The organism is Bradyrhizobium sp. LTSP849 (assembly GCF_000938255.1).
In the GTDB taxonomy this organism is placed as follows: domain Bacteria; phylum Pseudomonadota; class Alphaproteobacteria; order Rhizobiales; family Xanthobacteraceae; genus Bradyrhizobium.
In genome coordinates, this window is record NZ_JYMR01000052.1 from 509,787 (window position 1) to 565,166 (window position 55,380).

The window sequence follows — 55,380 nt, forward strand, 5'->3', positions numbered from 1 at the left end:
GGCAGCCGGCGCCGGATAGCCGGGCTGGGCCGGCGGATAGGCCGGCTGTGCAGGCACTGCTGCCTGCGGATAGCGGCCGCCATTGTTGTTGAGATCGAGCGGCTCGCCGGCGCCGCGACCGCCGGGCGCGCCGGCCTGCGCTCCCGCCGACATCGGCTGCTGGCCGCCGCCCAGCGCGCGCGGCGCACCGGGTGCACTCGGATTCTGGCCCGGGTCGAACGCATCGCCGCGGCGGCGCGTGCCGGGGGCACCGGGCGCCGGCTGCTCCTGAACGATCGGCGCGGGAGAGGCGATCTGCGGCTGTTCGTAATTCGGCTGGGCGGCCTGCTGCTGCTGGCGATACGCCGGCGCGACCTGAGCGGGCGGCACGGCGGCCGCGTTGGGCTGCGCCGGCGCCTGGCCGGGCGCGCCGCCCTCGAGCTGCCGGACGCGATCTTCGAGCTGGCGATTGCGATATTGCAGCTCTTCATTCTGGCCGGTGAGCTGGCGCAGCTGGTTTTCCAGCCGCTCGATCCGCATCTCCGGGTCGTCGTCCGACTGCGCGAGGACGGGCGAGCAAAATGAGAACAGCGCGGCGATCGCCGCGATGCCGGTAATGGCCTTAAATCTGGATGACATCTTGCCCTGACGACGAAAGCGAAATGGCCTGCGACGGAACATTCGACGCGCCACACATTGAAGGGGAGTACGCCAAAAATGTGACTGGCACCACGGGGTTTCTGTCACAGATCGCTGAAACGAAACCGGCGCCCGAGAGGGCGCCGGCAGATGAATTTGCTTACACTTGGCTGACGGCGCGTGAGCCTTAGGAGCTCGCGTTCAGCACGGTGACGGCACGACGGTTCTGCGACCAGCAGGAGATGTCGTTACAGACGGCCACGGGCCGTTCCTTGCCGTAGGAGATCGTGCGCATGCGGTTCGCATCGATGCCGCGCGAGGCGAGGAACGAACGCACCGACTGGGCTCTGCGGGCGCCGAGCGCGATGTTGTATTCGCGGGTGCCGCGCTCGTCGGCGTGACCTTCGATGGTGAAGGAGTAGCGCGGATAGCTCTGGAGCCACTGCGCCTGCTTCTCCAGGGTCACGATCGCCTGCGGGGTCAGATCGGTCTGGTCGCTTTCGAAGAACACGCGGTCGCCCACGTTCACCACGAAATCCTGCTGGCTGCCAGGCGTCGCCGCGCTGGCCATCGCATCAGCACCCAGGTTCTTGTTGGCGCAGGCGCCCATCGACAACGCGACGGCAAGCACCGCGGCCAGCTTCAATCCCTGGAGGATACGCATAGGATGTTTCATTCCGGAGCCTCCACGCTCACGTTTCGTCCACTGCTTTCCGGTCTACAGGGGGTTGGTTAAGCGAACGTTCCGTCAACCTTGATGGGACGTTGCCAGAGCCGGTCAAATCCCCCCGACCAGCGAAAAGCACAAGCGATGGTTAATGGGTTGTAAATGTGGCGCGAGGGTGAAGGCAAGCCGCGTTACCCGGCAAAAACGCTTGTCTTGCTTGAATTTTGGGCCTGAGGGGCGGGGAATCCCGGAGCGCCACCGGCGCCGCCGCGCCCGCAGAAGCAGGTGTGAACCAGGCTTGAACTCAGGCTTGGGCGGCATCCGCCACAAGCACCGGCCGCTGCGGAACCTGGTGCAGGTCGCCGCGTCCGAACAGCATGCGCCGCTCGAAGGCAGTGGAACGCATGATCGGATAGCGGTCGAACACCTTCTTGCGGAAGGTCGGGAAATCCGCCGCCATCAGGCCGAACGCCTTGGTGAGGCCGGGGACCAGCCGGGGCTCGGCGAGGGGCGCGTGCAGGAACACCCGGCGGTAGAACGCCTGATGTTCGGGACGTACGATCGCAAGGCCGAGATCGGCGTTGAAATGCTCGCACGCCATATAGGCGAGGCGCGTCGTCAGATAGGGCAATTCCGGAACCCGCTTCGCCATGTCGGGATCGGCGACAAAGCGCGTCGGATCGATCATGACCTCGCCGCGGTCAAGCCGTGGCAGCACGACGTCGGGAAAGACATCGGCCGAAGTCGATGAGCGCCATTCCGAGGTCAGCACGCTGATGCGCACGGAGCTGCAGAGCTCGCCCCGGAGGTAAACACCGAAGGTCCACGCGTTCGGCAGATCGTCATACTGGTCGGTGACACGCGCGTCCGGAGATTCCTTGACGGCACCTTCGCGCAGATAGGCGCGGTAACGGAGGTTGTAGATCGCCTCCCTCTCCTCGACCGCATCGGCAAGATGATAGTCGACGTCTGTCAGGAGCTCAGCACCCCGTCCAACAGCCGAAATGATCGCTCTGGCTGAGGACTGCATTCCAACTCCTTACTCACCACCGCGCATCACACAACGCGCAAGACAACTTCCACGCGCGTGACCAATTATTAACAGCTTCTTAACAATGACGCAAAGCAATCGAAAGGTTAGGGTTAACCCCCCGTAGGACTACGGTGTCGCGCAACAGACTGAAACGACAGGAAATTTTGGGAAGCGGAGCTTACGCGAAAGAGCGCGCGCCGACGACCTGGAGCAGGTTCTCGCCACGCCGTCCATGCGAGGCATTGAGGAGCTGGCGCATCCGCACGGCGGGCACCGGACGGCTGAACAAATAGCCCTGCGCCTCGGAGACGGTGCCGTCGGCGCTGATCAGCTCGAGCTGCTCGTTGGTCTCGATGCCCTCGACCACGACCGACATGCCGAGGTCGGCGGACAGCCGCGCCACGCCGCGCAGCAGCGTCAGCGGACGGTCGGTGTCGATACCCTCGAGGAAGGAGCGGTCGATCTTCACCTTCTGCATCGGGAAATTGTGCAGATAGCTGAGGCTCGAATAGCCGGTGCCGAAATCGTCCAGCGAGATACGCACGCCGAGCGCGTGCAGCTGCGACAGGATGTCGTGGGTGAGCTGGGTGTTGCGCAGCAGCGAGGATTCGGTGATCTCGATCTCGAGGCGATGCGCCGGCAGGCCCGAGACCTCGAGCGCGTAGCGGATTTCGCTCAGCACGTCGCGCTGGTGGAATTGCTGCGGCGAGAAGTTGACGGCGACGCTGACGCCTTCGGGCCACTTCATGCATTCCATGCAGGCGCGGCGCAGGATCCAGCGGCCGAGATCGACGATCAGGCCCATGTCCTCGGCGACCGGGATGATGTCGACCGGCGAGACCGTGCCGCGTACCGGATGATTCCAGCGCAACAGCGCCTCGCAGGTGGTGATCTTGCCGGTCTTCAGATTGACCAGCGGCTGGTAGAACAGCTCGAACTCCTCGTTGGCGAGCGCCTTGCGCAGGTCGAGCTCGAGGATACGGCGGGCCTCGACGGTCGCCGCCATCTCGTCGCGGAAGAAGCAGAAGGTGCCGCGGCCGTCGGCCTTGGCGCGGTAGAGCGCCATGTCGGCGTTCTTGAGCAGCGTGTCGGCGCTGACGCCGTCCGGCGAGGTCAGCGCAATGCCGACGCTGGCGCCGATCTCGACCAGATGATTGTCGATGCGGTAGCGCTCGCTTAGCCGTTCGACGATGCGGCGGGCGAGGCTTGCTGCATCTTCGGGCGAGTTGATGTTCTGCTGGAACACGACGAACTCGTCGCCACCGAAGCGGGCGACGAAATCCTCCGGCCGCAGCATCTCGCGCAGGCGGTTGGCGACCGCGCACAGGAGCTGGTCGCCGCAGGGATGACCGAGCGTGTCGTTGACCTGCTTGAACTGGTCGAGGTCGATGAACAACAGCGCCGAGAGGCGCTCGGAATTGTTGGAGATCGCGAGCAAGCGCTCGATCTCGTCGCGGAAGCTGACCCGGTTGGGCAGTGCCGTGAGCTCATCATAGCGGGCGAGATGGGTGATCCTGGCTTCCGCATTGGTGCGTTCGGTGGCGTCTTCCAGCAGCAGCACGGTGCCGCCCCCGGACATCGGCTGGAACGTCCAGGCCAGTGTGCGGCCGCGCGCCGGGTCGGGATCGGCGGTGACGATTTCGCTGATCCTTGCGCCCTCGATCTCGGACAGGACCAGATTGCCGCTGTCGGCCGAGATCGATCCGGCGGCAACACAGGCCGAGACGATATTGGCAGCGCTGGCGCCACGTTTGACCAAATCGTCGGGCAGCCCCATCAAATTGACGAAGCGATGATTCATCACCGCAAGGCGCCCGTCGGCGCGGAACATGCAGAGACCGTGCGGCATGTTGTTGAGCGCGGTATCGAACTGGTTTGCCAGCGCGGATTCGCGAAAGCTCGAGGTCAGCGCCTTGACGAAGATAGCATGCAGGCTGAGGTTGATGTTCTTCATCCCGATGAAGAACAGCACGAGCAGCACCGCGAGCCCGATGTAGTAGAATCCACCATGCAGCAGCAGACCGAGCGACATCGGGCCGCAGGCCAGCGCGACGTGCCACTGGATCACCCTGGGCTGGCCGTAATTGCGAGCGGCGCCACCGGCCGTGTAACCGACGGCGACGGAGACGCAGAGCATGTTCGCAACCGCGTCGTCGTTGTTGAAGATGACGACGAAGCACCACAAGCCGATCACCGCGGCATAAACCAGCGCGCCGAACCAATAGCGCGGCTCCAGGTGCCTCGCCTCTTCGAACGTCAGACCCGGTATCCGGTTTTCGTAGCGCCGCATCTGAAACGCGCGGGCGGTGCCAATGGCAATAATCAGAAACGCGATCGGCCACAGCAGGACGTCGCCGGTCTTCAGTGCAGTCATGACCGCGGCCACGGCCGTACAGGCCGAGCCGAGGAAGATCGCCCAGAAATTCTGCACCATAGAGTTGATGAGAGCGGCGTAGAGTATCGGCTCCAGCTCGTCTCGATCGCTCTGCTTCTGGTCGGCCAGCTGCATTGGCTTGTTACGCGTCCTGTTTGGCGCGTACTTTTACCCAAGCCAGATGAAGCCTTTCTGAGGGAACATCGTTAAAGTCGAGTTGTTTTTCGGCAATAGCGAAGCTATTTCTGCTGATATATCAAGCAACTAGGCAAGCCTTGCCGGGCACAAGGTGAAGGAAAGCTTGCCACCCGCGCGGAAACCGAAAAAATCGCCGATTTTTTTCGAAAACATCGCGCGTCGAAACGCGCGATCTGTTCATTGGCCCGCTGTCGAGGACAACAGCGGCGACCATGCCGGGTCGGAGGCGAAGCCCGGCGTCGGCACCTTCAGCTCGTTACGACCGGAGATGTCGACGGAGAACAACGACGGTCCGCCGGCGCCGCCGGGATCGCGGAAGAACATCAGCACGCGGCCGTTCGGCGAGAAGGTCGGGCCTTCATTGTGGTAGCCGGAGGTGAGCAGCCGCTCGCCGGAGCCATCGGGCTTCATGACGCCGATCGAGAACTGCCCGCCGCCTTGCCTGGTGAAGGCGATGTAGTCGCCACGCGGCGACCAGACCGGCGTCGAATAGGTGGCGTTGTTGTCGTCCTTGGAGAAGGAGATGCGCTGCGCCTGTCCGCCGCCCGCCGACATCACGTAGATCTGCGACCTGCCGCCGCGATCGGACTCGAAGCAGATGCGGGTGCCGTCCGGTGAGTAAGACGGAGACGTGTCGATCGCCGGCGTGTCGGTAAGGCGCGTGGTCGAGCGCGAGCGCAGATCCATCACGAACAGGTTCGAATTACCACCCTGCTGCAGGCTCATGATGACGCGCTGACCGTCCGGCGAGAAGCGCGGCGCAAAGGTCATGCCCGGGAAATTGCCGACGATCTCGCGCTGCCCGGTCTCGATGTTGAAGAGATAGACTTTCGGATCGCCCTGGCCGAACTCCATGTAGGTGATCTCTTGCGAATTCGGCGAGAAGCGCGGCGTCAGCACGAGGTCGGCGCCACGGGTCAGATAGCGCACATTGGCGCCGTCCTGGTCCATCATCGCCAGCCGCTTGACCCGGCGCTCCTTCGGCCCGGTCTCGTCCACGAACACCACGCGGCTGTCGAAATAGCCCTTTTCGCCCGTCATCCGCTCATAGATCTGGTCGGAGATGATGTGGGCGATGCGGCGCCAATATTCCGGCGAGGTGAAATATTGCTGGCCGGTGAGCTGCTGGCCCGAGACGACGTCCCACAGGCGGAATTCGGCCTTGAGCCGTCCGTCCGGCTGCCGCGTCATGCGGCCGGTCACCAGCGCCTGCGCGTTGATGGTCTTCCAGTTCTGGAATTGCGGCGCGACGTCGATGTTGCTGATGCGCTCGATGAAGGCGGCCTGGTCGATCGGCGCAAACAGACCCGAGCGCTTCAGATTATTGGTGATGACCTGCGTGACACCGTTGCCGACATCGGCGTCGGCCGGCGAGCCAGCCACGAAGTTGGTGATCGCGATCGGGACCGGCTGGAATTCGGTCGGATCGATGCGGAGGCGCCCCTGCTGAGCCTGGGCGAAGGCACGTCCGCCCCCGAGCATCGCAAGCCCCGCCCCGGTCAGGGTCATGAAGCGGCGGCGGTTCATCGATCGAACGTCATTCATCGGAAAATTCTTTTGTTCGGATGTCACAACATATCTTTCAGACCGAAAGTCATCGGAATGGTCTTCCAGCTTTCGTACTGCTGCTTTGGCATGAAGGAATAGACCTGACACTGCACGATGGCGCGCTTGGCGCTCTCCGCGACCGCCACCGCGATCGACCGCGACGGCCCTCTCACCGCAACGACGATGGGCTCGGACGCCAGCGATCCATCGATCTTCATGGGAATGTCGATGTCGGCTTCGTATTGATCGGCGTCCTGCCCGTTATAGGTGGGCGTGAAGCAGCGCTTCACTGCACCCTGAAATGCACCGCGCCAGGTCGCGACGTTGTTGGCAGCAGTCCCGGTATTCGATCCGAGCGAGGCGGACGCGTTCAGCGCCGCACCAGTGAGCTCGTGCCGCGTCGGATCGCGCTTGTCGAGGTCGCGGGCAATCTGCGCGGGATCGAAGGTGCGCTCCTTGGGCTTGGGCTGCTGCTGTGGCTGCACCGCCGCGACCTTGGGCTCCACCGGCTTCGGCGGCGGCTTCTTGGTCTCCAGCTTCTTCTGAAGCTCGGCGATCGGATCTTCCTTGGCCGGGTCAGGCTTCTTTTCCTGCGGCTTCGGTTCTTCTTTCGGCTTGGCCTCGGCGACCGGCTTGGGCGGATCGGGTTTTTTCTCGACCGGCTTCTCGACGGGTTTTGGCGGCGGCTCGGGCGTCGATGTCGTCTTGATCAGTTCTTTCTTCTCGGTGACCTTGCCGACGGCGTCTTCCTCGGGCTTGGCCTCGGCGATCTTCTCGACCTTGGGCTTCGGCTCTTCCTTTTTGCCGGTCTTCTGCCCCGCCATCATCTTCGCGAGTTGATCAGAGGAGATGATGTCGATCGGAAGCGACTCTTCCGCCGGCACGAAGGCCCTGCTGCTAAAGGTGAACAGCCCCCATCCAAGCACGAGGACGTGGAGGATAATCGACGCAACGAGTGTCTTGTCGACGTTCACCTTCACCGGTCTAGGACCCCTGATCCGCTTCCGTGACGAGCGCCAGCTTCTTGAATCCTGCACCCGACAGGAGGCCCATCACCTTGGCCACCGTGCCGTAATCCGCCTTCTTGTCGGCGCGCAGATAGATGCGTTCCTCGAGCCCGCCGCGCGCATCCGTGATCGCCTTCAGCTTCGGGATCAGTTCGTTGATCGCGATCTCGGTGTCGTTGATGAACACCTTGCCCTTGATGTCGACCGACATCTGGATCGGCTTCTGGTCGTTCGTCTCAAGGCTCTTGGCCTGGGTCTGCGGCAGGTCGAGCGGCACCCCGACCGTGAGCAGCGGCGCCGACACCATGAAGATGATGAGCAGCACCAGCATCACGTCGACCATCGGCGTGACGTTGATCTCGGCCATGACCGGCTTGCGCCGGCTGCGACGGCCGCCGCCTCCGGACGAACTGGCTGCGTTCATGCCCATGGTCTGGTGCCCAAATGTACCGTCACACTATACATGCCGTCCGTCAGCCCCGCTCGTCGATCTGACGCGACAGGATGGCTGAAAATTCATCGGCGAAGCCTTCGAGCCGCTGGGCCTGCCGGTTCACCTCGGAAGTGAACTTATTGTAGAAAATAGTGGCAGGAATGGCGGCGATAAGGCCGACAGCGGTCGCAAACAGCGCTTCCGCGATGCCCGGCGCCACCACCGCCAGGGAGGTATTTTTCGACGCCGCGATCGACTGGAAGCTCGACATGATGCCCCAGACCGTGCCGAACAGGCCGACAAAGGGGCCGGCGGAGCCGACGGTCGCGAGCACCAGCAGCCGGCGTTCCAGCCGCTCGACCTCGCGCGAGATCGAAACGTTCATCACCTTGTCGATGCGCATTTGCAGGCCCGCCATCGAACGGGCCTGGCTCTCGAAGGAGCGCTTCCACTCGCGCATTGCCGCCACGAAGCAGGCCGCCATGGAATGCGTCGGCTTGGCCGAGAGCGTGCGATAGAGGTCCTCGATCGACTCGCCGGACCAGAACGCCTGCTCGAAGCGATCCATCGAGCGGCGTGTGCGGGCAAACAGGAAGATCTTGTCGATGGCGATCGCCCAGACCCAGACCGAGCAGGACAGAAGTCCCAGCATCACCGCTTTCACGATCCAGTGAGCCTGCCAGAACAACGCGATCAGCGACACGTCGGCGGAGGCGGCAACCGGAAGGGCGGATTGAGCCACATCGGCCGGATTCATCAGCAGTATCCTCTCAAGGCGATCGTTACCTAATGTCTCCAGCTAGCCAAATGGCTGCCGGTTCCCCAACAGCCGCGCTAGAACCGGCGCGGCCGGCAAGCCCGCTCAAAGCCTGGTCTTTTTTGGGTGCAGGGCTGGTCCAAAGCCGGCCGCCTGCATTCCCTGCCAAGATGTCAAAACTAAGGGCCTCGACCCAGGCTCTGGGCGCGATTGTCCACCCGTACCAGAGCCCGGCGATGGTTAATGCTGGGTTACCGGGGCTGCATTTGGCTGCGGGAAAGGGTGGCAGTGCAGCGAGATGGGACTCGCCAAGTGCCGGGCGCCCCGGAGACGGCGGCAGTTCCGTACACCGCCTCCGCTATGGCGGATATAGTCGCTCATCCGGGCTAGGGCCCCAGCATCACTCGTCGGCCAGATCCACTTCGCCCAAGTCGCGTGCGGCATCGACAACCCGATTAACCTGCACCCCGTCAAGGATGATACGATAGAGCACCAGCCAGCGGGCGATGACCAGCATTCGCGCTTCTGGGGCGATATCTGGCCGAGCCGGCCCGGATTGCGGGAACATAGACAGCTGGCCGAGACGCGCCTCAATGCGATCGATCCAGTAGTCGGCTGTCTCTGCCCCCTTGTCGGCGGCGATGTGGAACCAGATTTCGAGGAGGTCGCGTTCAGCGATCTTGGAAAGCCGAACCTCTCCCAACTTACTTATCCAATGCCTTTAGAAGCTCGCGCCCCTTGGCTTTGATGCTGGCGAAGTCCGCGGGGCCTGCGTCACCGCCGGCTTCGCCCTCGGCCCAAGCCCTGCGCAGATAGGCAAGGCGAGCTTCGTCGGTCTGTTCCATGATCCGCAAAGCTTCGCGCACGACCTCGCTCGCCGAGGTGTAGCGGCCGCTTTCAACCTTTGCCTTGACGAACTCATGCAGTTCGTCGGTCAGCGAGACGTTCATGTTCATGGTCGGCGCCTTTCCTGAGACATTATGGAAGTGGCAACAAACTTTGGCAATCTCTGCCGGGCCGGACGCATGACGCGGTAGGCGCCCTGCCTCACCACTTCTCCTTCGACGTCCGCACGTCGAGCTCGAACGACCAGGCACGTTCGGGCTGGCGGTAGAGGAAGGCGAAGGCATCGACGATGCCTTCGATGCTGATCAGGCTGTCCTCGCGGCCGGCTGCATCGGGAAAGCGCGAAAAGATCTTGTCGCCGGCGATGGCGCCGTCGACCACTACATGGGCGACGTGGATGCCGTCGGGCGCGTATTCCTTGGCCATCGCCTGCGCCAGCGTGCGCAGGCCGGCTTTAGACGAGTTGAACGCGCCGTAGCCGGAGCGGCCGCGCAGCGAGGCGCTGGCGCCGGTGAAAAGAAGCGTGCCGGCCTTCTTCGGCACCATGCGACGCACCGCCTCGCGGCCGAACAGGAAGCCGCCGAAGCAGACCACGCGCCAGGCGGTCTCGAAATAGTCGGCCTCCATCTCGATGATTTTTCCCGGCGTGTTGTTGCCGGCGTTGTAGACGGCGAGATCGAGGGTTTCGCCCGCGGCGTCGAACAGAGCAGCGATGTCGCTCTCCTTTGTCGCGTCGGCGACGAAGGGAACAGCAACACCACCCGCTTTCTTGATGTCATCCACAACCGTCTTTAGGGCGGACAGCGTCCGGCCCGCGACGATCACCTTGAGCCTCTCGCCCGCAAAGCGTTTGCAGAGCTGGGCCCCGAGCCCGCGCTCCGGGCCGACGCCGATCACGATTGCCGTCTTCATTGCACGTCTCCGAAGATTGAAAGCTGACGATCTGATGGATGGCTCAGGCCGAGGCAGGCTCGGGGCAATTGGTCAGTCGCGCGGGATTGCCGACTGCGGTGCAGCCGCCGGGCACGTCTGATGTCACGACCGTGCCTGCGCCGATCTTGGCAAAGTCACTGACCGTAATATCACCGAGAATGGTCGCACCGGCGCCGATGTAGACGCCGCGGCCGATGCGCGGCGAGCGCGTCGGCAGCTCACCGTTCCGGCCGATGCTGACATTCTGGAGGATGGTGACCTCGTCGCCGATCACCACATTGGCGCCGATCACGATGCCGGTGGCGTGATCGAGATAGACCGACGATCCGATGTGTGCGGCGGGATGAATGCTGACTTGCAACGCATTCGACGATTCGTTCTGAAACAGCAGCGCCGCATCGCGATGATCGCTATGCCAGAGCCAGTTCGAGACGCGCCAGGCTTGCAGCGCGACATAGCCCTTGTAATGCAGCAGCGGCGGCAACAAGGCGGTGATGGCGGGATCGCGCAGCCCTATAGACCGCAAATCGCTGCCAGCCGCTTCGATCAAATCCGGCTGGCTGCGAAAGGCATCGCGAGAAAAGGCTGCGAAGCGCTCTTGCCCGACCGCGCTGCCGCCGAGCCGTCGCCCGATCAGGTCGGCCAGTGCAGCGGCAAAACCGTCATGGGCCAGAATGGCGCCGGCAACGGCCTTGCCGAACACGGGATCTGCGTCCGCCGCGCGCTGCGCCTCGTCGCGGATCGCCTGCCAGAGGCCATCGCTCGCCATGATCGCAGCTTCCGCCATCGCCGCCCCCGATCCGTTCGCGTTTGCACCGGGAGATATAGGCGATCCGCATCAGGGCGCCAGTCGGGCCGCCGGCACAGGTCCAAGCCCGGGCAAGACGATCTGTCGTTTGCGTGGAGCGAATAAGAAGAAAGAAGAGCCCCAAAAACCAAACCGCCCGCCTGCGGGTGCGCAGACGGGCGGCTCGGGGCCATCAGGGCTTTGGGGGCATGTACCTGAAGGCTTTGAGAGGTGTCCAGATCAGCTTTGCGGCTGGTCGGTCGGCGGCGGGGTCGGACGCGTCTTGTGCTGTGCCATGAACTGGTCGAACTCTTCCTTGTCCTTGGCGTGACGCAGACGGTCGAGGAAGTTCTTGAACTCGACCTGCTCCTCCTCGAGCCGCTGCAGCGTCTCGGTGCGGTACTCGTCGAAGGCGCGGTTGCCGGAGGTCGGCGGGCCGAAGCCAAAGCCGAAACCACGGCGCTCCATGCGGCCGCGCATGCGGTCCATCTTGTACTGCATCCGCTCCATCTTGTTCTGCCAGCGATCCTGGTGACTCCAGCAACCCATTTTTCTGCTCCCGAGTGTGAAAAAGAGAAGGGCAAGTCCGATCGGCCACCAGATGATGAAGCCGAGGATGGTCACGGCGATCCAGCCGGGATGCCACGGCGTATCGAGCATGTGGGGGCGCTCGTAGTTTTGGTCCGAAGGGCCGCGCCAGCGATTGACATCAGCGGTGTAGGCCATTTCCCTCTCCATGACGGCATCAGTGCCGTTGTGAATGTAAATAACATTTACATAGCTAGACCATCCCGCGATTTTGTCAAGCCGACCGCCTGACAGGGTCGCGGAATTATTTGCGCAATTTTATTTCGGTTTGCCCCAGGGGCCACCGGGAGGCACGCCGGAACCGGAGGGAGCCTCCGGCGGCACGGGCGGCGGCTCGGCGCTTTTGGCAGGCGGCCGGCGGTCGGTGGGGAAGCCGAGCCCGCGCAGATAGATCAGCACCTCGGCTTCGAGCAGCTCATCCGGTGACATCGGCAGCTTTCGCCGCGCAGCATCGCCGCGCGAGAACAGCGAGGCCACGCCATGTGCCATCGACCAGATGTGCAGCGCCATCATCATCGCCGGAGGCCGCGGCGCGCCGGGCGGAGCGAGCGCCGCAAGCCGCTCGGCGGCTGCGCGAATGATGTTGAAGGCGCGTTCGCTGGCGGCCTGGAGCGCGGGATTGGCATCGACCGGGAGGCCCGACTCGAACATCGCGTTATAGAAAGCAGGCTCCTCGCGGGCGAAGGCGAGATAGGCCCGGCCGACGCGCTCGAACGCCGTGACGGTGTCGGGGCGCCCGTCGTCCCAGGCCGCGGTCAGCCGCGCCTCGAACTGCTCGAAACCGCGCTGCGCGATCGAGGACAGCAGCTCGTCGCGATCGCGAAAATGCCGGTATGGCGCCGCCGCGCTGACGCCGGCCATGCGTGCGGCATCGGCAAAGGTAAAGCCGGCCGCGCCCTTCTCGGCGATCAGCCCGAGGGCGGCCTGCAACAGGGCTTCCTTCAGATTGCCGTGGTGATAGCCGCGCTCGGCGCGGCGCTCTTCCTTGCGCCAGCTCATGTGAACGGCTTTTACATGAGCCCGGCGTCAAGGTCACTAGCACGGGGCGGATTTGATGAATCCGTATTTCCCGCAGGCCGGAGCGGCGGCTGAAGCCCTAGCCGCCCGGGATCGGCAGCACCGGCATGATCTCGACCCGTTCGCCGGGGAAGATCGCGAAGTGCGGGTGGTTCTCGAACATCTTCGCGGCGGCCTCGTGGGACGCGGCGCGGACCACGGTGAAGGCGCCCATCTCGTTGGCGATGTCGGTGACGCCGTTCCCGTCGACCTTCTTGGTCTTGCCGAGCGGGCCGCCCATGGCCTGGAGCGCGCTTTGGTGCTTCTCGACCCAGGCCTTCCAGGCGGCGATGCCCTCCAGTTCCTTGGCCTTGCGCTCGGCCTCGGACATCGCATTCCACGCGGCCATCTTCGGGCTCGTCTTGCTGCCGAGGAAAACGGCGAGATAGGTGTCGGTGCTCATCGGTTCTCTCCCTGTGTTGACGGATTGACGAAAGCCGCGAGGCCGCGGCCGCGTTTGCTATTTCTTCTTCAGGTCACCAAAGCCGGCGGCAGCCGCCTGCACCTCCGGCGAAAAGTCGGCCATTTCCTGCACCTGGCGGATCTCGATCAATTCATTGGGCGAACCCGGGCACTTCTTGGCCCAGGCGATCGCCTCCGCACGCGAGGCGACCTCGATCATCCAATAGCCGCCCAGGACTTCCTTGGATTCAGCGAAAGGGCCGTCGGTCACAACAGGCGCACCGGTCGCGAACGAAACGCGCGCGCCCGTTGACGGCGGATGCAGACCGTCCAGCGTGATCAGCACGCCGGCGTCCTTCAGCGCCTCGTTGTAGCGCATCATCGCGGCGACCCGCTCGGGATCGAGTTGCACGTCCGCCGGCGCGGTCTCGTAACCGAGCGGGATCATCAGCATCATGAATCGCATGGGAGTCTCTTGTTGCTATGAAGGTCTGGATCTTTGCTCGCCTATAAGACGAACGGCCTTTTACAGAACCGACATGGGCATGAAAATTATTCTGGAGGTTATTGCGCCGTCCGCTAGCGCGGCTGCGGCACGAACCGGCCGTCCTGGAAGGCGGCGCCGAAATAGACCTCGATGCGGCGAACCTTGCCGGCGGTGAAGGTGAAGAACTCGGTGTTGCGAAAGCTCCTGCCATCTCTTGCCAGGCAACGATAGGTCACGAAGGCCTCGTCACCGGCGACAAAGATGCGCTCGATGTCGTGGCGCGCGATCCAGCCGGTGTCCCTCCAGCAGCGTTCGAAATAGGTCGCCTTGTCGAGGTCGTCGTCGAACGGGCTGGTGAAGCGGAAGTCGTCGGCCAACGCGTCACTGACCTGCTGCCGGTCGTTGGCGAGATAGGCGGCGAACAGGTTTCGAATAACGCACTCGCGGTCGTCGGACATGGCGTGTTTCCCTGCACATCACTCCAGTGGAAGACGATGCATGCATGATCGTGCCGACAATTTGTCGCAGTGATCAGTCGTGGAACACGAAAATATTTCGAAACGCCGGCCGTAGAATTACGGAACGCATCGGTGTCTCCCTATGACTGCCGCCATGCTTATGGGGCCAGAAGGCTTTTGAATTGAACAACATCGGCCGCGGCACGTTGCGCCGCGGAAAATACGCGGCTTCGTGCAAGGGTTTACAGTTGCTCAACGAGCCTATGCAATTTTTTTCAGGAAGGCGCGAGACGGAACGATTCTCCGTTTCGCTCTCGATTCTCTCGGTCATACTGCGCGGGGCTCCACGTGTTCAATTTCAGCAGCAAGACAAAGATCCAACACGCGCTCGCGGAAGTCGCGGCGATCGATCGCTCGCAGGCGGTGATCGAATTCAATCTCGACGGCACCATCGTCGATGCCAATGCGAACTTCCTCGCAGCGATCGGCTATTCGCTCGATGAGATCCGGGGCAAGCATCACAGCATGTTCGTCGCTGCCGAAGAGCGCCAGAGCGCTGGCTATCGCGACTTCTGGGCGCGCCTCAACCGCGGCGAATATCAGGCCGCGCAATACAAGCGCTACGGCAAGGGCGGCAAGGAGATCTGGATCCAGGCGTCCTACAATCCCCTGCGCGACGGGAGCGGCAAGGTTGCCGGCGTCATCAAGTTCGCCACCGACATCACCGCGCAGAAGATCAGCAACATGGAGGATTCCGGCAAGATCGCTGCGATCAGCCGCGCGCAGGCCGTGATCGAATTCAACATGGACGGCACCATCGTCACCGCCAACGAGAATTTCCTGAAGGCGATGGGCTATTCGCTCGACGAGATCAAGGGCAAGCACCACAGCATGTTCGTGACCCCGGAGGACCGCGCCAGCGCAGCCTATGCAGAATTCTGGGCGCGGCTGAACCGCGGCGAGTTCGAGGCCGCCGAATACAAGCGGCTCGGCAAGGGAGCCAGGGAAATCTGGATTCTGGCAACCTACAACCCGATCCTCGACGAGGCCGGCAAGCCGTTCAAGGTGGTGAAGTTCGCGACCGACGTCACCGCGCAGAAGCTGAAGGCGGCCGACAATGACGGCCAGCTCGCCGCGATCCAGAAGTCGCAGGCCGTGATCGAGTTCAACATGGACGGCACGATCCGCATCGCCAACCCAAATTTTCTGAACGCGATGGGCTATACGTTGGCCGAGATCAAGGGCCAGCACCACAGCACGTTCGTCGAGCCGAGCGAGAAGAATTCGCCCGCCTACCGGCAGTTCTGGGACACCCTCAATCGCGGCGAATACCAGGCCGCCGAATACAAGCGGATCGCCAAGGGCGGCCGCGAGATCTGGATCCAGGCCTCCTACAACCCGATCCTCGACCTCAACGGCAAACCCTACAAGGTGGTGAAATATGCCACCGACATCACCGCGCAGGCGATCGGACGCAAGAAGGCCGAGAATGCGCGCGGGCTGATCGAGGCGGTCGCGGCCGGCAGTGAGGAGATGAGCGCGTCAATCCGCGAGATCTCCGAGACCATGGCGAAGTCGCGCGAGAACTCCAAGGTCGCGACCTCCAGGGTCGAGGCCGCCGACGGCCAGGCGCAGAAACTGAATGCGGCCGCACAGGCCATGAGCGGCATCGTCGAGATGATCGCGGGCATCACCGGACAGATCAACCTCCTGGCGCTGAACGCCACGATCGAATCGGCGCGCGCGGGCGAAGCCGGCCGCGGCTTTGCGGTGGTCGCCTCCGAGGTGAAGAACCTCGCCAGTCAGGCCAAGCATGCGACCGACACGATCTCGTCGGAAATCAACGCGCTCAACACCGTCGCCGGTGACGTCGTCGGCTCACTCACCGCGATCAAGGCAGCAATCGCCAGCGTCAACGAGTTCATCGCCTCCACCGCCGCCGCGGTCGAGGAACAGAGCATCGTGACGGCGGACATGTCCGCCAACATGCAGCGGGCTTCGGCGGAGCTCTCCTAGGCTCACGAACGACCACTATCCCCGTCATCCTGAGGCGCTCACACTGCAAAGCAGTGTGGGCCTCGAAGGATGAATCGGCCGAGATGCAGCCGGGCCGTCGCCCTTCGAGGCTCGCCCCGCGTCGCTTTGCGCCGCAGAACTCGCACCTCAGGGTGACGGTTCTCGATATTGCTGCCCGTCCCTACCGCTCCCATCGCCGCGTCGCCTCACTCGCTCCCTCCGGCAACGCCTCAAAGACCGGCGAGGCCAGCACGGCATGGACGTGCAGCGTGGTCGTGCCCGAATTACGAAAACCGTGCTTGCGGCCGGCGGGAACCAGCAGGGACTGGCCGGCCGTCACTGTGATGCGCTCGGCCTCGATCCACATCTCGGCCTCGCCCGCGCGCACGGTCAGCACCTCCTCGACCGGATGACTGTGCGTCGGCGCCCCGGCGCCGGGCGCGACCCATTGCTCGAAGATGCAGAGCGCGGTGGCGCCGTTGCGCGCGGATGTCAGCATCCGGGCCGTCACACCCGGCCGCCATTCCTCGAGCGGGATCGCACTGGGATCGATGGGCATGGCCAGAGGCCCTTTCTTGCCGGGACGAAAGCGAAGTAAAAGGGGCCGGCGCTCGCGCGCGACCGACCTTTCGCACACAGGACAGATTAGCAAATGCCGCAGGCCACGCAAAAAGTCGCCCTCGTCACCGGTGCCGCTCGCGGCATCGGGCTTGCGACCGCGAAAAAATTCCTGGCCGAAGGCTGGCGCGTGGCGCTGCTCGACATCGAGGGCGAGCTGCTCGGCCGCGCGCGCGCCGAGATCGGCCAGGATGATGCGACGCTGGCGCTGACCTGCGACGTCTCGGACAGCACCGCGGTCGGCGCGGCGATGGCGGCGATCGAGCGGCGGTTCGGCCGGCTCGATGCGCTGGTCAACAATGCCGGCATTGCCGTGTTCGCGCCGCTGATGGAGACATCGGAGGCCGACTGGCGCCGCGTGCTCGAGGTCAACCTCACGGGTCCGTTCCTCTGCACCAGGGCGGCGGTGCCGTTGATGCGCGATGGCAATGGCGGCGCCATCGTCAACATCACCTCGATCTCGGCCGTGCGGGCCTCGACGCTCCGCTCGGCCTACGGCACCAGCAAGGCGGGCTTAGCGCATCTCACCAAGCAGCTGGCGGTCGAGCTTGCCTCTCTCAACATCCGCGTCAACGCGGTGGCGCCGGGGCCGGTCGACACCGCCATGGCGAAGCAAGTGCACACGCCGGAGATCCGCGCCGATTATCACGACGCCATCCCGCTGAACCGCTACGGCCTCGAAGAGGAACTCGCCGAAGCGATCTACTTCCTGTGCTCAGGAAGCGCGAGCTACATCACCGGTCAAATTTTGGCCGTCGATGGCGGCTTCGATGCGGCGGGTATCGGTCTGCCGACGCTGCGCGGGCAACGGCGGAACGGGTAGGCACAGGATTTGTAGGGTGGGCAAAGGCGCGAAGCGCCGTGCCCACCACATTCTCCCGATTTGCGGTCCCATTGGTGGGCACGCTACGCTTTGCCCACCCTACGACGTCGAATGTGCGGAGAGTCCGATGCAACGCGTTGCTTTTGTCTGGGCCCTCGCAGCGGCCCTGCTCGCCTCCGCACCAGCTTCCGCCGAGATCCGCATCATCCAGAGCCCCGGTGGCCAGGTCGGACCGTTCCTCGATCTGTTCGAGAAGGTGCGCGAGAGCGGTGAGCGCGTGGTGATCGATGGTCCCTGCCTGTCCGCCTGCACGCTGGTGCTGAGCATCGTGCCGGGTGAGCGGATTTGCGTCACGAGGCGCGCCGTGCTCGGCTTCCACGCGGCTCGCTCGGTCGACCGGCGCGGACGTTTCTATGCGGAACCGGAGGCATCTGAAGCCGTGCTGCAAGCCTATCCGGGTCCGGTGCGCGACTGGATCAGCCGCCGCGGCGGCCTGACCGCGCGGTTGCTGCTGCTTAAAGGGCGGGAACTCGCGGCGATCTATCCCCGTTGCCGATGATGCTGCGATTCGCGGGGCGAGCCATTGTCCACCGCACGTCCAGACCTGAATGGACGCGGCCTTTGTCCGAAGATTGGGCAAAGTGCCGCTTGCAGTCGGCAAATCCGCTTATCTGCTTCGCAAGCCCTGCCCAATTTACGCGGTTTCCAAGTCTTCCCGACCATCTATGATGATCCTGCATTTTTGAGATCAATCATTATCAAAACGGGTCGCACGCCATGCAGCCCATCGATTTTCGCTACCGCCTGTCGGATCAGGGGCGTATCGTTCTCGGTTCGCTCAGTTCCGAAGAGACTCTCGAATTCGAAGTGCTGTCCCGGCGCGACCGCGAGGGCCTGATCGATCTGCCGTCCGAGCTTCGGCTGCTCGAGCTCTACGTGAAATACGGCAAATCCGGCGCGGAGGTTCCGCTTGCGCCGTTAGAACCTGCTGACGATCCGTTAGAACCTGCGTACGAGCCCTGGGAACCTGTCTATGAGGAGAGTGAGCCGCTGCAATCGCAAAAGCTCCCGCTGCGGTCATCACGACAGCACGCCTATGTTGTTCCCATGGTCATCGTGATGAGCGTGAGCTTCATGCTGATTGCAATGCTGATCAGCTAGCAAATAAGACGCCGCGCCGAAAAAATGCCACGGCATCTGTGAAGCGCGTCACACTAAAGCCAAGGTAGACTGCCATACCCTTGCGTTAGGCGACACCGATGTCCGCGGAGGTATTCATGACCATCATCAGCACCGACGGACACGCTGATTCGCAAGTTCAATCGTCGCTCTTCCGGAGAGCGAGCGAACAGGCCTTCACCCTGACGTTCCTGGTCGCGAGCGCAGTCGCAACTGTCGGCTGGCTCTACGTGCTCGGCCAGGGAGCCGTCACCGTCACGAGTTGGCTATTCTTCTAAGAGAAGAGGGTTTGGATCACCGGCGCGAGCTTCATGCTTGCGCAGATGAGCATTCCCCAAAGAGCAAAATTGATTTGTAGCGCCGCCGCCATCGGTCGCTCCCTTCCAAGTCACGTCCACCCTAGTTTGTAGCTTTTGTGAAATACAATTAGCGATTCTGTGGCAAATTTTACAGCCTAATATTTCGCCAATTGTTGTGCGATGCGAACCGCTCCACAAGGCATAGTTGCGCCGTTGTATACAGCAAGCCCGCATTCAATCACCGACGACGAAGCGGTTCCATCAACGCGTGCAGTGGCGACGTGATCACGGTGTTTCGCGACGCGCTCTCCCCCGAACGGGGCGAGAGGGCGTCGCGACTCAACACTTTAGACCCGCTGTCACATTCCTTCAGCCGGGCAGTTCACCATCCAGGGAATGCCGAACTTGTCGACGCACATTCCAAAGCCCTTGGCCCAGAAGGTCTTGCCGAAGGGCATGTTGACAGTGCCGCCGTCGGCGAGCGCGTTGAACTTGCGTTCGGCATCGGCGACGTCGGTGATCGTCAGCGAGATCGAAAAGCCCTGGGGTTTCTGCACATGTTCCGGCGGCGCGTCGGACGCCATCAGCACGCTGCCGCCAGGGAGCGACATTCGCGCATGCATGATCATCTTCTCGCGGCCTGGCGAGGGCTGCATGTCCGGCGGCCCCTCGGAGGCACGCAGCATCATCTCGATCTTGCCGCCGAGAACCTTGGCGTAGAAGTTGAACGCCGCTTCGCAGGTGTCCTGATAGAACAGATAGGGATTGAGCATCGTTTCTCTCCTTCTTGTTTCCTTGGGGCAGTGAGGTTCGTTATTTCTCGGTGAGCTTCTTCAGGCTGGCGAGACCGGCCTCAAAATCCTTGCCGATCATGCTGTCCATGTTCATGAAGACCTGCATCAGCTTGGACATGAACGGGGCCGGACCGTACATCGCCCATGTGACCAATGTGGCATCGCCTTGCGGCACAAAGGTGAACTCGGCGGTGTTGTGGCCTTCGAACGGTCGCTCGAAATCGAGCTTGATGCGCAGCTTTGACGACGTGCTCGCCTCGAGGATCTCCATATGGCCGGCGCCGACATTGTTGTTGCCGTCCCAGGCATAGGTCGCGCCCTTGCCTTGCGCGGTTCCGCCAAAAGTCCGCTTCATGGCGGGGTCGCGGCCCTCATAGGGCGACCAACTGGTCCAGAAGTGGAAATCGGCAACCACAGGATAGATCGCATCGGCCGGCGCTTTCACCGCGAGCGAGCGCTCGACGCGGAAGGTGTCGGGCTTGGTGAGGGCGAAGGCCAGGATACCCGCGATCCCGACCGCGAGCACGATAGCGATGATGGCAATGGCTTTCAGCATGATGGCTCCCTGGATATGGGCCTAGGACGAAGCGGAAGGACGGGGGCCGACAATTCGGGATGAATAATTTCGTCGTCGGACCATGACGGCGGGGATGGTGTTGAGCCCTATTTCGCCTTGGCGCCCTGCTTCGCGCCACCATTCGTCGCCTTCGGCTGGCTGTCCCTGATCAAACGATCAATGTGCATGCGGATGTGGGCGGCCTCGGCGGAGGTGTTGGCGAGCGCGATGGCACGGTCGAAGGCGACCCGGGCTTCGTCGTTGCGGCCGAGCTGCATCAGGAAGGCGCCGCGCACGCCGTAGAAATGAAAGTAGTTGGAAAGTTTTGGCGCCAGCGGCTCGATCAGGTCGAGTGCGGCCTGCGGCCCGCGCACCTTGGACACCGCCACCGCGCGATTGAGCGTCACCACCGGCGAGGGCTGCACCAGCTCGAGCGCGCCGTAGAGCAGATCGATCTGCGCCCAGTCGGTTTCTGCCGGCGTCGCCGCGCGCGCATGCAGCGCGGCGATCGCAGCCTGGATTTGATAGGGCCCGCTGCGGTGATGACGCATCGCCTTGTCGATCAGCGCCAGACCCTCCGCGATCATGTTGCCGTTCCATAGCGAGCGGTTCTGGTCATCCAGCAGAATGAGCGTGCCGTCTTCGGCGAAACGCGCCGCGCTGCGCGCATGCTGCAACAGCAGCAGCGCCGCCAGCCCCATGATCTCGGGCTCGCTCTGGAACAGCCGCAGCAACAACCGCGCCAGCCGGATCGCCTCCTCGCACAACGGCTTGCGCAACTCGGCGGTGTCGCCGCTGGCCGAATAGCCCTCGTTGAAGATCAAATAGATCATCGCGGCGACGCCGGCGAGCCGCTCGGAACGCTCGACCGCGCCGGGCGTCTCGAACGGCACACCGGCCTCCGCGACCTTCGCCTTGGCCCGGGTGATGCGCTGCTCCATCGCAGCGTCCGAGACCAGGAAGGCACGCGCGATCTGCTTCACCGTGAGGCCGGAGACGATGCGCAGGGCGAGTGCGATCTGCTGTGTCGCCGGCAATTGCGGATGGCAGCAGATGAACATCAGCCGCAAAATGTCGTCGCGATAGTGCGAGCCATCGAGCCGCTCGGCGAGCGCGCCCTCGGCATCGTCGAGATCGGAGATCGCCTGGTCGTCCTCCGGCAGCGGCTGCTGCTTGCGGGTGCGGCGCACCTCGTCGATGGCGACGTTGCGGCCGACCATGATCAGCCACGCCGCGGGATCGCGCGGCGGCCCGTTCTGCGGCCAGGTTTTGAGCGCACGCAAGGACGCGTTCTGGAACGCCTCCTCGGCGGTATCGAGATCGCGGAAATAGCGAAGCAGCGCGCCGACCGCCTGAGGTCGCGCCGAAGTCAGCGCGGTCTCGATCCAGCCGGTATCGGCTTCGCTCACGTCAGATTCCCTCCGGGCCTGAACACGCCCACCGGGCGCACCTCATAGGCACCGCCGGGATTGGCCGCGCCGAGGTCGCGCGCGACGTCGAGGGCTTCGTCGAGATTCTTGCAGTCGACGATGTAGAAGCCGAGCAACTGCTCCTTGGTCTCAGCATAGGGGCCGTCGAGCACCAGCGGCGGGTCTTCCTTGCGCAGCGTCGCCGCTGCCGTGGTCGGCAACAGCCGCGCCACCGGGCCGAGCCGGCCCTGCTGTGTGAGCTTCTCCTGCACCACGGCGAGCTTCTTCATCACGGCCTCGTCCTGGTCCTTGCTCCAGGAGCCGACGAAGTCCTCATCGTGATAGCAAAGGATCGCATAAAGCATGGGCAGCACCTTCCCTGACCTCTTGTTTTGAAGACGATCCAATATGCCCCGCCCCGACAGGACTGCGGAAAAAAATTGCAAGAAAAATCCGGCAGATCGTGCCAAGGAGGGCCTCCAATAGCGGAACCCGACGAGGCACTTCGAATGAGCAAAGGCACACTGGCCGTCCTGATCAACAGCACGCAGCAGAATTGGCTGCCGGAGCGCTGGAAGGCCCGGTTCGACGCGGTCTGCGGCGGCCGCCGCGTGGTGCTGCTCCCCGATGCCGGGCTCGATCCGACGGAGGTGCACTATGCCGCGGTGTGGAAGCCGGTGCCGGGTGACCTCAAGGTATTCCCGAACCTGCGCGCGATTTTCAATCTCGGCGCAGGCGTCGACGCCCTGATGGCGGACAACAGCCTGCCCGACGTACCGCTGGTGCGCGTCGCCGTGCCCGATCTGACCAACCGCATGACCGAATATGTCGTGCTGCACGTCTTGATGCACCACCGCCAGGAATTCTATCTGCGGCAGTCGCAGCGCGAGAAGCGCTGGGAGCCGACATATCAGTGGCCGGCGAGCGCAGTCACGGTCGGCATGATGGGGCTTGGAACGCTCGGCGCGGATGCGGCCGATGTGCTGCGTCGCCTCGGCTTCCGCGTCGTTGGCTGGAGCCGCAGCCCGCGTACGATCGACGGCGTCGAATGCTTCCATGGCGCCGCCGGGATGGATGCCTTCCTCGGCGTGACCGACATCCTCGTCAGCCTGTTGCCGCTGACACCGGACACGCACGGCATCCTCAACCGCGGCGTCTTCACAAAGCTCAACCGCAAGGGCCCGTTCGGCGCGCCCGTGCTGATCAATGCCGGCCGTGGCGGCCTCCAGAACGAGGCCGATATCCTGGCTTGCCTCGATGACGGCACGCTCGGCGCTGTCTCGCTCGACGTCTTCGTGCAGGAGCCGCAGCCAAAGGACAGCCGGTTCTGGACCCATCCCAAGGTGCTGCTGACCCCGCACAATGCCGCCGACACCGACGCCGATGCGATCTCGGCTTATGTGGCCGAGCAGATCGCGCGGTTCGAGGCGGGTGGTACGCTTGAGAACGTAGTGGATCGGACGCGGGGGTATTAGGCCTCGCTAGCTCTACACACTCCGTGTCGTCCCGGCGAAGGCCGGGACCCATAACCACAGGGTGTAGTTTGGCGGGGGATCGCAGTTCGGTACTGCGAGCGATCACCATCGATATATTCCGCGGTATGGGTCCCGGCCTTCGCCGGGACTGTTTTGGCCAAATAGCTCGAACCCCCCACCCCCACCCCGACCCGTTCACCGTCTCTTAGCGAGAAGTTGATAGGCGTTGTTAACCAACGCTCAAAGAACGAGTCGGACATGCGCGCGACGCTCGGCCTCAGGATGCGAATCACGGTTGCGCTGGCGGTGACGGCGGCCGCGACCGCGCTGATTGCCGTGCTGGGCGCGATGTGGATCATCGCGGGGATCATCGACCGCGCCGACCAGCGCGAGCTGCGCAGCCATTACGACGCCCTGCAATCACGCATCGCCGAGGAATCCCGCCGCGCCGCCGCAATGAGCGCCGTGGTCGCGGCCATGCCGGCGGCGCAGGAGGCGATGGCGAAGCAGGATCGCGAGGCGCTGATGCGCCTGTTCGGGCCCGTGTTTGCCGCCACCAAGTCGGAGTACGGTGTCGACCAGTTCCAGTTCCACATCCCGCCGGCGACGTCCTTCTTGCGCGTGCACCAGGCGGCGAAATTCGGCGACGACCTCTCGAGCTTTCGCAAGACCGTCGTGGTCGCCAACCAGGAGCGCAAGGTCGTGGTCGGCCTCGAAGGCGGGTTGGCCGGGCTCGGTATCCGCGGTGTGGCGCCGATCGCGCAAGGCGACAAGCATCTCGGCAGCGTCGAATTCGGCCTGACCTTCGGCCAGCCCTTCCTCGACGACTTCAAGGCCAGCCGCCATGTCGACATTGCCTTCCAGCTTTTCGACGGCAGTGGCTTCAAGCTGTTCGGCGGCACGCTGAAGGGCAAGAGCTTCTTCGATGCGGCCGATTACGGCCGCGCCGCCGAGGGCAGCTTCACGGTGAAGCAGGCCAGGCTCGACGGCACGCCGGTCGCCGCGCTGCTCGGGCCGATCAAGGACTTTTCCGGCAAGCCGCTCGGCGCGGTCGAGCTGGTGATGGACAATGCCGACTATGAGGCGTCCGCCGACCGCGCCTGGTGGCTTTCGATCGGGATCGCCGCGCTCGGGCTGATCATGGCGGCAATCGTCGGCTATCTCATCGCTCGCAGCATCTCGCGGCCGATCCTGTCCCTTACATCCGTCATGCGCGAACTCGCGGACGGCAACCTCGACGTCGCCGTTCCCGTGAGCCAGGCGAATGACGAGGTCGGCGCGATGGTAAAGGCGGTCGCGGTGTTCCGCGACAATGCGCAAAACTTCAGCAAGCTCCAGGCCGAGCAGCTGGAGGCCAAGGCGCAGTCCGAAGCGGAGAAGCGGCGCGCCTTTGCGGCACTCGCCGACAATTTCGAAGCGAGCATCCGCGACGTCGTCACCACGGTGTCGTCCGCCGCAGTCGAGATGGAGCACACCGCGCGCTCGATGTCAGCCATCGTCGAGCAGTCGCGGCAGCAGACGCGCACAGTGTCATCGGCCTCGGCGCTGGCTTCGGAAAACGTGCAGACGGTGGCAGCCGCGGCCGAGGAGCTGTCGTCCTCGATGACCGAGATCAGCCGAAGGCTCGCGCATGCGACCGAGGTGGTGGGCAAGGCCGCGAGCGACGGGCGGCAGTCGAATGCACGCGTGCAGAGCCTGGCGGATGCGGCGCAAAAAATCGGCGACGTCGTCTCCTTCATCAATGGCATCGCGGGGCAGACCAATCTGCTGGCGCTGAATGCGACGATCGAGGCGGCCCGCGCCGGCGAGGCCGGCCGCGGCTTTGCTGTGGTGGCCTCAGAGGTGAAGGCGCTGGCGACGCAGACCGCGAAGGCGACGGAAGAAATCGGCGCGCAGGTGACGGCCGTGCAAGGCGAGACGACCGGCGCAGTCGAAGGCATCCAGTCGATCTGCGCAACGATCCAGCAAGTCGACGAAATCTCGGCCGCGATCGCGGCGGCCGTCGGCCAGCAGGGCGCGGCCACGCAGGAGATCGCGCAGAACGTCCAGCAGGCGGCCGCGCGTACGGGCGAAGTCTCGCAAAACATCTCAGGCGTCACCGCGGGCATAGCGGCCACGGGCACGGCGGCGGAAGAAGTGCTGGGATCGGCGGTCGAACTGTCCAAGCAGTCGCAGCGGCTGCGCGACGAGGTCGACCGTTTCCTCGCGCATATTCGCGCGGCGTAGGTAGCGAGGCTAGCGCCTCACTCTCGGTGTCGTCCCGGCGCAGGCCGGGACCCATACCGCGTGATCCATCGATGGCGCGCGGTGCAAGTCAAGCCGAACGCTTAACTGAGAGTCTTCGCCAAACTACTCCCTGTGGTTATGGGTCCCGGCCTTCGCCGGGACGACAGCGGGGGTTACCCCTCGCCCCCACCATCACATCGATCGCACCCTTCACGATCGCCTCCAGCTCCTTCCGCGGCACGCGCGCGCGGGAGCGGATCGCGATGGTGTGGATGGTGGCGGAGGCGAGCTGCGCCAGCACGGCGGGATCGGCGCTCTCCGGCAGCTCGCCTTTCTCCTTGGCGCGGCGGAAGCAACTTGCAAAAGCCTTGTCGAGCTCTGAGAGACCTTCGAGCACCATCGCGCGAATGTCGGGATCGCCGACCGCTTCGGACGCCGCCGTCACCACGGTAAAACAGCCGCGCGGGCCGGTTTCGCCTGAGAGATAGATGTTCAGCGCGGAGGCATAGATGCGCACGAGCCGCTCGCGCACCGGCATCTCCTCGCGGAAGATTGCGACCATCGAGGCGCGCGCATCTTCGCGGTAGCGCTGATAGCTCTTGATGTAGAGCTCGCGCTTGTCGCCGAAGGCACCATAAAGGCTCGGCCGGTTCATGCCGGTGGCTTCGCTGAGATCATCGAGCGAGGTTGCGGCAAAGCCCTGCTTGCGGAACAGATCGAGCGCCTTGCCGAGCGCAATTTCAGGCTCGTAGGCGCGCGGACGGCCGCGGCGCTTCGGCTGGTTGGCAGCATCTGGCGGTTTTGATTTATGTACCATTTCGCAAATTAATCCTTGACCACCCGCATACTATGCAAGATGGTACAAAAATCAATCTGGCCAGGTTGAGCGAACCCAAGAATTGCCCAAGGAGGCTACAGATGGATCTTTATTTCCAGCCGCTCGCCTGTTCGATGGCGACGCGCATCGCGCTTTATGAAGCTGGCGCGGAGGCGAACTATCTCGAAGTCGATTCCCCGACAAAGACCGTGCTGAAGGACGGCGCCGACTTCCGTGCCATCAACCCGATCGGCCTGGTGCCGGCGCTGCGCACCGATGAGGGCGTGGTGCTGACCGAGAACGCGGCGATCCTGCAATATGTCGCCGACCGCTTTCCGCAATCGGGCCTCGGCACCGGCGCTGGCATCGACCGCACGCGGCTGCATCAATGGCTGTGCTTCATCGGCACCGAGCTGCACAAGGGGCTGTTCATCCCCGTGCTCGACCGCAAGGCGCCGCAGGAGACAAAGGCCTACGCGCTAGAGAAGAACCTGTCGCGGCTCGACTATGTCGAGAACCACCTGAAGGGGCGCGAGTTCCTGCTCGATCACTTCACCGTCGCCGATGCCTATCTCGTCACGGTCATCAACTGGACCATGGCGACACCGCCGATCGAGCTCGCGAAATGGCCGAACCTGAAGGCCTATTACGAGCGGCTGCGCCAACGGCCCTCGGTCGCCAAGGCGATCGCGGAAGAGTTCGAGCTGTACAAGGCCGAGCAGGTGCGGAAGAAGGCGGCGGCGTAAGCGTTACGCGAAACATGTCGTCCCGGCTAACGAAGCCGGGACGACATTCCAAAACTTCGTCAGCGCGCATGCCCGTAGATGGCGGACGCGTTATCGGCCGACACCAAGCCGCTCTCGACATCGTCCTTGATGGCGGCGCGATCGCGCTCGGTCGGAGCCCCGATACCGGCACCGCCCGGCGTCATCACCACCAGACGGTCGTCCGGCGGCACCTGCTGAAAGCCTTTGCCGCGCAGCTTCTTTCCGGACTTCAGGCCGACATAGCCGGCCTCGCCGTTCCGGCCGCCATCGCGGCCGCGCGGCGGATGATCGATGCGGTCGAACGCCGCCAAAATGTCGAACGGCGCATCGACGCCGCTGCCGACCTCGATGATCTGGCCGAGGCCGCCGCGGGTGCGCCCTGCTCCGCCGGAATCCGGACGCAGCTCCTTGCGCCAGAAGATCAGCGGCGTCTGCGTTTCCGCGATTTCGACCGGCGTGCCGCGCACGCCGCTGGGATAGGCGGTCGCCGACAGCCCGTCCTTCGCAAAGCGCGCGCCGGTGCCGCCATTGGAGGTCACCGCCATCGAGAATCCGTAATTGCCGCCGGCGCCCGAGCGCGTCTGGCCGCGCACGTTGAGATTCCACAGGCAGGACGTGCCTTCCGCCGGCACGCGCTCGGGAATGATCTGGCGCAGGCAGCCGAACACGACGTCGGGCAGCATCTGGCCGACGATGTGACGCGACGCCACCGGCGCCGGCTTCGGCGCATTGAGGATCGCGCCCGAAGGGGCCGACACCGTCAGCGGCGACAGCGAGCCGGCATTGTTCGGGATCTGCGAGGCAACGACACAGCCGAGGCCGAACACGGTGTAGGCCGTGGTGTAGGACAACGGCACGTTGATGCCGAACTTCGAGGCGGCTGAGGTGCCGTCGAAGTCGACGTGAATGCCCGTATCCGAAATCGTCAGCGTCGCAGCCAGCGTCACCGGCGTATCATAGCCGTCGACGACCATGCTGTTGCGCCAGCTGCCCTTCGGTAGTTTTGCGATCTCGGCCAGCACCGCCTCGCGCGAGCGGTCACAGATGTAATCGCCGAGCGTATCGAGCGTGTCGATCTCGAACTCGGTCATCATCTCGACCAGGCGCTCGCAGCCGACGTCATTGCAGCCGGCGAGCGAATAGGTGTCGCCCTCGGTGTCGATCGGCAGCCGGGTGTTGGTGCGGATCATTGCCATCAGCGTCTCGTTGACGACGCCCTGGTCGATCAGCTTCAGCATGGGGATGTAGAGCCCCTCCATGAACACGTCGGTGGCATCAGGCCCGAAGCCGATGCCGCCGATGTCCATCAGATGGCTGGTGCAGGAGAACAGCGCGACCGGCTTGCCGTCCTTGAAGCAGGGCGTGGTGACGACGAAATCGTTGAGATGGCCGGTACCCATCCAGGGATCGTTGGTGATGTAGGCATCGCCCTCCTTCATCGTCTCGATCGGAAAATGCGCGATGAAGAGCTTGACCGATTCCGCCATCGAGTTGACGTGGCCGGGCGTGCCCGTCACCGCCTGCGCCAGCATCCGGCCCTTGAGGTCGAACACGCCGGCGGAGAGGTCGCCGCATTCGCGCACAATCGGGCTGAAGGCGGTGCGCAACAGCACCTGCGCCTGCTCCTCGACCACGGCGATCAGCCGGTGCCACATGATCTGGAGGTCGATCAGGCTCGCGCCGCTTGCCTTGCTCATGATCAGGCCGCCTTCCGTTCCATGACGATGCTGCCGGCACCGTCGATATGGGCATCAAAACTGTTGGAGACGAAAGTAGACGTCTCGTCCTCGGCGATCACGGCGGGGCCGGCGATGGTCGCGCCCGGCGCCATGTCCTCGCGGCGATAGAGCGGGATCTCGATCACCTCGCCCGCCCGGCCGTCGAAAAACTTTCGGCTGCCGGATGCCTTGGCCGCAGGCTTGCGCGTGACAGCCGCGACGACAGACGGATTGCGCGCGTCCGTCGTGGCGAGCACCGACCAGCTCAAGACTTCGACCGCAGCGCCCGGAATGGCGCGCTCGAACATCGTGGAGTAGTCCGCCTCGAACTTCTGGCGCAGGCCGGCGAGATCAGCCGTCGTCAGCCGCCGGTTCGGCAGCTCGATTGAGATCTCATGGCCCTGGCCGACATAGCGCATGAAGGCGGCACGACGCTCGCGCACCGGTGCACCGGCGGCACCGGGCTCGACCAGCGCACGGGCCTCGGTCGCCATCTCCTGAAGCAGGTCGGAGACGGCATCGGTATCGAAATCGTCGAGCCGGACGTGACGGCTGCGCACCAGCTCATAGGCGATGGGAGCCGCGAGGAATCCCACGGCCGAGCCGACACCGGCATTCGACGGCACGATCACCCGAGAGACGCCGATCTTCTCGGCAACACGCGCCGCATGCAGCGGTGCCGCACCACCGAACGCGATCAGCGTATGCTGGCCGACCACCGCGCCACGCTCGACCGCATGCACGCGCGCGGCACTCGCCATGTTCTCGCAGACGACCTCATGCACGGCATAGGCCGCGGTTTCTGCCGACAGGCCCAGCGGCTCGCCGACGGCACGCAGCAGCGCCTGCTTCGAAAGCTCCGGATTGAGCTTGATCGTGCCACCCGCAAAGTCATCGGGATCGATCATGCCGAGGGCAACGTCAGCATCGGTCACGGCCGGCCGCAGGCCGCCGCGGCCATAGCAGGCAGGCCCCGGCTCGGACGAAGCACTCTCGGGACCGACGGTAACGCGCTTCATCGCATCGACATGCGCGATCGAACCGCCGCCGGCGCCGATCTCGACCATCTCGATCACGGGAATGCGGACCGGCAGGCCGGAGCCTTTCAGGAAGCGCGCCGCGCGATCGACCTCGAACACGCGCGAGGTCTCGGGCTGATATTTTTCGATCAGGCAGATCTTGGCCGTGGTGCCGCCCATGTCGAACGAAAGAACCTTGCTCTCGCCGAGACGCGCCGCGATCTGCGCTGCGAAAATGGCGCCGCCAGCCGGACCGGATTCGACGAGGCGCACCGGAAAGCGCCGCGCGGTCTCGATCGAGGTGACGCCGCCGCCGGAGGTGACGAGATAGATGGCGCCGCGGTACTGCTCGACCTGCAAGGCATCGGCCATGCGGGCGAGATAGCCGTCGATCAGCGGCTGCACATAGGCGTTGGCGACCGCCGTGGAGGTGCGCTCATATTCGCGGATCTCAGGACACACGGCCGAGGACACCGTCACGGAGATGCCGGGCATCTCCTCACTGATGATCGCGGCCGCGCGCCGCTCATGCTCGGGATTGGCGTAGGAATGCAGGAAGGCGATCGCGACGCTCTCGACCTTCAGCGCACGCAATTTCGGCGCGAGTGCGCGCACCGCGGCTTCGTCGAGCGCGAGGCGGACGGCGCCGTGCGCATCGATGCGCTCGGGCACGGTGAAGCGCAGATTGCGCGGCGCCAGCGGCCGCGGCTTGTCGATGCTGAGGTCGTATTGGTCGTAGCGGCTCTCGGTGCCGATATCGAGCACGTCGCGGAAACCGTCGGTCGCGATCAGCGCCGTTTTCGCGCCGCGCCGCTCGATGATGGCGTTGGTCGCGAGCGTGGTGCCGTGAATGAAGACGTCGATGTCGCTGATATGGGCGCGCACATCGGCGAGGATGAGACGCATCCCATCCAGCACCGCTTCTTCGGGCCGCGCCGGCGTCGTCAGCAGCTTGCGCGTCTTACGCACCTCACCCATGTCCAGCACGATATCCGTGAACGTGCCGCCGATATCGACGGCAAGCCGTACCTCGGCTCCCTCAAGCATTCCAAAACTCTCCGTGCTGATCGTCAAATTGCGCAAAAACCGCAGCAATTTTCATACCAGCGACAGCGCCGATGGTGAAGCGCGTGGCACCTATGCGGTAGAGGGAGTGCAGTTCGCCGCGCTCAGAGCAGGAATGCCAGCGCCGCTTCGCAGCGCTCTTCGACCTTGAGCGTCAGAAGATCGTCGGCACGGGTGCGCCCGAGATTGACCGCCGCGATCGGGATCTGCCGCTGCGCGGCAGCCTGCACGAAGCGGAATCCGGAATAGACCATCAGCGATGAGCCGACGATCAGCATGGCATCGGCCTGCGCCAGATGATCCTGCGCGGTGGCGACGATGTCGCGCGGCACGTTCTCGCCGAAGAACACGACGTCGGGCTTGAGGATGCCGCCGCAGGACTCGCAGGCCGGCACATTGAAGGACGAGAAATCCGCATGCTCCAGATCGGCGTCGCCATCCGGCGCATCCGCGGCATCGAGCGTCAGCCATTCGGCATTGGCGCTGCCAAGCGTCTCCTGAAATTCGTTGCGCGGCGTCTTGCGGCCGCATCCCATGCAGCGGACAAGATCGAGCCGGCCGTGCAGATCAATCACCTGCCGGTGGCCGGCGGATTGATGCAGCCGGTCGACGTTCTGGGTCAGCAGCATCTCGCAGCGACCGTTGGCCTCGATACGAGCGAGCGCATGATGCGCATCGTTCGGCCGGGCCTGGCCGAACCGCCGCCAGCCGATCAGGCTGCGCGCCCAATAGCGTTGCCTCGTATGTTCTTCCGACATGAAGGCCTGGAAGTTGACCGGCTGGGTTCGCTTCCAGTTGCCGTGGCTGTCGCGATAGTCGGGAATGCCCGAATTGGTGCTGCAACCGGCGCCGGTCAGCACGAACAGACGCTCGTGCCGGTCGACGAAATCCTGGAGCGGGTGGTTTGCCAGCGGAGCATTTGTCATGGCGCAGATGTAGTCTGTGCCGGCCACTTTTGCCAGATCAGGCGCGCTCAGGCGGTTCGAAGCCGGCGATCAGATTCGCGAAGTGAAATCGGGATCGACCGTCTCTTTGAGACATCCGCATCACCCTTGCATTCCGATCATTGCGTTGGCTGTTTGGAAGGCACGCCCGGTTTCGGCGGCGCAGCCTGCTTCTGCGAGACCACCGCCTTGCCTTGAGGAGACTCGGGCGCGGCAGGTGCCACCGGGGCGGATTGGCCGACCGACAGCGACACGCCGAACACGCGCCATTGTCCTTCGACCGGCGCAAACAACAATTCGAAATTCACCTGCGACGGCACCGATGGAAAAAATCCGGCCATATGCAACAGACCGTTCGGCTCGATCTGCGGCAGCAGTGACAATTGCGGATCGATGACGGTAACGCCGGAGAGGTCGAGCTTGTCGCCGCGCTGCTTGGCGAAAATTTCAGCAAGCCGCGCGGCGTTGTTGACCTGAAAGCCGGGGGCACCGAGATCGCGCAGCACGGTATAGTTGCCGGTCTTGTTGGCCTGGTCGAGCGCGAGCAGCGTCGACCGTATCAGCATGAGCACGCCATTGCGGTCGATGTTGGCGGGCTTTGGTGCCGCCTGCTGCTGCGGCATCTGTTGCTGCTGCGGCGGCGTCTGCTGCGCGGAGGTCGTCACCACGCCCAGGATCAGCAGCCCGAGAATCACAAGCCCGAGGCCCGCACTCACCCAACGCAGCGTCATGCGAACCATTCTTCCGAGCAGCCGATTGCCGAATATGCGGCAGTTCCCTGTTTCATCGGCATATTCTCGCCGCTGCGAATGTGGGCCAGGGCGACGGGCTGAACATCAACCGTTCGGCTGAAGTCGCAGCATTGCCGGTCGCTGGCAGCCGCTTTTCGTCGGGCTGTTGCGGGAATGCATCAGGAATGGCGCCAGCAATTCTGCAACACCTGGCGGAAAACCAACGGTCGCATGGTGGTATCGAGACGCCCTCAACCCAACGGTTGATGCACCATTGGCGTGCTTTCCTCACGTTGGCGTCAATAATGAATGGGGCGCTTAAACAATGTCATTCCGGTTGCTTGGCGGACTGAACGATGCACGTCTTCCTGAACTCAAGGGCGCGCGGCGCGGACCGCGCCTCGCGACCTTCGTCCACCGCTTGATATCCGCAAGTTTCGTCCTCGCGGCCGCGGCGGCCCCGCTACTGGCGGTCGGTGAGGCAGCGGCCGCCGACTACGCCGCGGGTGGTGGCGTGAACAACGGCCCTGCCGGTAACGCGACTGCGGTGGGAAGCCTTGCCTCTACGAACGGCAATGCTGCAGCAGCCTACGGTGAACAGGCCAACGCAGACGGCTCTGCTGCCACGGCGATCGGTCAGTTCAGCCACGCAACCGGCTTGATCGCCACGGCAATCGGCGGCAACACGGTGGCCACTGGAGCCGACGCCACCGCACTCGGCAGCCAGGCTAGCGCGATCGGCGACAACGCGACTGCGACCGGCTTTTTCAGCAATGCGACCGGCCTGAACGCAACCGCGACGGGCGTCCTCAGCAAGGCGACCGGCGACAACGCAACCGCAACGGGCTCTTCCAGCCAGGCGATTGGAATCAACGCAACGGCTATGGGCGCAAATAGCGTTGCCAACGGCGCGACTGCGAGTGCTTTTGGAGCCGGGGCGCAGGCGCTGGGGTCAAACTCGGTCGCGATTGGCGCAAATTCGGTGGCGAGCGCTCCCAACACGGTGTCGTTCGGCACGGCCGGCAATGAGCGCCGGCTGACCAACGTCGCCGCCGGCATCAATGCGACGGACGCCGTCAACATGAGCCAGCTGAGCAGCATGTCCTCGGGCTTCCAATCGCAGCTCTCCGGGCTGCAGTCACAGATCTGGAATAACCAAACAGAGGCACGCCGTGGCATCGCGGCGGCTGTTGCGACCGCCAGCGCCCCGATGCCGTCGGCACCGGGCAAGACCACCTGGCAGATGCGTGGCTCGGTCTATCACGGCGAAGGCGGCTTCGGTTTCGGCTTCGCCCATCGGCTCAACACCGCCATGCCGCTCAGCGTGGTCGGCGGCTACGGCAATGGCGGGGGCACGGAGCACACCGCCTATCTGGGCCTCGGTGGCGAGTTCTAACGCACGAGCGAAGGCGTCACGAAGGCAGGCGGGGAGGCTCCGGGGAGATCGGAATGCACCTCACGGGCGCAGAATGACTGACGGACGCGCCTGCGCATCACCCGTCAGACCTTGTGGGGACCGACGTCATGCTTGTGCTTGTGAAGAAACCGGGCAAGCTGCCCGCGGAGCGCCGCTGTCTCGAGCAACGTTCCCACCGACCCGGCGGTGTCGAAAATCTCCCGCTGAAGCGTCGTCGGCAAGGAATTCCATTGCATGATGATGGCCGCGCCGAGACACCGCAAGACATGCTCTTCTTCCGCGATCAGGGCTGCACCGCGCGAACGCTCCGCCTCCCCGGCGTTGACTGCATCCACGTAGTTCTCCGCAAGGACCTGCTCGTTGTCCGCGCGCGATACGAGGCTGTCCTGTAGTTTCTCAAATTTGCGGGTATCGTCCTTGCCGGACGAACTCCTGGCCAGTTCGCCGTACGCGGCCGCTTTTGCACGATACTGTAAGAACTTAAACATGCGGCCTCCTTCGTTGAAACTCTCCGCGTACCCAACCTGCCACTTGCAGACTATGCCGGCGTCGGGACGCTCAGAGAAACCTGTGGAACGTCGAACCTGTACGCGAAGCCCCGCTCCGCATAGGTCAATTGCACGTTGCCCTGGAGTTGACGGCCAAGCGTCTCGATCAATTTCGTTCCGAAGCTGCGCTTTGCGGGCGGCTGGATCAACGGACCATCCTTCTCGGTCCAGGTCAGGTGCAAACGTTGCGTCTGCTGATCGACCGTCCAGTGGAGATCGACACGCCCCTTTGGGACCGAAAAGGCGCCATATTTCGTGGCGTTCGTGCAAAGCTCGTTGAGCGTCATCGCGACGGCGATCACCGCACCCGAATTGATCCGGATATCGGGTCCTGAAATCGAGAACTTCGGCTCATTGCGATCATCGAAAGCTTCAATGGCGCTGCGGACGACCGCACCGAGATCCGCGTTGGCCCATCTTGTCTGCAAGAGGAGATCGTGTGCCCGGCCGAGTGCCAATAGCCGGCCCTCGATGGCCTGCTGCGCGTGGTCTGCGCCCTGCACGCTACGCAGGCTCTGCGAGACGATGGCCGAAACGGTCGCAAGTGTATTCTTGACGCGATGGTGCAGCTCCTCAAGCATCAATTTCTGCAGCTTGTCGGACGTCTCTCGCTCTCTGGCGTCGATGCCCGCCCTGGCAAGCAGATCACTCGTATTGATTTCGGCCTGGGCGAGGAGAAGCCGCAAGCTTACATTCTCTGCCGCCAGAGCGTCCTCGTACGATTCTGTGCCGCCGGGGTGCTGGCCGGTACGGAGATCGATTTCGAGCATTGGCGACTATATCACCTCGGTTGCTGCCGGTCAGCGGCATCATCATTTTGCTTGCGTTGCTTCGTTGCCGAGAAATACGCGAGAATTTCGGCGGCGTTTCCAAGGATCGCGGCGCTGCGCATGGCCGCCGCGCGCTTGTCTCCTGACGGCATCTCGCGAGCTCTACCGAGGGCGTCGATCGCCTTGGAATTGAGCTCGCAAGCCAAAAACGACTGGACTGGGTCCAATGAGGTGCCTGCCTGATCCGACGGCGACGGCGCGCCGAAACCGACTACCATTGGATCAGCAATGAAGCGACGACCAACAGCACAAAGAAGGCGGGCAGCAATACCGGAGGTACGAGCCACGCGCGAAGATTGAATCCAGGGGAATCCGACATAAAGGCCGCCTCTTGGTCGCGGCGGGAGCGCAAAGCTCACAGTCACCGATAACAGCCGAGGGGCGCGCGGTGATGCCCTCGATATGGTCACCTTCCGCCGAATAGCGAGGCCCGGTAGAAACTATTTGTCACGATAAGCATCGAACCGGGTTATAACCCGGTTGCCAAATCATCATTTGAAGCAAGCGCAACCGCTTCATTCCACCGTCTCTATCCTTCGCCGAAGGGCTTTCCGGCGCCAGATTTTGTCGGCGTCTCGACGAAGCGTCTGTGGTCTTGACCTACGCAAGCCGAGTTTCGCCACCCAACGTGCCCTGGTTCAAACGGCGTAAAGCCGGCGCGTGGCACCTGCAAATTGATCGGTCCGAACCATGATTGATTTTCCAAATCACAGCCGCTCCTATGATCGAACACGACGCGCCGTGCGGTTTTGGGGACACGACAGCGCCATCGAGGCCTCATTTTTCATAGAGGAAGGTGCCTTGAAGCGACTCCAGCCGGATGGTGCTTCCAACGAATTGGGCTTTCTGAACGCGTTTGATTCCCATCGCGACCTGATATGTGCCGCCGCTGCCAAGGCGTATGTCCGCGGCAGCAGGGGCTCTTACAATTTGGTCGCGGGAGATTTTTGAGCGATCCGCTCGGGCGTAGCGTGAGCAATCCACCATTAAGTTCACGCCCTAGCTCGCCCAGTTCTCCCGGAACTCGGGAAACAGCGTCAGGCCGCCGCAGGCATAGATGGTCTGGCCGGTGATGTAGCTCGCATCGTCCGAGGCAAGAAAGGCGAACACGGCGGCGATCTCTTCCGGCGTTCCGACGCGACCGAGCGGAATGTGGCTGGTGACGACGCCGCGCTTGTCGGCGTCGCCGGTCCAGGCCGCATTGATCGGCGTGTCGATTGCGCCGGGGCCTACCGCGTTGACGCGAATGCCGCGGCCGGCGAATTCCAGCGCCAGCGTGCGCGTCAGATTGGCCATGCCGCCCTTGCTGATCGCATAGGCGAGATAGCCGGGCTTCGGAATGATCTGGTGGACGCTCGAGCAGTTGATGATGCTGCCGCCTCCGCCGCGCGCGACGAAATGCGCCAGCGCCTTCTGCGCGCAGATCACGGCGCCGTTGAGATTGACGTCGATGATGCGGCGATAGGTTTCAACGTCGAGCGCATCGCTCGGCGATTCCCGCTGGAAGCCGGCATTGTTGACCAGGCAGTCGAGGCGCTTCCAGCGCGCCAGGATCGTGTCGAACATCGCGGCGATCTCGGTTTCGACCCCGACATCGGCCTTGACGATGACATGATCGAGCTTGCCGTGGCCACGGTCGCTCGATGCGGTGCGAGCGAGCGCGAGAGTCTCCTCGGCCTTCTCGGGATGGCCGAAATAATTGATGGCAACGGTCGCGCCTTCCTGGGCGAGCCGGATGGCAACGGCGCGCCCGATGCCTTGCGAGGCGCCGGTCACCAGCGCGTATTGGCCAACCAGGCGCGAGGGAAACAGGGTCGAACGATCGGTCTGCGTCATGGGTTTTCTCCGGAGTGCCTCATCATCGGCGGAAGGCGCGTTTTGTTCCATCCCTTATCGCATCCCTGGGATTCCCTCGGCGCGACGCGCGAGCGGCGAGGTCAGGATCTGATAGAGGATGATGGCGCCGAAGGTCGCGGTGCCGATGCCGCCGATCGTGAACGCGCCGAATTTGAGCGTGAGATCGCCGGCACCCGCGGTGAGCGCCACCGCGACGGTGATCAGGTTCGCCGGATTTGCAAAGTCGACCTTGTTCTCGACCCAGATCCGGCCAGCCATCGCCGCGATCAACCCGAACAGCACGATCGAGAGGCCTCCAATGACGGGACCGGGGATCGACAAGATCAGCGCGCCGAATTTCGGCGAGAAGCCGAGCAGGATCGACACAATGGCCGCGAAGGCAAACAGCAAAGTCGAATAGACCTTGGTCGCCGCCATGACGCCGATGTTCTCGGCATAGGTGGTGACGCCGGTGCCGCCGCCGCAGGCCGCCACGATCGTCGCAAGACTGTCGGCGAGCAGGGCACGGCCGAGATAGCCATCAAGGCTCCGGCCCGTCATGGCACCAACGGCCTTGATATGACCGAGGTTCTCGGCGACGAGAATGATCGCGACCGGCGCGATCAGGACAATTGCATCGACATGGAAGCTCGGCGCAGTGAAGTTCGGCAGGCCGAGCCACGGCGCGGCCGAGAGTTGCGTGAAGTCAATCGGCGTGCCGAAGCCGAGGCCGTTCGCGAACAGCAAGACCAAAAGATATCCGCCGATCGCGCCGAGAATGATCGGCAGGCGGCGCCACAGACCGTGATGGGCAACGGCAACCATGCCGATGATCAGAACCGTCGCAAGCCCGATCCAGGTGTCGAACGCACCGGCGCTCACCGCCTTGACCGCCACGGGTGCGAGGTTGAGGCCGATCGCGGCGACCACAGCGCCGGTAACGGCCGGCGGCAGCAGCCTCTCGACCCAGCCCACGCCCGACCACATCACAATCAGCGCGATCACGCCGTACACTACGCCGGCTCCGACGATGCCGCCGAGCCCTACTGACAGGTTCGGATTCGGCCCATGCCCGGCATAACCGGTGGCGGCGATGACGACCGCGATGAACGCGAAGCTCGAGCCGAGATAGCTCGGCACGCGCCCCGCGACGATGACGAAGAAGATCAGTGTGCCGACGCCGGAGAACAGGACCGCAACATTGGGATCGAACCCCATCAGCAGCGGCGCGATGATCGTCGAACCCGACATTGCGACGCAATGCTGGAGACCGGAGACGACGGTCTGGCCCCATGACAGCCGCTCCTCCGGCATGATCACGCCGGAGGTCTTCAGTTTCCAACGTGGAAAATAACCTTTTGAAGAACGGTCTTGCGCCCGCCCTTCGGAGCCGGTTGCTGTCGACATGTTCCCCCCGTTGCAGTGCAGCGATCAATCTTCGTGCAAACAGACAAAAATGTGATTGTCGCTTCTGCAGCGACCATCACATGATGCAAATCATGTGAGATCCAAATTCTGCAAAATCAATGCGTTCCGGGGCATACACTATGACACAAGTCGCGATCCAACCAGCCGTCCAGCGCCGGCACCAGCCCTGGTACAAGATCCTCTACATCCAGGTCCTGATCGCGATCGCACTCGGTGTGCTCGTCGGCTACTTCTATCCCGATCTCGGCAAGGAACTGAAGCCGCTCGGCGACGGCTTCATCGCGCTGATCAAGATGATGATCGCGCCGGTGATCTTCTGCACCGTGGTGCATGGCATCTCCTCGATGGGCGACCTCAAGCGCGTCGGCCGGGTCGGGCTGAAGTCGCTGATCTATTTCGAGATGGTCTCGACCGTCGCGCTCGCGATGGGCCTGTTGGTCGGCGAAATACTCCAGCCCGGCAACGGCTTCAACATCGATCCCGCCACGATCGATCCGAAGTCGGTTGCGACCTATGTCACCCAGGCCAAGGAGCAAGGCATTGTCGCTCACCTGATGGCGATCATCCCCGACAGCTATGTGGGCGCGATCGCGCGTGGCGACCTGCTCCAGGTGCTGCTGATCTCGATCCTTTCCGGTTTTGCCATTGCGCTGCTCGGCAAGACCGGCGAGCCGATCGCGGACGCCGTCGACAAGGCCGCAAAAATGTTCTTCGGCATTATCAAGCTCATCGTGCGCGTGGCCCCGATCGGCGCCTTCGGTGCGATGGCGTTCACAGTCGGCGCCTATGGCCTCGGCTCGTTGCTCAACCTTGTCGCGCTGATCGGTACGTTCTACCTCACCAGCGTCCTGTTCGTGCTGATCGTGCTGGGTTCGATCGCGCGGCTCGCCGGCTTCTCGATCCTGCGCTTCATCGCCTACATCAAGGACGAGCTCCTGATCGTGCTCGGCACCTCGTCGTCGGAAACGGTGCTGCCGCAGATGATCCAGAAGATGGAGCATCTCGGCGCCTCGCGCTCGGTGGTCGGGCTCGTCATCCCGACCGGCTATAGCTTCAACCTCGACGGCACCAATATCTACATGACGCTGGCGACGCTGTTCCTGGCGCAGGCGACCAACACCCATCTGACGATCTGGCAGGAGCTCGGCATTCTGGGCATCGCCATGATCACCTCGAAGGGCGCCTCCGGCGTGACCGGCGCCGGCTTCATCACCCTCGCCGCGACGCTCTCGATCGTGCCTGATATTCCGATCCAGTCGATCGCGATCCTGGTCGGCATCGACAAGTTCATGAGCGAGTGCCGCGCGCTGACCAACCTGATCGGCAACGGCGTCGCCTGCGTCGTGATCAGCATTTCCGAGGGCGAGCTCGACCGCGACGCGCTGCACGAGACCATGGCGCATCCGCTGGAGATCGGCGAGTCGCTCGAACCGGGCGGCAGTGCGTCTTAACCTCTCGCCGCCCTTGAGCGTGGAGAGGGAGCGAGACAGTGTGACCGGTTCCGTTGCGGTAGTTTCCCGGAATGGAAAAACCGTGCAGCACGCGTCACAAAGACGGCGTTGGGATCACCGATTGATGCTCATTCATTCCACCCGACGCGCTGGGGGCAGAGCGTCGGGTTTTTGAAATATATCCGAGAGGTGTGATCAGATGATTCCGCCATTGGGACGCAGCACCTGGCCGTTGATCCAGCCGCCGTCGGGACCGGCGAGGAACGCAACCGCGGCAGCGACATCCGTGGGCTGACCGAGCCGCTCCAGCGGCGCGAGCTTGGCAAGACGATCGATCAATTCTTCCGACTTGCCATCGAGGAACAGCTTTGTGGCGGTCGGTCCCGGCGCCACGGCGTTCACGGTGATGTTGCGGCCACGCAGCTCCTTGGCGAGCACATGCGTCAAGGCTTCGACCGCCGCCTTGGTGGCGGCATAGACGCCGTAAGTCGGAGACAGAATCCCGGCCTGGCTCGACGACAAATTGACGATGCGACCACCATTGCGCAGCCGGCGGGCGGCCTCGCGCAGCGTGTTGAAGGTGCCCTTCAGGTTGATGGCGATCTGGCTGTCGAAGACGGCATCGTCGGCGTCCACAAGCGCCGCCAGCCGCATGATTCCGGCATTGTTGACGAGCACATCGACACCACCAAACGCCAACTCCGCGGCGTCGAACATGCGCGCCACAGCGGCCGGATCGCTGACGTCGGCCTGCGCGGTGATGGCCCTGCCGCCGGCCTGCGCGATCTTGCCGGCCAATGCCTCCGCTTCAGCCGTGCCGCCGGCATAGTTGATGACGACCGCAAAACCGTCGGCGGCGAGCCGTTCGGCGATCGCGGCGCCGATGCCGCGCGAGCCACCGGTGACAACAGCGACCTTTTTGCTTGCGTTGGACATTGCCTTCTCCGTGGTTCCGGGCCGCTGCCTGCGGCTGACACGGGATGATTTGCCCCTTTTGGGGCGAAAGATAATCAGCCACCGGCCGGTATCATTATTCCGTTGGGTCGAACAATCCGCCTGGAATGGCGAGATCGAGCCGGCGCGTGACCCCTATCGCCTGCAAGAACGCCTCATCATGGCTGACGACGAGCAGCGCGCCGACATAAGCCCTCAACCCGGCTTCGATGGTTTCAATGGACTCGAGGTCCAGATGATTGGTCGGCTCGTCCAGGATCAGAAGTGACGGCGGCGTCGACCCACCCAGCACGCAAGCCAGGCCCGCACGAAACAGCTGTCCGCCGCTCAGGCTGCCGACGATCTGATGGGCCGCATCGGCGCGAAACATGAAACGAGCGAGCGCAGCATGGCACTCATTCGCGCCCGCCTTTGGATTGAGACGCTCAAAATTGTCCAGGATGGAGATTGCGGGATCGAGCAGGTTGACCTTCTGGTCGAACATCGCGAAGTCGGGCCTCACCCGCACGATGCCTGACAGAGGACGCATCTCGCCCGCGATGAGTTTGAGCAAGGTTGTCTTGCCGGAGCCGTTCGGCCCGACAAGTGCAACGCGCTCCGGCCCGACGATGGTGAGCGATAGGTCGCGCAAGACCGGCCGCTCCGGCTGATAGCCAGCACTGACCCGATCGAGCCAAACCAGCTCCCGCCCCGCCGGCAGATGCGTTGAGGGCAATTTCACGGACAGCGGTTGAAGGATCTCGATGCGCCGGCGCGCCGTGTCGACCGCATCGAGCGCCTCCGCGCGCCGCCGTTCGGCGATCTGCGCGTTCTTTCCTCCGCTGTCTTCGCTGCGATCCTTGCGCGCACCCGCCAGGATGCGCGGAATGTCGCCCTTGGCGCGTTTCTTCTTCCCGCCGCTGTCCTTGCGCGCCTTCCGTTCGGCGGCCTCCTGGGCCTTGCCGTCGATCTCAAACAGATGCTTCTCGGCATGGGCGAGATCGTGTCTGACAGCAGCGAGCTCGATGGCTTTCTGGTCTCGGTAAGCGCTCCAGTTGCCGCCGTATCGCGTTGCTCCGAGCGAGGTCAGCTCGACGATGGCGTCCATGGTCTCGAGCAGGCCCCGGTCATGGCTGACGACGATCGCGCCGCCGCGCCAGGCCGCCAGGAGATCAATCACCGCATTGCGCCCGTCCCGATCGAGATTGTTGGTGGGCTCGTCCAGAAGCAGGAAATCCGGCTCGGCGAAGAGCAGCGCGGCAAGACGAACGCGCGTGACCTGCCCGCCCGACAAACTGTCGAGCTCCGTGTCGGAAGCGACATCGAACCCGACACGGTCAAGGACGGCTGCGAGCCGCGTCTCGAGGGTCCAATCGACGTCGGCGACCTCCTCGGCCGAGGCATCGCCCCGCTCCGCCCGGCGAAGCAGCTTCAGGGCGCGGCGCGCGCCGAAGAGATCAACGACTGTCGCGCCTGCAAGGAGCTGGGCGTCCTGACGCAGGAGCCCGACGGTCCCGTTGACCATAACGCGGCCGGACTGAGGAATGTGTTCTCTCGAAATCGACGCGAGCAGCGTCGTTTTCCCGACGCCATTACGGCCGACGAGGCCGATCCGCTCGGCGCCGAATGTCAGGTCGATGTCGGAGAGGAGAGAGCGGCCGTCAGGCGTGGATAACGACAGGCGCGACAGGATGATCGAAGCAGGCATGATATTCCCCGTGAGCAAGGCAGGTCGGCGTTGCGGTCGGGGTAAAATCCATGGCTTTCGAATTCCTGATTGATAACCCGCTCATAATCCTGCCGGGGCGCGAGATCAAGGCGCATCCTCAATGACTCGCTCGCGATGCCTCACGAACTCGTTGATGGACGCCTCGATGGGGGCGCGATAGAGGCCAACAAAACCCCGTGTCTCCATAAAGAGGCCAACGCGTGACCGGCAGGCCAAACAACGCCCTCGCCCAACTGCTGCAACAAGCCTTCATGGCGCTGCGCGCCAAGCAGTTCGACGTTGCAAGGCAGCTTGCAACCGAAGCCCTCAAATCAAATCGCTCGGACCGGAACGCGGTGCTGATCCTGGCGCATGCGCTCATTGGACTGGGCCGTGCGGACGAGGCGGTCGTGCCGCTGGAAAAGGCTGCGCGGCGTAGTAGCGATCCGGAAATCGAGACGCTGCTCGGCCACGCGCTCTGCAATTCGCGGCGCAGCGTGGATGGCATCGCGCAACTGCGCCGCACCGCGGGCCGGCGCCCGCCTTATCTGCCCGCCTTTCAGGAGCTGGCCGGCCAGCTCGCGAACGGCGGAGGGGTCGGCGATGCAATCGGGATCATCGCGGACGCTCTCGCACTCGCCCCCGCCAGCATCGACCTGCAACTCGACCTCGGCCGCATGCATGTGCGGAACAACAATCGGCCAGAGGCCCGCCGCGTCCTGGCTGCTGCGCGCGCCACCGCGCCGGGGCGCACCGACATCCTGACCGAGCTCGCCTGGGCCCAGCTTCTGGACGGCGCCTATGCGGATGCCGCCGACACCTACCGTCACGCGCTCGGGCTTCGCCCGGACGACGCGCTGTCGCGCGCCAATCTCGCGATCTGTCTCATGGAGATGGGCGAGCGCGACGGCGGCGAGGCCGCGCTGCGTTCGGTGTTTCGCGGACGGCCTCACATGCTCGGCCGTGCCGCCTTTGCGCTCGCCGCCTCGTCGCACGGCCGCTTCTTCTTCCGGCCGAGCGCAGCCGCGAAATTTCTGGAACGCGAGCGCGCAGCTAAGCCCTGAATTTACGGCGGTACAAGCCCGGCTCGCGCTTCAGCGCGGCGCGCAATGCATGGACCTGCTGCGTGTCTTCCTCCGTGAAGGCGGAGGTCTGCCGGGTCCAGTCCTCGCGCTTGACCGGAATGCACTGCGCGATCGGCGTGCCCTTGGGTAGCACGCCGCGAAAGCTCGTGTTGTGCCAGTGCGCCGGAAAGTGGATCCAGGTGTCGCGATAGCGATCGCAATCGACCAGGCCACTCAGCGTGGTGAAGGGCAGATCAAAGCGGTTGACGGGATGCGTGAAGAATAGCGCGTAGCCTTCCGGCGCTTCGATGGTCCAGAGGTTGTGGAACTTGATGACGAAGCGGTCGGCCTCGAACAGCGGCGAGCCGGTGAGCTGGCCATGGTCGTGAAAACTGATCGGCGAGCGCGGAAAATCGATCTCGCCACCCGATGGAATGTCGTTGTCCCAGATGATCTCGCCATCCTCGACCCGGAGATCACAAATCAGCGGGATCAGAAAGCCGCATGTCATCGCATCGATGAAGGGCGGGCATCGCTTGATGGTCGCGTCGTCCTGCTGGTTGAGGGCGCTGAAGGCCGTCGTCGGCATCGCCTTGAGCCAGTCGGGAACGCCGAGGTTTGCCGGGACCGGCTGCGGCAGCAGTCCTTCCAGCTCTTTGGGGCAGCGAAATCTGATCGCGAGCTTGTTGTTATTGGTCTGCGAGGACATTGGGCATTCCGGCCAAGTCCTCTCCTGATAAACGGAAACTGCCGCGCGTCAAAGCGTCGCAGCAGCTCCGGACCATTACATCTTCGTCATGTTGGGAGCAGCACTGTGGCGCAGCGCAGCTACGCAGCCAGCCTGTCGAACTGGACTTTCCCCGCCTTCATCACCAGCGGAATGTGTTCGCCCTGCCCGAGCAGGCAACTCACGTCACGCAACGGGTTGCCGTCGACCACCAGCAAATCCGCAAGAGCCTCAGGCGCGATCCGGCCGAGCTTGCCCTTCATGCCGAGCACCTCGGCCCCGATCACCGTCGCACTGGCGATGACCTCGCGCGCTCCCTGAATTTCGGCGCGGATGCGGAATTCGTCGCTCTGGAGGCGCTGGGACGGCCCGAGCAGATCGCTGCCATACCCCATCTTCACCCCGGCCTTGCGATAGATCTCGAGCGAGCGCAAGCCAGCGTCGCGCACGTCGGCGATCTTGGCCACGCTCTCCGGCGGCAGGCCGTATTGCGCGCCCTCATTGGCGAGCGCCTCATAGGTGATGAGCGTCGGCACCACATAGGCGCCCTTCTCGGCCATCAGGCGCGCGGTCGGCTCGTCGACGAGGTTGCCGTGCTCGATGGTGCGCACGCCGCAGCGGACCGCACGCGCGATGGCTGCGGCAGTGTAGGCATGGGCGAGCACATAAGTCTGGCGCCCCTGCGCTTCCTCGACGATGGCGCGGATCTCGTCCTCGGAGTAGCCGAAGGCGCCGACCGGATCGGTCGGCGAGGCGACGCCGCCGGAGGCCATGATCTTGATCTGGTCGGCGCCCATCTGGAGCTCCTCGCGCACCGCCTTGCGCACGCCGTCGACACCGTCGGCAACCCGCGCCAGCGCACCGACGCGCACGCAGCACGGACAGACAGAATCGCTGGCCAGATAGTCCGAGCGAGCCCGACCGTCGCCATGCCCGCCGGTCTGGCTAAGGGCACGACCGGAGACGAACAGGCGCGGCCCCTCGGTCAGGCCGGTGTCGATCGCCTCCTTCAGAGCATGGCCCGCACCACCGGCATCGCGCACTGTCGTAAAGCCGCGCCGCAGCATGCCTTTCAGAAGCAGCGTCGAGCGCAACGTCACCAGCACGTTCGGCATGCGCGCCTGCTGCGCCAAATTGAGCTCGATGGCGATGGCATGCACGTGCAGGTCGATCAGGCCGGGCATCAGCGTCTTGCCCTTCAGATCGATCGTCCGGTCAGCGGACGCTTGCAATGGCCGGTCCGAGACCTCCTTGATCAGATTGTTCTCGACCAGCACGTCATGGCCCGCCAGCAATTCCGGCTGGAGCGGGTCGAGCAGAGCGGCATTCTTGAAGAGGATGCTGGGCATGGCGGTCTCCTGTCAGGACTGGGCCGGCGCAAGAAGCGCCGGCAATGCGAGCTGGGCGAAAGGCAGACATGCGGCAACATCGTCCTCGCCGTACCAGCACGCTTCGTGGAGCAGATTGAGCGAGCCGAGCGTCCGTCCGCACCAGCGCACCGGCATATTGAGCACGCTCGCGCAGCCGAGCGAGGCGATCAGCTCGTGATCGGAGAACACGTTGCGCAGATCATCCTGCGTCCGGCCGATATAGGCCTCGCCTCGGTCGAGCACGGCCTCAGTCCACGGGCCCGTCGCCAGGCGCTTGCGCCCACCCACGGGATAGGATGCAGGAAGATTGGAATAGACCCGCGCGGCTTCGCCGGTGCCATCGTCATAGGTCAGGACCGTGAACAGCTTGTGCCCGATCGCCGACTTCAAGGCATCGTCGAGCGCCGCGAACAGCGCATCCGGCTGATCCGCCCTCCCCTGCGCAGCCGCGACGGCGCAGAGCAAGGGATCAGTATGACGCTTGGTCCGAGTCACGCAACTTCACCCGCCGCAATCTCTTCCAGCGAGCGGCCGCGCGTCGGCACACCCATCAGCACGACGGTGAGCGCGCCAAGCAGCAGCACGCTGGTGGTGAGGCCGAACACACCGGCAAAGCCGAAATTGGGATAGAGGTAGCCGACCAGGATCGGCGAGACGATCGCGCCGATCCGGCCGATTGCGGAGGCGAGCCCGGCGCCGGTGGTTCTGACCGCCGTCGGAAACACCTCGGCGGTATAGGCGTAGACGCCGGCATAGGTTCCGTTCATGAAGAAGGACAGCAAGATTCCTGCCAGCATGATGTGCTGGTCGTTCTGCGCGAAGGCGAGCCCGAGCGCGCTTGCGCCGCCGAGCACCATGTAGGTCGCAATCGTCGCTTGCCGGCCGATGCGCTCGTTGAAATAGGCAGCGCTGAAATAGCCGGGAATCTGCGCGCAATAGATCGCGATCGAGTAGGCGAAGCTCTTGGTGATGCTCATGCCGTTCTGGACCAGAAGGCCCGGAATCCAGACGAAGAACGAATAATAGCTGAAGGTGATCGACAGCCACATGATCCAGGTCATGATGGTGATGCGCGCCTGCCGGCCGGCCAACAGCGCCGAGAAATTGGCCAGCAGGTTTCCGGTCTTTGCTGGCATGGCGGTCACTTCGGGGACCGGTTGCGGCAGGACATGGCCCCCGCGTACGAAGCCGGCCTCGATCCGGTCCAGAACGGCTTCCGCCTCCTTCTCCCGCCCGCGGCTTTCCAGCCAGCGCGGCGATTCCGGCAGCGCCCGGCGCCACCACAGCAGCATGACGACCGGCACCGCGGTGATGACCAGCACGATACGCCAGCCGTTATCGTAAGAGGGAACGATGAAATAGCCGAGCAAGGCGGCTGCGACGAAGCCGAAGGAGAAGAAGCCGGCGAGCGAGCCCGTGAAGCTGCCGCGGTAACGCCGCGCCACGAACTCCGCCAGATAGGGCGCGATGATCGCGCTCTCCGCGCCGGTGCCCATGCCGGCGATGATGCGGGCAACGAAGAAGGATGACCAGGTATCCACCATCGCGCTGACGATGGATGCCGCGCAATAGAGCGCCAGTGCCGACATCATCACCGCGCGGCGGCCGATCAGATCGCCCAGCGTGCCGGCAAGCAGCGCGCCGAACAGGAAGCCGATATAGGTACTGCTGCCGAGCACGCCGATCTGTACGCTCGACAAATTCCAGGCCGTGCGCAGCACCGGCAGGATGAAGGCGAGCACCGCCGCGTCCATCGCGTCGAACGTGTAGCCGAGCCCGCCCATCAGCAGCAGGTGCGTGTGGAAACGCGCGAACGGAAGGCGCTCGATGCGCGCCGATATCATAGACATGAAAGTCCCCCTCGATTCTCACGGCCCCGGCGCGCCGCGTGTCGTTCGGGAGGGAACCATAGACAAAGTGACATTATCGTCATAATTTATAATCATGATCTAATATATCACCACGGTGAATGTGGATGTCGTTCCGCGCGCTCGACCTCAACCTCCTGAAAGTGTTCGAGGCGCTGATGACCGAAGGCAGCGTCACGCGCGCCGCGAGCGCGCTGACGATGACGCAGCCCGCCGTCAGCAATGCGCTGGCGCGGTTGCGCGACGCGCTCGGCGATCCCCTGTTCGTGCGATCGGGCACCGGGATTCGTCCCACCCAGCGCGCCGTGGTGCTGTGGGAGCCGATTGGTGAAGCCCTGGAAAGCGTGCGCGGCGCGCTCGACGAGCAGGTGTTCGATGCCGGCCGCGCCCAGATCGAGTTCACCCTGTCGATGTCCGACTATGTGGCCTCGCTGGTCATGCCGAACCTCCTGAACCATCTCGGCGAGATCGCACCCAAAGCGCGCGTCCAAACCGTCCCCAACACTATCCTGGAGATCGCCGATCAGCTTGAGGATAATCTGGTCGATTGCGTGCTGAGCGTATACGTCAACGAGGCGCAGCAACCGACTGCCATTCGCTCACGCTCGCTCTGGACGGTCGACTATGCCTGCTTCATGCGGCGCGGCCACCCGCTCGCGGCCAAAAAGCGGCTGAGCACGCGCACATTCCTCAACGCGAGGCATGTTGACGTGACTTTGGCCGGGAAGCGCATGCCGTCTTACGACCTCTTCCTCGCCTCGCGCGGGCTCGCGCGCAATCTGGTCGCGACCGTCAATCATTACAGCGCCGCCTACGAGATCGTGCGGCAGTCCGATCTCATCGCCGTGCTGCCGAGCGATCTCCGCTCGCAGTCGCGCCATGCGCCGTTCCTGCAAGCGATGCCGCTTCCGCTCCAGGCGCCGGCACGTATCGTCAGCCTGTTCTGGCACCAGCGCAATGACACCGTGCCCGCGCAGCGCTGGCTGCGCGAGACCCTGGTCGGGATGTTCGCCAGATCGGACTGACCGGGTCAGCCCTTCAGCGCGGTGACCACCACCTCGATCAGCGCGCTGCCGCCGAGATCGGCGACACCGACGGTGGCGCGGGTCGGCAGATCGTCACCGAAGAACTCGGTCCAGGCCGCGTCCATCTCCTTCTTCTTGGAAAGATCCGTGACGAAGATCGACGCACTGACGATTCGGGTCTTGTCGGTCCCCGCTTCCTTCAGATAGCCGGCGATCTTGCCGAGAATGTTGCGGGTCTGGTCGCCCATGGACACGGACGTGTCGTCGGCGATGGTGCCACCGACGAAGACGAAGCCGTTGGCTTCGACGGCGCGGTGCATGATGGGCGTGCGGACGCTGCGGGTGATGCTCATGATGTCCTCGTGTTGCTAAAGCGTGGAAGGATGGAAGCGGTCGATGCCGAGATCGCTGACGCGCGTCTGGGTGCCGCCGTTGACGATCAGCTCCGCCATCACGGCGCCGGCGCCGGGGCCGAGCTGAAAGCCGTGCAGCGAGAAGCCGAACTGGTGATAGAGGCCCTTGTGACGGCTGCTCGGGCCGAACACGGGAATGTCGTCCTTCATCTTGGCCTCGATGCCGGCCCAGGCCCGCATGATCGTCGCATCGCGCATCACGGGAAACAGCTCGAACACGGTGCGGGCGCTGATCGCGAGGCTCTTCCAGTCCAGCACGGTCTCGTTGCGATCCTGATAGGGCGTTGCGAGATGACCGCCGCCGATCAGCACGGTGCCGTTCTTGAATTGCTTGAAGGAAAGCTTTCGCCCGCGCAGGATCACGACGGGATCGATGAAGTGCGGCACGCGCGAGGTGATCATCAGCATCGGCGCCACGGTCTCGACCGGAACGGGCTCGCCGAGCGCGGCGGCGATCTTGCCGGCCCAGGCACCGGCGGCATTGACCAGCACCGGCGCGGCAAAGGTCTCGATGCCGACATCGACATGCCAGAGGCCATCGCTGTAGCGGATGTTGCTGGCGGCCACGCCCTCACGCACGGTGGCGCCGAGCTGCTCGGCCTTGCGGCGGAACGCGGTCGTCGTCTGCGCCGGATTGGCGGCACCGTCGCGGCGTGAGACGACGCCGCCGGGACAGGTCTCGGAGACAGCAGGCACCAGCCGCTGCAACTCGGCCCCGTCGATCAATTCCTCATGAGTGAAGCCGAGCGCGTTCAGCTCGGCGACGCGTGCGCGGCAGACGGCGAGTTCTTCTTCGTTTTCCGCGACCAGAACCTGACCGTAGCTTTCAAAACTGCAATCGTCATCGACGAGCTCTGAAATCTTCTCCCATATCCCCATCGAGCGGATCGAGAGCGGGATCTCGGGAATGTGCCGTGCCAGTTGGCGCACGCCGCCGGCGTTGACGCCCGAGGCGTGCCGGCCGGCATAGTCCTTCTCGATCAGCACCGGCTTCAGGCCAGCGAGGCACAGATGCAGCGCGGTCGAGCATCCGTGGATGCCACCACCGACGACGATCGCATCCACATTTTTCGTCATCCGCGCACCACGGCCTTGATGTCGTCCTCGCTCTTGGGCACGGCGGCGAGCTCGGCGAGCGTGATCGGCTTCACCGGCGCACGCAGCCGGTAGTAGCCGATCTCCTGCGGGGTCTTGCCCCGCGCCTGCGCCATCAGCTCGGTGACGGTGAGGCCGCAGAGCCGGCCTTGGCACGGCCCCATGCCGGTGCGGCGATAGGCCTTGAGCTGGTTCGGCCCGGTCGCGCCGATCGCGACGGCATCGAGAACGTCCTTGGCCGTCACCTCTTCGCAACGACAGACGATGGTATCGCCTGAGGGAATGCGGAACTGCGGCGACGGGCGGAACAGCGTATCGAGGAAGACGCGGCCGCGCTCTGCCTTGCTGAGATCGGCACGCAATGCCGCCATCGACGGAAGCTTCGCGCCAGCCGCAGGCGCCAGTGCCTCCACTGCCGCGCGCGCCGCGATGCGGCCGCGCACCACAGCCGCATTGGCGCCGCCAATGCCGGCGCCATCGCCGGCGATCGCGATGCCCGCGATCGACGAATTGCCGCTCGCATCGAGCACCGGCGACCAGCACAGTTGCAGATCGTCCCAGCGATGCTCGATTCCGGCCGACATCGCCAGATTGACGTTGGGCACGACACCCTGATGCAGCAGCAGAAGATCGGCAGAAATAGTCTCGCGCTTGCCGCCGGCTACATAGCTCACGCTCGCGAGCTGGCCGTCGCCAGAAGCGGCGAGCTCGGTGACGCCGGAGACGACCTGCACTTTCGCCTTCACCTCCCGCATCATCGACAGGCCCTTGGCAAAATAGGGCGAGGTCAGGAACGCAAAGGCATGCGGCAGCGCGGCGAAATAATTGCCGCGCTCGGTGGTGTCGAGGATGCGGTCGATCCGGCCGCCGAGCCGCAAGATCTGCGCGGCGAGCAGCCAGAGCAGCGGCCCCTGCCCCGCGATCACCGTGCGCCCGTCCGGAACAAGAGCCGACGACTTCAACATCGTCTGCGCGGCACCCGCGGTCATCACGCCCGGCAGCGTCCAGCCGGGAATCGGAAACGGCCGCTCCAGCGCGCCGGTCGCGAGGATCACGCGCTTCGCCTTGACGAAGGCCGAGGCGCCGCCGACGGAGACGGCAATGTCGAGGTTGCGGTCGAGGCTCCAGACCGTGGCGCGCTGGATGATTTCGGCGTTGCTCGCGCGTAGCGTTTGCACGAGATCGGCACCGACCCAATAATCCGCACCGAGCTGGTTGCGGTCGGTTACCGGCGTCGAGGCGACGGCACGAAACACCTGGCCACCGGGGCCGATGTTCTCGTCGAGCAGCAGCGTCGACAGGCCGGCTTCGGCGGATGTCGCAGCGGCGGCAAGGCCTGCGGGCCCAGCGCCAATCACCACGACGTCGTAGGCTTCGCGCTTGGGAGCCATGGTCATTTCCCGATCTCCCGCTTGCCCTTCTGGATCTCGACCTGCATGCCCTCAGTAACAGGCACGAGACAGCCCTGGCGATTGCCGACGCCGTCGATGGTGACGAGGCAGTCGAAGCACACGCCCATCATGCAATAGGGCAGCCGTGGCGCACCGCTCACCGCAGTCGAGCGGCGCACGTCGTAGCTCGATGCGAGCAGCGCAGCGGAGACGGTGTCACCCTGCCGCGCCGCCACGGCAGCGCCGTCGACGAAGATCTGCACCTGTGGGCGTTTGTCCTGTTCGGATCGTCTAAACATGGGATGCCTCTTGGCTCCTTGATATCTCTAATAGCCGCTGTTGTTCGCTGTGCCCGCTCCGCCGAAGCGGCCGGCCGAGAACGCGCCGACCAGCTCCGGCTCGAGCGCGCCTTGCGCAACCATGCGCGCGATCTCGAAGGCGTGGTTGGACGCGAGCGTCACGCCGGAATGGCAGCAGGCGACGAAGGCGCCGGGATGGGTCTCCGACTGGTCGTAGATCGGAAAGCCGTCCTGCGGCATGACGCGGATGCCGGCCCAGCTCCTGACGACGTTGAGCCGCGCCAGATGCGGAAACATCTTTTGCGCACGATCGGCCATCACGCCGCTGATCGAATGCTTCAGCGCGCGATCGTCGAGCTCTTCCTCCTTGCTGTCGCCGATCATCACCGTGCCCTCGTCGGTCTGGCGGATCGTGGTAAGCGGATGCGGCAGGAATGGCATGGTGCGTTCGGTCACCACGACCTGGCCACGGGTCGGACCCATCGGGGCATACAGACCGACCATCGGCGCCAGCGTCTGGTTGGCATTGCCGGCCGCGAGCACGATCTTGGCAGCGCGAAGCTCGCCCTTCGGCGTGGTCAGGCGGAATTCGCCGCCGCTCTTTGTGATTGCGGAGACCGGGCGCTCCGGAAAATAGTCGATGCCGAACGCCTTGAAACCGGTGTGGAACGCACGGAACGTGCGCAACGAATTGACGTGACCGTCGAGTGGACAAAAGCTGCCGCCGGAGACTTCCGGCCCGATCAGCGGCAGCGACTTCTTCACTTCGGATGCGGAGAGCATCTCCATCTTGTAGTCGGCGGCGCCGGTCTGATTGTGCATGCGCTTGACCAGCTCGGTGCGCTGGCCGAATTCGTCCTCGCCGAGCGTGAGATGGAAGCCGCCGTTCTGCTGAAGCGAGACGTCAAGACCGGTCTGCTGCTTCAGCTCCGACGCGAGACGGCCCCACGCCTGCGACGCCTGCACGGTCCACACCGTGTAGGCCGGCATACCCAGCCCCTTGCTCTGGACCCAGACCAGCGCGAAATTCGCGCGCGAGGCGCGCTTGGTGATGTCGCCCTCGTCGAGCACGGCGACGCGCTTGCCGAGCCGGCCAAGGCCCCAGGCAATCGCAGAGCCGAGCAGTCCGCCGCCGACGACGGCGACGTCGTATTCTCCTGACATAAGTTCTCCTATCGTCCCGTATCGCCCTTGCCGGCGAGCACGCGGTCGAGCCCGTAGAAGCGATCGAGCAGAATGAGGGCGGTCATGGTGATCGCGATCACGCAGGCCGAGACCGACGTCACCAGCGGATCGATGTTGTCCTGGATGTAGAGGAACATGCGCACCGGCAACGTTTCGGTGCCGGGTGCCGCGAGGAAGACAGTCATGGTCAGATCGTCAAAGGACTGGATGAAGGCGAGCGCCCAGCCGCTGATGACGCCCGGCAGGATCAGCGGCAAGGTCACGCGACGGAACAGCGTCCAGCCGCCGGCACCGAGCGAGACCGCCGCCATCTCGACCGAGAGGTCCATGCCTGTCGCCGCCGCAAGGGTCAGTCGCAGTGCGAACGGAAACACGATGATGACATGCGCGATGATCAGCGCCGCAAAGCTGCCGCTCAATCCAGCCGAGGTGAAGAAGCGCAGGAAGGCGATGCCGAGCACGACATGCGGAATCATCAGCGGCGACAAGAACAGCGCCGCAAGTGCATCGCGACCTCGGAAACGATAGCGCGCGATCGCCAGCGCCGCCGGCACCGCGAACAGCAGCGCGACGAAGGACGACAGCGCGCCGAGCCCGAGGCTGACCCAGAAGGCGTGGATGAATTCGGGATAGTTGGCGATCGCCCTGAACCAGCGCAGCGAGAAGCCGTTGGTCGGCAGCGACAGGAAACCCTCGGGCGTGAAGGCGACAAGGCACACGACGAGGATCGGTGCCACCATGACAATGACGAAGATGGTGTGGAAGATCAGCGCGAGCGGGCCGTTCCGTCTCATCGGAATACCTCGGCATAGCGGCGCTCGATCAGCGCGTTGCTGCCGACCACAATCAGCACCAGCGCGACCAGCAGCAGCGTCGCGACCGCCGCACCCAGCGGCCAGTTCAGCGTATTGAGGAATTCATCATAGGCGAGCGTTGCCGCGACCTTGAGCCGGCGGCCGCCGATGATCGCGGGCGTCGCAAAGGCGCTGGCCGACAGCGAAAACACGATGATCGCGCCCGACAGCACGCCCGGCATGATCTGCGGCATGATGATGCGGCGGATAATCGTGATCGGGCCTGCGCCGAGCGACAGTGCCGCATTCTCGATCTGCGGATCGAGCCGTTGCAGCGCCGCCCACACCGACAGCACCATGAACGGCATCATCACATGCGCGAGCGCGACCACCATGCCTGTTTCGGTGAACATGAAGGGAATGGGCGATCGGATCAGCCCGGCCGACATCAAGAGCTTGTTGACGAGGCCATTGTTGCCGCCGAACAGCAGCGCCCAGCCGAGCGTGCGCGCCACCACGGAGATCAGCAGCGGCCCGAGAATCACGAGCAGAAAAATGCTCTTCCAGCGGCCGCTCATGCGATTGAGGATGTAGGCTTCAGGCGCGCCCAGCACGGCGGTGAGCACTGTGGTCAGGATCGCAACTCGAAACGTCCGCCAGAACATCTCTGCGTAATAGGGATCGGTCGCGATCTCCCGCCAGTTCTTGAGGATGAAGACCGGCTCGATGCCCTTGTACTGGCCCCAATCGTGGAACGACAGCATCACGGTCATCGCCAGCGGAATCAGCAGCACGCCGACGAACAGCATCAAGGCGGGCGCCGTCAGCGCCCACGGCGCACGCGCGTTGCGCTCTTCGGCGGCCGCGCTCATGCGACGCCCCTCACGCTCATGTCCTGCGGTCGCCACGTGAGGCGAACGGCCTCGCCTTCGGCCGGCTGCCTCTCGCCATCATTCTGGCGGATCACGATCGCCGGCCCGCATTCGCTGTCGCACTGGAACAGCCAATGATTGCCTTGGAAGATGCGCGTGACGATTTTGGCGTTGAGACCCGCATCGCCAAACCCGATCCGCTCGGGGCGAATGCTGACGGTGACGGGACCGCTGAGTCCCGCCGGTGCCGGTGCGCTCCAGGAGCCCGCGGCCAGCCGCGCGGGCGTGGCGGTCCGATCGATCGTCGCGGCAAAATCGTTGGTCTTGCCGAGGAATTGCGAGACGAAGGCCGAGGCCGGCTTCTCATAGGTTTCCTGCGGCGTGCCGATCTGCTCGATCTTGCCCTGGCTCATCACCACGATGCGGTCGGACAGCGACATCGCCTCGTTCTGGTCGTGGGTGACGAGAATCGTGGTGG

59 protein-coding genes (2 of these 59 running past the window's edge) are annotated in these 55,380 nt (G+C 64.0%); 13 read left to right on the forward strand and 46 right to left on the reverse strand.

Annotated elements, in window-relative coordinates; all coding sequences use genetic code 11:
* The 17 genes from ybgF to UB31_RS33235 all read right to left on the reverse strand — a co-directional run.
* Positions 1–618, reverse strand: partial view of a tol-pal system protein YbgF gene (gene ybgF / locus UB31_RS33155; RefSeq protein WP_045013842.1) — the 5' portion only. Its footprint begins 414 nt before the window's first position; only the first 618 of its 1,032 coding nucleotides appear in the window; the start codon lies at positions 616–618; its stop codon lies off the left edge, out of view.
* A 187-nt stretch (positions 619–805) separates the two neighbouring features.
* Positions 806–1,294, reverse strand: coding sequence for a peptidoglycan-associated lipoprotein Pal (gene pal, locus UB31_RS33160; RefSeq protein ID WP_045002722.1), 489 nt, complete (start codon positions 1,292–1,294; stop codon positions 806–808).
* Between the two features lie 295 nt (positions 1,295–1,589).
* Positions 1,590–2,315: an N-acyl amino acid synthase FeeM domain-containing protein gene (locus tag UB31_RS33165; RefSeq protein WP_045002721.1), complete on the reverse strand. Its 726-nt coding sequence runs from the start codon at positions 2,313–2,315 to the stop codon at positions 1,590–1,592.
* A 181-nt stretch (positions 2,316–2,496) separates the two neighbouring features.
* Complete coding sequence (locus UB31_RS33170; protein WP_045013843.1) at positions 2,497–4,827, reverse strand: putative bifunctional diguanylate cyclase/phosphodiesterase; 2,331 nt, start codon at positions 4,825–4,827, stop codon at positions 2,497–2,499.
* Between the two features lie 240 nt (positions 4,828–5,067).
* Entirely contained in the window at positions 5,068–6,417 is a 1,350-nt protein-coding gene (tolB, locus tag UB31_RS33175) for a Tol-Pal system beta propeller repeat protein TolB (protein WP_045002804.1), read from the reverse strand.
* A 41-nt stretch (positions 6,418–6,458) separates the two neighbouring features.
* On the reverse strand, positions 6,459–7,418 hold the full coding sequence (gene tolA / locus UB31_RS33180; RefSeq protein WP_045013844.1) for a cell envelope integrity protein TolA: 960 nt from the start codon (positions 7,416–7,418) through the stop codon (positions 6,459–6,461).
* A gap of 4 nt (positions 7,419–7,422) precedes the next feature.
* The gene (gene tolR, locus UB31_RS33185; RefSeq protein ID WP_045002717.1) at positions 7,423–7,875 is read right to left on the reverse strand and encodes a protein TolR; all 453 of its coding nucleotides are present in this window, start codon (positions 7,873–7,875) and stop codon (positions 7,423–7,425) included.
* Positions 7,876–7,918: 43 nt separating this feature from the next.
* The gene (tolQ, locus tag UB31_RS33190; protein WP_045013845.1) at positions 7,919–8,635 is read right to left on the reverse strand and encodes a protein TolQ; all 717 of its coding nucleotides are present in this window, start codon (positions 8,633–8,635) and stop codon (positions 7,919–7,921) included.
* 400 nt (positions 8,636–9,035) lie between these two features.
* Positions 9,036–9,338 carry a type II toxin-antitoxin system RelE/ParE family toxin gene (locus UB31_RS33195; RefSeq protein WP_045002715.1) on the reverse strand — a complete coding sequence of 101 codons (303 nt, stop codon included), beginning with the start codon at positions 9,336–9,338 and terminating at the stop codon, positions 9,036–9,038.
* 1 nt (position 9,339) lies between these two features.
* On the reverse strand, positions 9,340–9,591 hold the full coding sequence (locus tag UB31_RS33200; protein ID WP_045002714.1) for a type II toxin-antitoxin system ParD family antitoxin: 252 nt from the start codon (positions 9,589–9,591) through the stop codon (positions 9,340–9,342).
* A 91-nt stretch (positions 9,592–9,682) separates the two neighbouring features.
* A complete protein-coding gene (locus UB31_RS33205) occupies positions 9,683–10,393 on the reverse strand; it encodes an SDR family NAD(P)-dependent oxidoreductase (RefSeq protein WP_045002713.1) in 711 nt (236 codons plus the stop codon).
* A gap of 43 nt (positions 10,394–10,436) precedes the next feature.
* On the reverse strand, positions 10,437–11,201 hold the full coding sequence (locus UB31_RS33210) for a serine acetyltransferase domain-containing protein (protein ID WP_045013846.1): 765 nt from the start codon (positions 11,199–11,201) through the stop codon (positions 10,437–10,439).
* A 240-nt stretch (positions 11,202–11,441) separates the two neighbouring features.
* The gene (locus UB31_RS33215) at positions 11,442–11,927 is read right to left on the reverse strand and encodes a DUF2852 domain-containing protein (protein WP_045002711.1); all 486 of its coding nucleotides are present in this window, start codon (positions 11,925–11,927) and stop codon (positions 11,442–11,444) included.
* Positions 11,928–12,047: 120 nt separating this feature from the next.
* Positions 12,048–12,788, reverse strand: coding sequence for a TetR/AcrR family transcriptional regulator (locus UB31_RS33220; RefSeq protein ID WP_045002710.1), 741 nt, complete (start codon positions 12,786–12,788; stop codon positions 12,048–12,050).
* Between the two features lie 97 nt (positions 12,789–12,885).
* Entirely contained in the window at positions 12,886–13,248 is a 363-nt protein-coding gene (locus UB31_RS33225; RefSeq protein WP_045002709.1) for a YciI family protein, read from the reverse strand.
* Between the two features lie 57 nt (positions 13,249–13,305).
* On the reverse strand, positions 13,306–13,713 hold the full coding sequence (locus UB31_RS33230) for a YciI family protein (RefSeq protein WP_045002708.1): 408 nt from the start codon (positions 13,711–13,713) through the stop codon (positions 13,306–13,308).
* A gap of 113 nt (positions 13,714–13,826) precedes the next feature.
* A complete protein-coding gene (locus tag UB31_RS33235; RefSeq protein ID WP_045013847.1) occupies positions 13,827–14,192 on the reverse strand; it encodes a nuclear transport factor 2 family protein in 366 nt (121 codons plus the stop codon).
* Positions 14,193–14,540: 348 nt separating this feature from the next.
* Between UB31_RS33235 and UB31_RS33240 the strand changes: the two genes are divergently transcribed.
* On the forward strand, positions 14,541–16,208 hold the full coding sequence (locus tag UB31_RS33240) for a methyl-accepting chemotaxis protein (RefSeq protein ID WP_045013848.1): 1,668 nt from the start codon (positions 14,541–14,543) through the stop codon (positions 16,206–16,208).
* A gap of 181 nt (positions 16,209–16,389) precedes the next feature.
* Here UB31_RS33240 and UB31_RS33245 read toward each other — a convergent pair whose 3' ends face one another.
* A complete protein-coding gene (locus tag UB31_RS33245; protein WP_045002705.1) occupies positions 16,390–16,767 on the reverse strand; it encodes a cupin domain-containing protein in 378 nt (125 codons plus the stop codon).
* Positions 16,768–16,860: 93 nt separating this feature from the next.
* On the opposite strand from UB31_RS33245, the gene UB31_RS33250 reads away from it, so the two are divergent.
* The 4 genes from UB31_RS33250 (at position 16,861) to UB31_RS33265 (ending at position 19,106) form a co-directional block, all read left to right on the forward strand.
* On the forward strand, positions 16,861–17,649 hold the full coding sequence (locus tag UB31_RS33250) for an SDR family NAD(P)-dependent oxidoreductase (protein ID WP_045002704.1): 789 nt from the start codon (positions 16,861–16,863) through the stop codon (positions 17,647–17,649).
* Positions 17,650–17,776: 127 nt separating this feature from the next.
* Positions 17,777–18,208: a hypothetical protein gene (locus UB31_RS33255; RefSeq protein ID WP_045013849.1), complete on the forward strand. Its 432-nt coding sequence runs from the start codon at positions 17,777–17,779 to the stop codon at positions 18,206–18,208.
* 218 nt (positions 18,209–18,426) lie between these two features.
* Positions 18,427–18,810, forward strand: coding sequence for a hypothetical protein (locus UB31_RS33260; protein WP_045013850.1), 384 nt, complete (start codon positions 18,427–18,429; stop codon positions 18,808–18,810).
* A 116-nt stretch (positions 18,811–18,926) separates the two neighbouring features.
* Positions 18,927–19,106: a hypothetical protein gene (locus UB31_RS33265; RefSeq protein WP_156162916.1), complete on the forward strand. Its 180-nt coding sequence runs from the start codon at positions 18,927–18,929 to the stop codon at positions 19,104–19,106.
* A gap of 380 nt (positions 19,107–19,486) precedes the next feature.
* Here UB31_RS33265 and UB31_RS33270 read toward each other — a convergent pair whose 3' ends face one another.
* The 4 genes from UB31_RS33270 to UB31_RS33285 form a co-directional block, all read right to left on the reverse strand.
* The gene (locus UB31_RS33270) at positions 19,487–19,900 is read right to left on the reverse strand and encodes a VOC family protein (protein WP_045013851.1); all 414 of its coding nucleotides are present in this window, start codon (positions 19,898–19,900) and stop codon (positions 19,487–19,489) included.
* Positions 19,901–19,940: 40 nt separating this feature from the next.
* Positions 19,941–20,477 carry an SRPBCC family protein gene (locus tag UB31_RS33275; protein WP_045013852.1) on the reverse strand — a complete coding sequence of 179 codons (537 nt, stop codon included), beginning with the start codon at positions 20,475–20,477 and terminating at the stop codon, positions 19,941–19,943.
* A gap of 107 nt (positions 20,478–20,584) precedes the next feature.
* Complete coding sequence (locus UB31_RS33280) at positions 20,585–21,886, reverse strand: RNA polymerase sigma factor (protein WP_045013853.1); 1,302 nt, start codon at positions 21,884–21,886, stop codon at positions 20,585–20,587.
* Entirely contained in the window at positions 21,883–22,251 is a 369-nt protein-coding gene (locus UB31_RS33285) for a YciI family protein (RefSeq protein ID WP_045002697.1), read from the reverse strand. Before UB31_RS33285 ends, UB31_RS33280 begins: the two co-directional genes overlap by 4 nt.
* Positions 22,252–22,395: 144 nt before the next feature.
* Here UB31_RS33285 and UB31_RS33290 point away from each other — a divergent pair, with 144 nt between their 5' ends.
* Together UB31_RS33290 and UB31_RS33295 are read left to right on the forward strand one after the other, a co-directional pair.
* Positions 22,396–23,361 (forward strand): 2-hydroxyacid dehydrogenase, encoded by a 966-nt coding sequence (locus tag UB31_RS33290; RefSeq protein ID WP_045013854.1) that lies wholly within the window; start codon positions 22,396–22,398, stop codon positions 23,359–23,361.
* 258 nt (positions 23,362–23,619) lie between these two features.
* A complete protein-coding gene (locus UB31_RS33295) occupies positions 23,620–25,587 on the forward strand; it encodes a methyl-accepting chemotaxis protein (protein WP_045013855.1) in 1,968 nt (655 codons plus the stop codon).
* Positions 25,588–25,723: 136 nt separating this feature from the next.
* Here UB31_RS33295 and UB31_RS33300 read toward each other — a convergent pair whose 3' ends face one another.
* Positions 25,724–26,404: a TetR/AcrR family transcriptional regulator gene (locus tag UB31_RS33300; protein WP_045013856.1), complete on the reverse strand. Its 681-nt coding sequence runs from the start codon at positions 26,402–26,404 to the stop codon at positions 25,724–25,726.
* 101 nt (positions 26,405–26,505) lie between these two features.
* On the opposite strand from UB31_RS33300, the gene UB31_RS33305 reads away from it, so the two are divergent.
* On the forward strand, positions 26,506–27,150 hold the full coding sequence (locus UB31_RS33305) for a glutathione binding-like protein (RefSeq protein ID WP_045013857.1): 645 nt from the start codon (positions 26,506–26,508) through the stop codon (positions 27,148–27,150).
* A gap of 59 nt (positions 27,151–27,209) precedes the next feature.
* Here UB31_RS33305 and UB31_RS33310 read toward each other — a convergent pair whose 3' ends face one another.
* From UB31_RS33310 to UB31_RS33325, 4 genes are all read right to left on the reverse strand, one after another.
* The gene (locus tag UB31_RS33310; RefSeq protein ID WP_045013858.1) at positions 27,210–28,868 is read right to left on the reverse strand and encodes a hydantoinase B/oxoprolinase family protein; all 1,659 of its coding nucleotides are present in this window, start codon (positions 28,866–28,868) and stop codon (positions 27,210–27,212) included.
* A 2-nt stretch (positions 28,869–28,870) separates the two neighbouring features.
* The gene (locus tag UB31_RS33315) at positions 28,871–30,955 is read right to left on the reverse strand and encodes a hydantoinase/oxoprolinase family protein (RefSeq protein WP_045013859.1); all 2,085 of its coding nucleotides are present in this window, start codon (positions 30,953–30,955) and stop codon (positions 28,871–28,873) included.
* A gap of 122 nt (positions 30,956–31,077) precedes the next feature.
* Positions 31,078–31,899, reverse strand: coding sequence for an NAD-dependent protein deacetylase (locus UB31_RS33320; RefSeq protein WP_045013943.1), 822 nt, complete (start codon positions 31,897–31,899; stop codon positions 31,078–31,080).
* Between the two features lie 137 nt (positions 31,900–32,036).
* Entirely contained in the window at positions 32,037–32,648 is a 612-nt protein-coding gene (locus UB31_RS33325) for a hypothetical protein (RefSeq protein ID WP_045013944.1), read from the reverse strand.
* 325 nt (positions 32,649–32,973) lie between these two features.
* On the opposite strand from UB31_RS33325, the gene UB31_RS33330 reads away from it, so the two are divergent.
* Positions 32,974–34,044 carry an autotransporter adhesin gene (locus tag UB31_RS33330; RefSeq protein ID WP_045013860.1) on the forward strand — a complete coding sequence of 357 codons (1,071 nt, stop codon included), beginning with the start codon at positions 32,974–32,976 and terminating at the stop codon, positions 34,042–34,044.
* Between the two features lie 104 nt (positions 34,045–34,148).
* Here UB31_RS33330 and UB31_RS33335 read toward each other — a convergent pair whose 3' ends face one another.
* From UB31_RS33335 to UB31_RS33345, 3 genes are read right to left on the reverse strand one after another with little or no spacing between them, the layout of a single operon-like run.
* Positions 34,149–34,553: a hypothetical protein gene (locus UB31_RS33335; protein ID WP_045013861.1), complete on the reverse strand. Its 405-nt coding sequence runs from the start codon at positions 34,551–34,553 to the stop codon at positions 34,149–34,151.
* A 50-nt stretch (positions 34,554–34,603) separates the two neighbouring features.
* Positions 34,604–35,383 carry a sensor histidine kinase gene (locus UB31_RS33340; protein WP_045013862.1) on the reverse strand — a complete coding sequence of 260 codons (780 nt, stop codon included), beginning with the start codon at positions 35,381–35,383 and terminating at the stop codon, positions 34,604–34,606.
* Positions 35,384–35,394: 11 nt separating this feature from the next.
* The gene (locus tag UB31_RS33345) at positions 35,395–35,730 is read right to left on the reverse strand and encodes a hypothetical protein (RefSeq protein ID WP_156175658.1); all 336 of its coding nucleotides are present in this window, start codon (positions 35,728–35,730) and stop codon (positions 35,395–35,397) included.
* A 403-nt stretch (positions 35,731–36,133) separates the two neighbouring features.
* On the opposite strand from UB31_RS33345, the gene UB31_RS33350 reads away from it, so the two are divergent.
* Positions 36,134–36,394 carry a DUF1488 family protein gene (locus UB31_RS33350; RefSeq protein ID WP_045002683.1) on the forward strand — a complete coding sequence of 87 codons (261 nt, stop codon included), beginning with the start codon at positions 36,134–36,136 and terminating at the stop codon, positions 36,392–36,394.
* Positions 36,395–36,442: 48 nt separating this feature from the next.
* On the opposite strand, the gene UB31_RS33355 is transcribed toward UB31_RS33350, so the two are convergent.
* Complete coding sequence (locus tag UB31_RS33355) at positions 36,443–37,279, reverse strand: SDR family oxidoreductase (RefSeq protein WP_045013864.1); 837 nt, start codon at positions 37,277–37,279, stop codon at positions 36,443–36,445.
* A gap of 54 nt (positions 37,280–37,333) precedes the next feature.
* Positions 37,334–38,686 carry a solute carrier family 23 protein gene (locus UB31_RS33360; RefSeq protein ID WP_045013865.1) on the reverse strand — a complete coding sequence of 451 codons (1,353 nt, stop codon included), beginning with the start codon at positions 38,684–38,686 and terminating at the stop codon, positions 37,334–37,336.
* A gap of 140 nt (positions 38,687–38,826) precedes the next feature.
* On the opposite strand from UB31_RS33360, the gene UB31_RS33365 reads away from it, so the two are divergent.
* On the forward strand, positions 38,827–40,158 hold the full coding sequence (locus UB31_RS33365) for a dicarboxylate/amino acid:cation symporter (protein WP_045013866.1): 1,332 nt from the start codon (positions 38,827–38,829) through the stop codon (positions 40,156–40,158).
* A gap of 195 nt (positions 40,159–40,353) precedes the next feature.
* On the opposite strand, the gene UB31_RS33370 is transcribed toward UB31_RS33365, so the two are convergent.
* Entirely contained in the window at positions 40,354–41,094 is a 741-nt protein-coding gene (locus tag UB31_RS33370) for an SDR family oxidoreductase (RefSeq protein ID WP_045013867.1), read from the reverse strand.
* Between the two features lie 94 nt (positions 41,095–41,188).
* Positions 41,189–42,799 (reverse strand): ABC-F family ATP-binding cassette domain-containing protein, encoded by a 1,611-nt coding sequence (locus UB31_RS33375; protein WP_045013868.1) that lies wholly within the window; start codon positions 42,797–42,799, stop codon positions 41,189–41,191.
* A gap of 221 nt (positions 42,800–43,020) precedes the next feature.
* Between UB31_RS33375 and UB31_RS33380 the strand changes: the two genes are divergently transcribed.
* Positions 43,021–43,863, forward strand: a complete 843-nt coding sequence (locus UB31_RS33380; protein WP_245306111.1) for a tetratricopeptide repeat protein — start codon at positions 43,021–43,023, stop codon at positions 43,861–43,863.
* Here the strand turns inward: UB31_RS33380 and UB31_RS33385 are convergent.
* The 4 genes from UB31_RS33385 to UB31_RS33400 all read right to left on the reverse strand — a co-directional run bounded on the left by UB31_RS33385 (position 43,853) and on the right by UB31_RS33400 (position 47,810).
* Positions 43,853–44,572 (reverse strand): hypothetical protein, encoded by a 720-nt coding sequence (locus tag UB31_RS33385; RefSeq protein WP_045002677.1) that lies wholly within the window; start codon positions 44,570–44,572, stop codon positions 43,853–43,855. The two genes, UB31_RS33380 and UB31_RS33385, sit on opposite strands and share 11 nt — an antisense overlap.
* 119 nt (positions 44,573–44,691) lie before the next feature.
* Positions 44,692–45,939: a metal-dependent hydrolase family protein gene (locus tag UB31_RS33390; RefSeq protein WP_045013869.1), complete on the reverse strand. Its 1,248-nt coding sequence runs from the start codon at positions 45,937–45,939 to the stop codon at positions 44,692–44,694.
* A gap of 12 nt (positions 45,940–45,951) precedes the next feature.
* A complete protein-coding gene (locus UB31_RS33395) occupies positions 45,952–46,455 on the reverse strand; it encodes a GAF domain-containing protein (RefSeq protein ID WP_045002674.1) in 504 nt (167 codons plus the stop codon).
* Positions 46,452–47,810 carry an MFS transporter gene (locus tag UB31_RS33400; protein WP_045013870.1) on the reverse strand — a complete coding sequence of 453 codons (1,359 nt, stop codon included), beginning with the start codon at positions 47,808–47,810 and terminating at the stop codon, positions 46,452–46,454. The genes UB31_RS33395 and UB31_RS33400 overlap by 4 nt, the downstream gene beginning before the upstream one ends.
* 119 nt (positions 47,811–47,929) lie before the next feature.
* Here UB31_RS33400 and UB31_RS33405 point away from each other — a divergent pair, with 119 nt between their 5' ends.
* On the forward strand, positions 47,930–48,853 hold the full coding sequence (locus UB31_RS33405; protein WP_045013871.1) for a LysR family transcriptional regulator: 924 nt from the start codon (positions 47,930–47,932) through the stop codon (positions 48,851–48,853).
* A 5-nt stretch (positions 48,854–48,858) separates the two neighbouring features.
* Here the strand turns inward: UB31_RS33405 and UB31_RS33410 are convergent, their stop codons facing one another.
* The 8 genes in view from UB31_RS33410 to UB31_RS33445 are tightly spaced (at most 27 nt apart) and all read right to left on the reverse strand, a layout consistent with a single transcriptional unit that may run on beyond the window.
* Positions 48,859–49,206 carry a RidA family protein gene (locus UB31_RS33410; RefSeq protein WP_045013872.1) on the reverse strand — a complete coding sequence of 116 codons (348 nt, stop codon included), beginning with the start codon at positions 49,204–49,206 and terminating at the stop codon, positions 48,859–48,861.
* A gap of 15 nt (positions 49,207–49,221) precedes the next feature.
* On the reverse strand, positions 49,222–50,343 hold the full coding sequence (locus UB31_RS33415; protein ID WP_045013873.1) for an NAD(P)/FAD-dependent oxidoreductase: 1,122 nt from the start codon (positions 50,341–50,343) through the stop codon (positions 49,222–49,224).
* Positions 50,340–51,758 (reverse strand): FAD/NAD(P)-dependent oxidoreductase, encoded by a 1,419-nt coding sequence (locus tag UB31_RS33420; RefSeq protein WP_045013874.1) that lies wholly within the window; start codon positions 51,756–51,758, stop codon positions 50,340–50,342. The genes UB31_RS33415 and UB31_RS33420 overlap by 4 nt, the downstream gene beginning before the upstream one ends.
* The gene (locus UB31_RS33425; RefSeq protein ID WP_045013875.1) at positions 51,755–52,051 is read right to left on the reverse strand and encodes a (2Fe-2S)-binding protein; all 297 of its coding nucleotides are present in this window, start codon (positions 52,049–52,051) and stop codon (positions 51,755–51,757) included. Before UB31_RS33425 ends, UB31_RS33420 begins: the two co-directional genes overlap by 4 nt.
* 27 nt (positions 52,052–52,078) lie before the next feature.
* On the reverse strand, positions 52,079–53,215 hold the full coding sequence (locus UB31_RS33430; RefSeq protein ID WP_045013876.1) for an NAD(P)/FAD-dependent oxidoreductase: 1,137 nt from the start codon (positions 53,213–53,215) through the stop codon (positions 52,079–52,081).
* An 8-nt stretch (positions 53,216–53,223) separates the two neighbouring features.
* On the reverse strand, positions 53,224–54,030 hold the full coding sequence (locus tag UB31_RS33435) for an ABC transporter permease (RefSeq protein WP_045002666.1): 807 nt from the start codon (positions 54,028–54,030) through the stop codon (positions 53,224–53,226).
* Positions 54,027–54,902 carry an ABC transporter permease gene (locus UB31_RS33440; protein WP_045013877.1) on the reverse strand — a complete coding sequence of 292 codons (876 nt, stop codon included), beginning with the start codon at positions 54,900–54,902 and terminating at the stop codon, positions 54,027–54,029. Before UB31_RS33440 ends, UB31_RS33435 begins: the two co-directional genes overlap by 4 nt.
* Positions 54,899–55,380 carry the 3' portion of an ABC transporter ATP-binding protein gene (locus UB31_RS33445; RefSeq protein WP_045013878.1) on the reverse strand. Its footprint extends 553 nt past the window's final position, so the window shows 482 of its 1,035 coding nt (coding positions 554–1,035); the start codon falls outside the window, past its right edge; it ends in the stop codon at positions 54,899–54,901. The genes UB31_RS33440 and UB31_RS33445 overlap by 4 nt, the downstream gene beginning before the upstream one ends.

Bases quoted from the DNA above. Each gene is read 5' to 3' on its own strand.
- pal (WP_045002722.1), bottom strand. From the start codon at position 1,294: ATGAAACATCCTATGCGTATCCTCCAGGGATTGAAGCTGGCCGCGGTG.
- UB31_RS33165 (WP_045002721.1), bottom strand. From the start codon at position 2,315: ATGCAGTCCTCAGCCAGAGCGATCATTTCGGCTGTTGGACGGGGTGCT.
- UB31_RS33170 (WP_045013843.1), bottom strand. From the start codon at position 4,827: ATGCAGCTGGCCGACCAGAAGCAGAGCGATCGAGACGAGCTGGAGCCG.
- tolB (WP_045002804.1), bottom strand. From the start codon at position 6,417: ATGAACCGCCGCCGCTTCATGACCCTGACCGGGGCGGGGCTTGCGATG.
- tolR (WP_045002717.1), bottom strand. From the start codon at position 7,875: ATGGGCATGAACGCAGCCAGTTCGTCCGGAGGCGGCGGCCGTCGCAGC.
- tolQ (WP_045013845.1), bottom strand. From the start codon at position 8,635: ATGAATCCGGCCGATGTGGCTCAATCCGCCCTTCCGGTTGCCGCCTCC.
- UB31_RS33200 (WP_045002714.1), bottom strand. From the start codon at position 9,591: ATGAACATGAACGTCTCGCTGACCGACGAACTGCATGAGTTCGTCAAG.
- UB31_RS33205 (WP_045002713.1), bottom strand. From the start codon at position 10,393: ATGAAGACGGCAATCGTGATCGGCGTCGGCCCGGAGCGCGGGCTCGGG.
- UB31_RS33210 (WP_045013846.1), bottom strand. From the start codon at position 11,201: ATGGCGGAAGCTGCGATCATGGCGAGCGATGGCCTCTGGCAGGCGATC.
- UB31_RS33215 (WP_045002711.1), bottom strand. From the start codon at position 11,927: ATGGCCTACACCGCTGATGTCAATCGCTGGCGCGGCCCTTCGGACCAA.
- UB31_RS33220 (WP_045002710.1), bottom strand. From the start codon at position 12,788: ATGAGCTGGCGCAAGGAAGAGCGCCGCGCCGAGCGCGGCTATCACCAC.
- UB31_RS33225 (WP_045002709.1), bottom strand. From the start codon at position 13,248: ATGAGCACCGACACCTATCTCGCCGTTTTCCTCGGCAGCAAGACGAGC.
- UB31_RS33230 (WP_045002708.1), bottom strand. From the start codon at position 13,713: ATGCGATTCATGATGCTGATGATCCCGCTCGGTTACGAGACCGCGCCG.
- UB31_RS33235 (WP_045013847.1), bottom strand. From the start codon at position 14,192: ATGTCCGACGACCGCGAGTGCGTTATTCGAAACCTGTTCGCCGCCTAT.
- UB31_RS33245 (WP_045002705.1), bottom strand. From the start codon at position 16,767: ATGCCCATCGATCCCAGTGCGATCCCGCTCGAGGAATGGCGGCCGGGT.
- UB31_RS33250 (WP_045002704.1), top strand. From the start codon at position 16,861: ATGCCGCAGGCCACGCAAAAAGTCGCCCTCGTCACCGGTGCCGCTCGC.
- UB31_RS33255 (WP_045013849.1), top strand. From the start codon at position 17,777: ATGCAACGCGTTGCTTTTGTCTGGGCCCTCGCAGCGGCCCTGCTCGCC.
- UB31_RS33260 (WP_045013850.1), top strand. From the start codon at position 18,427: ATGCAGCCCATCGATTTTCGCTACCGCCTGTCGGATCAGGGGCGTATC.
- UB31_RS33265 (WP_156162916.1), top strand. From the start codon at position 18,927: ATGACCATCATCAGCACCGACGGACACGCTGATTCGCAAGTTCAATCG.
- UB31_RS33270 (WP_045013851.1), bottom strand. From the start codon at position 19,900: ATGCTCAATCCCTATCTGTTCTATCAGGACACCTGCGAAGCGGCGTTC.
- UB31_RS33275 (WP_045013852.1), bottom strand. From the start codon at position 20,477: ATGCTGAAAGCCATTGCCATCATCGCTATCGTGCTCGCGGTCGGGATC.
- UB31_RS33285 (WP_045002697.1), bottom strand. From the start codon at position 22,251: ATGCTTTATGCGATCCTTTGCTATCACGATGAGGACTTCGTCGGCTCC.
- UB31_RS33290 (WP_045013854.1), top strand. From the start codon at position 22,396: ATGAGCAAAGGCACACTGGCCGTCCTGATCAACAGCACGCAGCAGAAT.
- UB31_RS33295 (WP_045013855.1), top strand. From the start codon at position 23,620: ATGCGCGCGACGCTCGGCCTCAGGATGCGAATCACGGTTGCGCTGGCG.
- UB31_RS33300 (WP_045013856.1), bottom strand. From the start codon at position 26,404: ATGGTACATAAATCAAAACCGCCAGATGCTGCCAACCAGCCGAAGCGC.
- UB31_RS33305 (WP_045013857.1), top strand. From the start codon at position 26,506: ATGGATCTTTATTTCCAGCCGCTCGCCTGTTCGATGGCGACGCGCATC.
- UB31_RS33310 (WP_045013858.1), bottom strand. From the start codon at position 28,868: ATGAGCAAGGCAAGCGGCGCGAGCCTGATCGACCTCCAGATCATGTGG.
- UB31_RS33315 (WP_045013859.1), bottom strand. From the start codon at position 30,955: ATGCTTGAGGGAGCCGAGGTACGGCTTGCCGTCGATATCGGCGGCACG.
- UB31_RS33320 (WP_045013943.1), bottom strand. From the start codon at position 31,899: ATGACAAATGCTCCGCTGGCAAACCACCCGCTCCAGGATTTCGTCGAC.
- UB31_RS33325 (WP_045013944.1), bottom strand. From the start codon at position 32,648: ATGACGCTGCGTTGGGTGAGTGCGGGCCTCGGGCTTGTGATTCTCGGG.
- UB31_RS33330 (WP_045013860.1), top strand. From the start codon at position 32,974: ATGTCATTCCGGTTGCTTGGCGGACTGAACGATGCACGTCTTCCTGAA.
- UB31_RS33335 (WP_045013861.1), bottom strand. From the start codon at position 34,553: ATGTTTAAGTTCTTACAGTATCGTGCAAAAGCGGCCGCGTACGGCGAA.
- UB31_RS33340 (WP_045013862.1), bottom strand. From the start codon at position 35,383: ATGCTCGAAATCGATCTCCGTACCGGCCAGCACCCCGGCGGCACAGAA.
- UB31_RS33350 (WP_045002683.1), top strand. From the start codon at position 36,134: ATGATTGATTTTCCAAATCACAGCCGCTCCTATGATCGAACACGACGC.
- UB31_RS33355 (WP_045013864.1), bottom strand. From the start codon at position 37,279: ATGACGCAGACCGATCGTTCGACCCTGTTTCCCTCGCGCCTGGTTGGC.
- UB31_RS33360 (WP_045013865.1), bottom strand. From the start codon at position 38,686: ATGTCGACAGCAACCGGCTCCGAAGGGCGGGCGCAAGACCGTTCTTCA.
- UB31_RS33365 (WP_045013866.1), top strand. From the start codon at position 38,827: ATGACACAAGTCGCGATCCAACCAGCCGTCCAGCGCCGGCACCAGCCC.
- UB31_RS33370 (WP_045013867.1), bottom strand. From the start codon at position 41,094: ATGTCCAACGCAAGCAAAAAGGTCGCTGTTGTCACCGGTGGCTCGCGC.
- UB31_RS33375 (WP_045013868.1), bottom strand. From the start codon at position 42,799: ATGCCTGCTTCGATCATCCTGTCGCGCCTGTCGTTATCCACGCCTGAC.
- UB31_RS33385 (WP_045002677.1), bottom strand. From the start codon at position 44,572: ATGTCCTCGCAGACCAATAACAACAAGCTCGCGATCAGATTTCGCTGC.
- UB31_RS33390 (WP_045013869.1), bottom strand. From the start codon at position 45,939: ATGCCCAGCATCCTCTTCAAGAATGCCGCTCTGCTCGACCCGCTCCAG.
- UB31_RS33400 (WP_045013870.1), bottom strand. From the start codon at position 47,810: ATGTCTATGATATCGGCGCGCATCGAGCGCCTTCCGTTCGCGCGTTTC.
- UB31_RS33405 (WP_045013871.1), top strand. From the start codon at position 47,930: ATGTGGATGTCGTTCCGCGCGCTCGACCTCAACCTCCTGAAAGTGTTC.
- UB31_RS33410 (WP_045013872.1), bottom strand. From the start codon at position 49,206: ATGAGCATCACCCGCAGCGTCCGCACGCCCATCATGCACCGCGCCGTC.
- UB31_RS33415 (WP_045013873.1), bottom strand. From the start codon at position 50,343: ATGACGAAAAATGTGGATGCGATCGTCGTCGGTGGTGGCATCCACGGA.
- UB31_RS33420 (WP_045013874.1), bottom strand. From the start codon at position 51,758: ATGACCATGGCTCCCAAGCGCGAAGCCTACGACGTCGTGGTGATTGGC.
- UB31_RS33425 (WP_045013875.1), bottom strand. From the start codon at position 52,051: ATGTTTAGACGATCCGAACAGGACAAACGCCCACAGGTGCAGATCTTC.
- UB31_RS33430 (WP_045013876.1), bottom strand. From the start codon at position 53,215: ATGTCAGGAGAATACGACGTCGCCGTCGTCGGCGGCGGACTGCTCGGC.
- UB31_RS33435 (WP_045002666.1), bottom strand. From the start codon at position 54,030: ATGAGACGGAACGGCCCGCTCGCGCTGATCTTCCACACCATCTTCGTC.
- UB31_RS33440 (WP_045013877.1), bottom strand. From the start codon at position 54,902: ATGAGCGCGGCCGCCGAAGAGCGCAACGCGCGTGCGCCGTGGGCGCTG.